The sequence below is a fragment of the Alphaproteobacteria bacterium genome (assembly GCA_023898725.1).
Lineage (GTDB): Bacteria > Pseudomonadota > Alphaproteobacteria > JAUHZC01 > JAUHZC01.
In genome coordinates this window covers 57,672-115,342 of record CP060236.1, presented here as the reverse complement: position 1 = coordinate 115,342, position 57,671 = coordinate 57,672, and the positions used below count along the sequence as shown (strand labels likewise).

At 46.1% G+C, this 57,671-nt stretch carries 54 protein-coding genes, 3 tRNA genes, 1 other RNA gene and 3 pseudogenes (2 of these 61 cut by a window edge); 32 read left to right on the top strand and 29 right to left on the bottom strand.

All coding sequences use genetic code 11. The features are described from left to right. The 10 genes from H6849_00555 to H6849_00510 all read left to right on the top strand — a co-directional run. On the top strand, nucleotides 1–545 hold the 3' portion of the coding sequence (locus H6849_00555; protein ID USO01534.1) for a class I fructose-bisphosphate aldolase. 367 nt of this gene lie to the left of the window's left edge; 545 of the gene's 912 nt are visible here — the last part of the coding sequence; the start codon falls outside the window, past its left edge; it ends in the stop codon at nucleotides 543–545. Between the two features lie 4 nt (nucleotides 546–549). Then, nucleotides 550–2,490, top strand: coding sequence for a threonine--tRNA ligase (gene thrS, locus H6849_00550; protein USO01533.1), 1,941 nt, complete (start codon nucleotides 550–552; stop codon nucleotides 2,488–2,490). A 13-nt stretch (nucleotides 2,491–2,503) separates the two neighbouring features. Then, on the top strand, nucleotides 2,504–3,049 hold the full coding sequence (gene infC, locus H6849_00545) for a translation initiation factor IF-3 (GenBank protein USO01887.1): 546 nt from the start codon (nucleotides 2,504–2,506) through the stop codon (nucleotides 3,047–3,049). Nucleotides 3,050–3,259: 210 nt separating this feature from the next. Further along, nucleotides 3,260–4,603, top strand: coding sequence for a signal recognition particle protein (gene ffh / locus H6849_00540; GenBank protein ID USO01886.1), 1,344 nt, complete (start codon nucleotides 3,260–3,262; stop codon nucleotides 4,601–4,603). A 24-nt stretch (nucleotides 4,604–4,627) separates the two neighbouring features. Further along, nucleotides 4,628–5,104, top strand: coding sequence for a 30S ribosomal protein S16 (rpsP, locus tag H6849_00535; GenBank protein USO01532.1), 477 nt, complete (start codon nucleotides 4,628–4,630; stop codon nucleotides 5,102–5,104). A 9-nt stretch (nucleotides 5,105–5,113) separates the two neighbouring features. Then, a complete protein-coding gene (rimM, locus tag H6849_00530; GenBank protein ID USO01531.1) occupies nucleotides 5,114–5,662 on the top strand; it encodes a 16S rRNA processing protein RimM in 549 nt (182 codons plus the stop codon). 1 nt (nucleotide 5,663) lies between these two features. Beyond that, nucleotides 5,664–6,377, top strand: coding sequence for a tRNA (guanosine(37)-N1)-methyltransferase TrmD (trmD, locus tag H6849_00525; GenBank protein USO01530.1), 714 nt, complete (start codon nucleotides 5,664–5,666; stop codon nucleotides 6,375–6,377). Next, entirely contained in the window at nucleotides 6,374–6,754 is a 381-nt protein-coding gene (gene rplS / locus H6849_00520) for a 50S ribosomal protein L19 (GenBank protein ID USO01529.1), read from the top strand. The genes trmD and rplS overlap by 4 nt, the downstream gene beginning before the upstream one ends. An 83-nt stretch (nucleotides 6,755–6,837) precedes the next feature. Beyond that, entirely contained in the window at nucleotides 6,838–7,818 is a 981-nt protein-coding gene (gene pdhA / locus H6849_00515; protein USO01528.1) for a pyruvate dehydrogenase (acetyl-transferring) E1 component subunit alpha, read from the top strand. Beyond that, complete coding sequence (locus H6849_00510) at nucleotides 7,818–8,807, top strand: pyruvate dehydrogenase complex E1 component subunit beta (protein ID USO01527.1); 990 nt, start codon at nucleotides 7,818–7,820, stop codon at nucleotides 8,805–8,807. The genes pdhA and H6849_00510 overlap by 1 nt, the downstream gene beginning before the upstream one ends. A 144-nt stretch (nucleotides 8,808–8,951) precedes the next feature. Here H6849_00510 and grxD read toward each other — a convergent pair whose 3' ends face one another. The 3 genes from grxD to rpmE are packed head-to-tail and all read right to left on the bottom strand — an operon-like array spanning nucleotide 8,952 to nucleotide 9,801. Continuing rightward, complete coding sequence (grxD, locus tag H6849_00505; GenBank protein USO01526.1) at nucleotides 8,952–9,290, bottom strand: Grx4 family monothiol glutaredoxin; 339 nt, start codon at nucleotides 9,288–9,290, stop codon at nucleotides 8,952–8,954. After that, nucleotides 9,283–9,528 (bottom strand): BolA/IbaG family iron-sulfur metabolism protein, encoded by a 246-nt coding sequence (locus H6849_00500; protein USO01885.1) that lies wholly within the window; start codon nucleotides 9,526–9,528, stop codon nucleotides 9,283–9,285. The genes grxD and H6849_00500 overlap by 8 nt, the downstream gene beginning before the upstream one ends. Nucleotides 9,529–9,576: 48 nt before the next feature. After that, nucleotides 9,577–9,801, bottom strand: a complete 225-nt coding sequence (rpmE, locus tag H6849_00495; GenBank protein ID USO01884.1) for a 50S ribosomal protein L31 — start codon at nucleotides 9,799–9,801, stop codon at nucleotides 9,577–9,579. Between the two features lie 127 nt (nucleotides 9,802–9,928). Between rpmE and H6849_00490 the strand changes: the two genes are divergently transcribed. Continuing rightward, nucleotides 9,929–10,004 (top strand) — tRNA-Lys (locus H6849_00490). Between the two features lie 121 nt (nucleotides 10,005–10,125). After that, a complete protein-coding gene (locus H6849_00485) occupies nucleotides 10,126–11,736 on the top strand; it encodes an ABC transporter ATP-binding protein (GenBank protein USO01525.1) in 1,611 nt (536 codons plus the stop codon). A 177-nt stretch (nucleotides 11,737–11,913) separates the two neighbouring features. On the opposite strand, the gene H6849_00480 is transcribed toward H6849_00485, so the two are convergent. The 3 genes from H6849_00480 to nth form a co-directional block, all read right to left on the bottom strand. Then, the gene (locus H6849_00480; protein ID USO01524.1) at nucleotides 11,914–12,471 is read right to left on the bottom strand and encodes a hypothetical protein; all 558 of its coding nucleotides are present in this window, start codon (nucleotides 12,469–12,471) and stop codon (nucleotides 11,914–11,916) included. Between the two features lie 281 nt (nucleotides 12,472–12,752). After that, nucleotides 12,753–13,095: a transfer-messenger RNA gene (ssrA, locus tag H6849_00475) on the bottom strand. A gap of 109 nt (nucleotides 13,096–13,204) precedes the next feature. After that, entirely contained in the window at nucleotides 13,205–13,837 is a 633-nt protein-coding gene (gene nth / locus H6849_00470; GenBank protein ID USO01523.1) for an endonuclease III, read from the bottom strand. Nucleotides 13,838–14,055: 218 nt separating this feature from the next. On the opposite strand from nth, the gene H6849_00465 reads away from it, so the two are divergent. The 3 genes from H6849_00465 to H6849_00455 all read left to right on the top strand — a co-directional run bounded on the left by H6849_00465 (nucleotide 14,056) and on the right by H6849_00455 (nucleotide 16,671). Next, entirely contained in the window at nucleotides 14,056–15,213 is a 1,158-nt protein-coding gene (locus H6849_00465) for an MFS transporter (GenBank protein ID USO01522.1), read from the top strand. Between the two features lie 42 nt (nucleotides 15,214–15,255). Further along, a tRNA-Leu gene (locus H6849_00460) sits at nucleotides 15,256–15,340 on the top strand. Nucleotides 15,341–15,375: 35 nt separating this feature from the next. Continuing rightward, nucleotides 15,376–16,671, top strand: coding sequence for a trigger factor (locus H6849_00455; protein ID USO01521.1), 1,296 nt, complete (start codon nucleotides 15,376–15,378; stop codon nucleotides 16,669–16,671). A 778-nt stretch (nucleotides 16,672–17,449) separates the two neighbouring features. Here H6849_00455 and H6849_00450 read toward each other — a convergent pair. Next, nucleotides 17,450–18,166 carry a Bax inhibitor-1/YccA family protein gene (locus H6849_00450; protein USO01520.1) on the bottom strand — a complete coding sequence of 239 codons (717 nt, stop codon included), beginning with the start codon at nucleotides 18,164–18,166 and terminating at the stop codon, nucleotides 17,450–17,452. A gap of 157 nt (nucleotides 18,167–18,323) precedes the next feature. Here H6849_00450 and H6849_00445 point away from each other — a divergent pair, with 157 nt between their 5' ends. Next, nucleotides 18,324–19,217, top strand: coding sequence for a LysR family transcriptional regulator (locus H6849_00445; GenBank protein ID USO01519.1), 894 nt, complete (start codon nucleotides 18,324–18,326; stop codon nucleotides 19,215–19,217). A 90-nt stretch (nucleotides 19,218–19,307) separates the two neighbouring features. On the opposite strand, the gene H6849_00440 is transcribed toward H6849_00445, so the two are convergent. Further along, complete coding sequence (locus H6849_00440; GenBank protein USO01518.1) at nucleotides 19,308–20,660, bottom strand: MFS transporter; 1,353 nt, start codon at nucleotides 20,658–20,660, stop codon at nucleotides 19,308–19,310. Nucleotides 20,661–20,849: 189 nt separating this feature from the next. Between H6849_00440 and H6849_00435 the strand changes: the two are divergent. Next, a pseudogene (locus H6849_00435) lies at nucleotides 20,850–21,478 on the top strand (IS1595 family transposase). A gap of 392 nt (nucleotides 21,479–21,870) precedes the next feature. On the opposite strand, the gene lon reads toward H6849_00435, so the two are convergent. The 6 genes from lon to H6849_00405 all read right to left on the bottom strand — a co-directional run bounded on the left by lon (nucleotide 21,871) and on the right by H6849_00405 (nucleotide 27,714). Beyond that, nucleotides 21,871–24,285, bottom strand: a complete 2,415-nt coding sequence (lon, locus tag H6849_00430) for an endopeptidase La (GenBank protein USO01517.1) — start codon at nucleotides 24,283–24,285, stop codon at nucleotides 21,871–21,873. 77 nt (nucleotides 24,286–24,362) lie between these two features. Next, complete coding sequence (gene clpX, locus H6849_00425; GenBank protein USO01516.1) at nucleotides 24,363–25,667, bottom strand: ATP-dependent Clp protease ATP-binding subunit ClpX; 1,305 nt, start codon at nucleotides 25,665–25,667, stop codon at nucleotides 24,363–24,365. A gap of 95 nt (nucleotides 25,668–25,762) precedes the next feature. Then, complete coding sequence (locus tag H6849_00420) at nucleotides 25,763–26,347, bottom strand: ATP-dependent Clp protease proteolytic subunit (GenBank protein USO01883.1); 585 nt, start codon at nucleotides 26,345–26,347, stop codon at nucleotides 25,763–25,765. Nucleotides 26,348–26,530: 183 nt separating this feature from the next. Beyond that, on the bottom strand, nucleotides 26,531–27,151 hold the full coding sequence (locus H6849_00415; GenBank protein ID USO01515.1) for a hypothetical protein: 621 nt from the start codon (nucleotides 27,149–27,151) through the stop codon (nucleotides 26,531–26,533). A gap of 162 nt (nucleotides 27,152–27,313) precedes the next feature. Further along, nucleotides 27,314–27,526 carry a hypothetical protein gene (locus tag H6849_00410; protein USO01514.1) on the bottom strand — a complete coding sequence of 71 codons (213 nt, stop codon included), beginning with the start codon at nucleotides 27,524–27,526 and terminating at the stop codon, nucleotides 27,314–27,316. 113 nt (nucleotides 27,527–27,639) lie between these two features. Continuing rightward, nucleotides 27,640–27,714 (bottom strand) — tRNA-Val (locus H6849_00405). A gap of 188 nt (nucleotides 27,715–27,902) precedes the next feature. Here H6849_00405 and H6849_00400 point away from each other — a divergent pair. The 7 genes from H6849_00400 to H6849_00370 all read left to right on the top strand — a co-directional run bounded on the left by H6849_00400 (nucleotide 27,903) and on the right by H6849_00370 (nucleotide 35,490). Beyond that, nucleotides 27,903–28,430, top strand: a complete 528-nt coding sequence (locus tag H6849_00400) for a hypothetical protein (GenBank protein USO01513.1) — start codon at nucleotides 27,903–27,905, stop codon at nucleotides 28,428–28,430. A gap of 374 nt (nucleotides 28,431–28,804) precedes the next feature. Next, a complete protein-coding gene (lgt, locus tag H6849_00395) occupies nucleotides 28,805–29,587 on the top strand; it encodes a prolipoprotein diacylglyceryl transferase (GenBank protein ID USO01512.1) in 783 nt (260 codons plus the stop codon). 19 nt (nucleotides 29,588–29,606) lie between these two features. Next, a complete protein-coding gene (locus tag H6849_00390) occupies nucleotides 29,607–30,686 on the top strand; it encodes an SAM-dependent methyltransferase (GenBank protein USO01511.1) in 1,080 nt (359 codons plus the stop codon). A 69-nt stretch (nucleotides 30,687–30,755) separates the two neighbouring features. Beyond that, nucleotides 30,756–31,547, top strand: a complete 792-nt coding sequence (locus tag H6849_00385; GenBank protein ID USO01510.1) for a polyphenol oxidase family protein — start codon at nucleotides 30,756–30,758, stop codon at nucleotides 31,545–31,547. Between the two features lie 55 nt (nucleotides 31,548–31,602). Continuing rightward, nucleotides 31,603–33,363: a SurA N-terminal domain-containing protein gene (locus H6849_00380; GenBank protein ID USO01509.1), complete on the top strand. Its 1,761-nt coding sequence runs from the start codon at nucleotides 31,603–31,605 to the stop codon at nucleotides 33,361–33,363. Between the two features lie 160 nt (nucleotides 33,364–33,523). Further along, nucleotides 33,524–33,793: an exodeoxyribonuclease VII small subunit gene (gene xseB / locus H6849_00375; protein USO01508.1), complete on the top strand. Its 270-nt coding sequence runs from the start codon at nucleotides 33,524–33,526 to the stop codon at nucleotides 33,791–33,793. Between the two features lie 146 nt (nucleotides 33,794–33,939). Then, nucleotides 33,940–35,490, top strand: coding sequence for an ABC-F family ATP-binding cassette domain-containing protein (locus H6849_00370; protein ID USO01507.1), 1,551 nt, complete (start codon nucleotides 33,940–33,942; stop codon nucleotides 35,488–35,490). A gap of 295 nt (nucleotides 35,491–35,785) precedes the next feature. On the opposite strand, the gene H6849_00365 is transcribed toward H6849_00370, so the two are convergent. From H6849_00365 to H6849_00305, 13 genes are all read right to left on the bottom strand, one after another. Then, nucleotides 35,786–37,888 carry an ATP-dependent DNA helicase RecG gene (locus H6849_00365; protein USO01506.1) on the bottom strand — a complete coding sequence of 701 codons (2,103 nt, stop codon included), beginning with the start codon at nucleotides 37,886–37,888 and terminating at the stop codon, nucleotides 35,786–35,788. After that, nucleotides 37,855–39,978 (bottom strand): NAD-dependent DNA ligase LigA, encoded by a 2,124-nt coding sequence (gene ligA / locus H6849_00360; protein ID USO01505.1) that lies wholly within the window; start codon nucleotides 39,976–39,978, stop codon nucleotides 37,855–37,857. The genes H6849_00365 and ligA overlap by 34 nt, the downstream gene beginning before the upstream one ends. Continuing rightward, nucleotides 39,975–41,660 carry a DNA repair protein RecN gene (recN, locus tag H6849_00355; protein ID USO01504.1) on the bottom strand — a complete coding sequence of 562 codons (1,686 nt, stop codon included), beginning with the start codon at nucleotides 41,658–41,660 and terminating at the stop codon, nucleotides 39,975–39,977. The genes ligA and recN overlap by 4 nt, the downstream gene beginning before the upstream one ends. Further along, a complete protein-coding gene (locus tag H6849_00350) occupies nucleotides 41,653–41,808 on the bottom strand; it encodes a hypothetical protein (protein ID USO01503.1) in 156 nt (51 codons plus the stop codon). The genes recN and H6849_00350 overlap by 8 nt, the downstream gene beginning before the upstream one ends. 10 nt (nucleotides 41,809–41,818) lie before the next feature. Further along, nucleotides 41,819–42,661 (bottom strand): outer membrane protein assembly factor BamD, encoded by an 843-nt coding sequence (locus tag H6849_00345; protein ID USO01502.1) that lies wholly within the window; start codon nucleotides 42,659–42,661, stop codon nucleotides 41,819–41,821. Between the two features lie 114 nt (nucleotides 42,662–42,775). After that, nucleotides 42,776–43,318, bottom strand: a complete 543-nt coding sequence (locus H6849_00340) for a hypothetical protein (protein USO01501.1) — start codon at nucleotides 43,316–43,318, stop codon at nucleotides 42,776–42,778. Nucleotides 43,319–43,778: 460 nt separating this feature from the next. Next, on the bottom strand, nucleotides 43,779–44,342 hold the full coding sequence (gene raiA, locus H6849_00335) for a ribosome-associated translation inhibitor RaiA (protein ID USO01500.1): 564 nt from the start codon (nucleotides 44,340–44,342) through the stop codon (nucleotides 43,779–43,781). Nucleotides 44,343–44,478: 136 nt separating this feature from the next. After that, nucleotides 44,479–45,231, bottom strand: a complete 753-nt coding sequence (gene lptB, locus H6849_00330) for an LPS export ABC transporter ATP-binding protein (GenBank protein ID USO01499.1) — start codon at nucleotides 45,229–45,231, stop codon at nucleotides 44,479–44,481. Continuing rightward, entirely contained in the window at nucleotides 45,228–46,004 is a 777-nt protein-coding gene (locus tag H6849_00325; protein ID USO01498.1) for a hypothetical protein, read from the bottom strand. Before H6849_00325 ends, lptB begins: the two co-directional genes overlap by 4 nt. Beyond that, entirely contained in the window at nucleotides 46,001–46,318 is a 318-nt protein-coding gene (locus H6849_00320) for a hypothetical protein (GenBank protein ID USO01497.1), read from the bottom strand. Before H6849_00320 ends, H6849_00325 begins: the two co-directional genes overlap by 4 nt. A 3-nt stretch (nucleotides 46,319–46,321) precedes the next feature. Continuing rightward, complete coding sequence (locus tag H6849_00315) at nucleotides 46,322–47,353, bottom strand: KpsF/GutQ family sugar-phosphate isomerase (protein USO01496.1); 1,032 nt, start codon at nucleotides 47,351–47,353, stop codon at nucleotides 46,322–46,324. Nucleotides 47,354–47,363: 10 nt separating this feature from the next. Next, nucleotides 47,364–47,981 (bottom strand): ribonuclease D, encoded by a 618-nt coding sequence (locus H6849_00310; protein USO01882.1) that lies wholly within the window; start codon nucleotides 47,979–47,981, stop codon nucleotides 47,364–47,366. A gap of 168 nt (nucleotides 47,982–48,149) precedes the next feature. After that, complete coding sequence (locus tag H6849_00305; GenBank protein USO01495.1) at nucleotides 48,150–48,638, bottom strand: 23S rRNA (pseudouridine(1915)-N(3))-methyltransferase RlmH; 489 nt, start codon at nucleotides 48,636–48,638, stop codon at nucleotides 48,150–48,152. 236 nt (nucleotides 48,639–48,874) lie between these two features. On the opposite strand from H6849_00305, the gene H6849_00300 reads away from it, so the two are divergent. Further along, on the top strand, nucleotides 48,875–50,185 hold the full coding sequence (locus tag H6849_00300) for a DNA-packaging protein (GenBank protein USO01494.1): 1,311 nt from the start codon (nucleotides 48,875–48,877) through the stop codon (nucleotides 50,183–50,185). A gap of 143 nt (nucleotides 50,186–50,328) precedes the next feature. Here the strand turns inward: H6849_00300 and H6849_00295 are convergent, their stop codons facing one another. Then, the gene (locus H6849_00295) at nucleotides 50,329–51,003 is read right to left on the bottom strand and encodes an alpha/beta hydrolase (protein ID USO01493.1); all 675 of its coding nucleotides are present in this window, start codon (nucleotides 51,001–51,003) and stop codon (nucleotides 50,329–50,331) included. Between the two features lie 111 nt (nucleotides 51,004–51,114). Between H6849_00295 and H6849_00290 the strand changes: the two are divergent. The 7 genes and pseudogenes from H6849_00290 (at nucleotide 51,115) to H6849_00260 (ending at nucleotide 57,236) form a co-directional block, all read left to right on the top strand. Next, nucleotides 51,115–51,618 (top strand): annotated as a pseudogene (locus H6849_00290) (Rrf2 family transcriptional regulator). Between the two features lie 86 nt (nucleotides 51,619–51,704). Beyond that, a pseudogene (locus tag H6849_00285) lies at nucleotides 51,705–52,808 on the top strand (cysteine desulfurase). A 29-nt stretch (nucleotides 52,809–52,837) separates the two neighbouring features. Then, nucleotides 52,838–54,094 carry an IscS subfamily cysteine desulfurase gene (locus tag H6849_00280; GenBank protein ID USO01492.1) on the top strand — a complete coding sequence of 419 codons (1,257 nt, stop codon included), beginning with the start codon at nucleotides 52,838–52,840 and terminating at the stop codon, nucleotides 54,092–54,094. A gap of 42 nt (nucleotides 54,095–54,136) precedes the next feature. Beyond that, complete coding sequence (gene iscU, locus H6849_00275) at nucleotides 54,137–54,577, top strand: Fe-S cluster assembly scaffold IscU (protein ID USO01491.1); 441 nt, start codon at nucleotides 54,137–54,139, stop codon at nucleotides 54,575–54,577. Between the two features lie 58 nt (nucleotides 54,578–54,635). Next, nucleotides 54,636–54,917, top strand: coding sequence for an iron-sulfur cluster assembly accessory protein (locus H6849_00270; protein ID USO01881.1), 282 nt, complete (start codon nucleotides 54,636–54,638; stop codon nucleotides 54,915–54,917). After that, nucleotides 54,910–55,440, top strand: a complete 531-nt coding sequence (locus H6849_00265; GenBank protein USO01490.1) for a hypothetical protein — start codon at nucleotides 54,910–54,912, stop codon at nucleotides 55,438–55,440. The genes H6849_00270 and H6849_00265 overlap by 8 nt, the downstream gene beginning before the upstream one ends. Then, entirely contained in the window at nucleotides 55,437–57,236 is a 1,800-nt protein-coding gene (locus tag H6849_00260; protein USO01489.1) for an Hsp70 family protein, read from the top strand. The genes H6849_00265 and H6849_00260 overlap by 4 nt, the downstream gene beginning before the upstream one ends. Before the next feature lie 111 nt (nucleotides 57,237–57,347). Here the strand turns inward: H6849_00260 and H6849_00255 are convergent, their stop codons facing one another. Continuing rightward, nucleotides 57,348–57,671: the final stretch of a LysR family transcriptional regulator gene (locus H6849_00255; GenBank protein USO01488.1), read on the bottom strand. The gene runs 603 nt beyond the window's last position; only the last 324 of its 927 coding nucleotides appear in the window; its start codon lies off the right edge, out of view; its stop codon occupies nucleotides 57,348–57,350.

The window sequence follows — 57,671 nt, the reverse complement described above, 5'->3', positions numbered from 1 at the left end:
CCGTAGCAGATGCCTTGCGCCTGGGGTGTGTTGGGGTGGGTTTCACGATTTACCCTGGTTCTGATGTGACCTATGATATGTTTGAGGAAGTAAGGGACATTATTGCTGATGCAAAAGCAGCAGGTCTTGCCGTGATTGTTTGGTCATATACCCGAGGAAACATGTCTAAAGAGGGTGAAACAGCCATTGATGTAGTTTCTTATGGTGCGCATATGGCTTGTTTGTTGGGTGCGCACGTTGTAAAGGTAAAGCTTCCTACGGCACATCTTGAAAAAACGGAAGCCAAGTACGTATACCAGGATCAAAAAATTGCCATTGATACGCTGGCTGATCGGGTGGGCCATGTGGTGGACTCCTGTTTTGCAGGACGGCGCATGGTAATTTTCTCAGGGGGTGCAAAAGCTGATGACGCTGCTGTTCTAGCCGATGCACGAGCGATTCGCCAAGGTGGGGGGAATGGATCCATTATTGGCCGCAACTGTTTCCAGAGGCCTTACAAGGAAGCGATGACCCTTTTGGATCAAATAATCCAGGTTTATACATAAGATAATGTCCTCACAGGTTCATATTACCCTTCCTGACAGCACGGTTCGTTCCTTTCCACGAGCGGTAACGGGGCATGATATCGCTGCATCCATCAGTGCTGGTCTTGGGAAAAAAGCCGTTCTTATGGAAGTTGACGGGGTCTTGTGTGATCTGACTCGTCCACTCCTACAGAATGCACGGGTGCGTATTGTGACTCGCACGGATCCTGAGGCCCTTGAGGTTATTCGGCATGATGCGGCGCATATGTTGGCACAGGCAGTCAAAGAGCTGTATCCAGAAACGCAAATCACTATTGGTCCTGCCATCGCGGAGGGATTTTATTACGATATTTACCGCAAGGAACCGCTCTCATCGGATGACCTTCTGGCAATTGAGGCTCGCATGCATGAATTGGTGCAAGCGGATATACCAATTGTTCGTGAAGCGTGGAGTCGGGATGATGCGGTGGTTTTTTTCAAGAGTATCGGGGAAAAATTTAAAGCTGAGATTATTGAGGATATCCCTGCGGATCAGGTTATTACTCTGTACCGACAGGGCAGTTTTATTGACCTGTGTCGCGGGCCACACCTTCCGTCAACGCGCCACGTGGGTCGTGCCTTTAAGTTGATGAAAATTGCCGGCGCATACTGGCGGGGCGACGCAAAAAACACCATGCTGCAACGGATTTATGGCACAGCATGGGCGGAGGAGGCGCATCTTAAAGCGTATCTCCATCGCTTAGAGGAGGCTGAAAAGCGAGATCACCGCAAGCTTGCCAAGGATCTTGATCTTTTCCACCTTCAGGAGGAAGCCGCTGGGAGTGTGTTCTGGCACCCAAAGGGTTGGACAATTTACCGATTGCTAGAAACGTTCATGCGTACGCGCCTTGAGGAACAAGGCTATGTTGAGGTGAAAACACCGCAACTTGTGGATCGTTCTTTGTGGGAGGCGTCTGGCCACTGGGAAAAGTTTGGTGAAAACATGTTTGTGGTGGAGGCTGCTGACAACCGAACGCTTGCCATTAAGCCCATGAACTGTCCTTGTCATGTGCAGATTTTTCGCCAGGGTATCAAAAGTTATCGTGACCTTCCCATTCGCATGGCGGAGTTTGGGTCTTGTCATCGGTATGAGCCATCAGGGGCTCTCCAGGGGATTATGCGCGTTCGAGCGTTCACGCAAGATGATGCCCATATTTTTTGTACGCCAGAGCAAATTACAGCAGAAACAAAAAGCTTTTGTCACCTCCTTCTGGGGATCTACAGAGACTTTGGCTTTGACGAGGTAATGGTGAAGTTTTCCGATCGCCCTGAAAAGCGAGCGGGATCAGATGCTGTGTGGGATCAAGCGGAAAATGCCTTGAAAACAGCGTCCACAGAAGCTGGCCTTACCTACGTTCTTAACCCTGGCGAGGGGGCCTTTTACGGACCCAAGCTTGAGTTTGTTCTCAAGGATGCAATTGGACGCGAGTGGCAGTGTGGCACTCTGCAGGTTGACTTTGTCCTGCCGGAGCGTCTGCAGGCATCGTATATTGATGAAGAAGGCAACAAACAGCGCCCTGTTATGTTGCACCGTGCAATTTTTGGTTCATTTGAGCGATTTATTGGCATTTTGATTGAGCACTATGCAGGAAAGTTTCCTTTGTGGTTGTCGCCGACTCAGGTTGTGGTTGCTCCTATTACCGACGCCTTTAATCAATACGCGAGCGAACTTATCGCAGACTTGCGTGCCAAAGGGTTTCGCGCATCCGCGGACTTGCGGAATGAGAAGATAAGTTATAAGATCCGCGAGTTGAGCAATCAGAAGATCCCGTTGATTCTTGTTGTTGGGAAGCGTGAGTACGATGATCGTAGTGTCGCTGTGCGAACGCTAGGATCTCAAAATCAGCAGGTCATGACGGTTGTTGATTTTGTAGCAACCTATAAACCACAGATTACCATGCCGGAATCTGAGAATATAAAAAAATGAAGGAGAATTGATCATACGACGCCCAGACGCAAATCCTCGCCGGGATAATACAAATGAGCACAAGATTAATCATGAAATTCAGCATCTTCAAGTCCGCTTGATTGACCAAGAGGGAGAAATGCTTGGGATTGTGAGTGCCAAGCAGGCTATGGAAAAGGCCATCCAGGCGGGTCTTGATCTTGTTGAGATTTCTCCAAATGCGGATCCCCCTGTGTGTAAAGTGCTGGACTATGGTAAATTTAAATACCACGAACAAAAGAAAAAAGCTGAAGCCAAAAAGAATCAAAAAATTGTTCACGTGAAAGAAGTAAAAGTTCGCCCTTATATCGAGGACAATGACTATCAGGTGAAAAAGCGCAATATTGAGCGATTTCTGGCAGATGGCGATAAAGTCAAGATTTCCATGCGTTTCCGGGGGCGTGAAATGTCACGGAAGGAAGTTGGTCAGCGAATTTTTGATCGCATTCGTTCTGAACTGGGTGAAGAGGTCAAAATCGAACGTGAGCCCAAAATGGAGGGGATGCAGATGATTATGATTATTTCCCCCAAGGGTGTATGATTCTTCTTAGAAGAACTAAAGGACTTTCAAGAGGTGACGTGGTGTTCGCCGGCTTTTCGTCCAAAACAGTCGGGTCTCACCCTTAACTAAAGTACATTGGCGTTGACTTCTGGGAGATGATCAGCTATATGTATACCAACTTACAAGAACCGCGAGTCGACGAGTTTCGTCCACTGGCGCTTTTTGTTGTGGATTTGTGGAGAATGCATTCTGTTTGAGAGTTTAACAAAGCGCCTGTCTGGTATATTCGCAGGAATTCGTGACAAGGGCATGTTGCGTGAGGATGACGTACGTGTTGTATTGCGGGAAATTCGCGTGGCACTCCTAGAGGCGGACGTTGCGTTGAGTGTTGCCAAGGACATTGTTGGGCGAGTCCAGAACAAAGCAATAGGCACTGCGCTTATTGACAGTGTTAGTCCTGGCCAGCAGGTGATTAAGATTGTTCATGACACATTGCTGGAAATTTTGGGGGAGGCAGAGTCTCTCTACACCAAGGGATCGCCGCCCCTGGTATACTTGATTGCGGGACTTCAAGGATCTGGAAAAACAACGTTTACGGCAAAGCTTGGGGTGTGGCTTCATGAAAAACACACCAAAAAAGTTATGGTTGCGTCATTGGATGTGTATCGCCCGGCTGCCCAGGAACAGCTGACCATTCTTGCAACGCAAAATAACCTGTCTGTTTTGTCTGTTGTGGTGGGTGAAAAGCCTGAGGCTATCGCTGCTCGTGCTATTGACGAAGCCACACGTCAAGGTATGGATATGGTGATTTTGGATACAGCGGGACGTCTGCAAGTGGACGAAGCTATGATGTCTGAGCTTGCACTGATAAAAAAAACAACACAGCCCCAAGAGACACTTCTTGTGGTTGATGCGATGTCCGGTCAAGATGCTGTAAATGTGGGTGATGTGTTCCACAAGAAAGTTGGCGTTAGTGGCATTGTGCTGAGTCGTATCGATGGTGATGCGCGCGGGGGTGCTGCTTTATCGATGCGCCAGGTTACGGGCCAGCCTATTAAATTTCTCAGTCGTGGTGAGCGCATTCATGAGCTTGAGTTATATGACCCAAAGCGTTTGGCTGATCGTATTCTTGATAAAGGAGATGTTGTTTCTCTGGTCGAGCGAGCGATTGAGAGTGTTGATGCTGAAGCCCGACAACGCATGGAAGCCAATATCCGCAAGGGTCGCTTTGATATGAATATGTTTGCGGATCAATTGCAACAAATTGGTAAAATGGGGGGATTGCAGTCAATTATGGCTCTGCTTCCGGGGATGAATGGATTAAAAGAAAAGATGACTCATGTACAGCTTGATGATCGGGATGTGCGTCAGCAACTTGCCATTATCCGGGCGATGACACCTGCTGAGCGGACTCAGCCAGATCTTCTCAATGCTTCGCGCAAACGCCGCATTGCCCGCGGTTCGGGCGTTGATGTGGCGATGATTAATCGTCTTGTGAAACAATTTCGCCACATGAGTGACCTCACCAAGAAAATGGGTCAACAGGGTGGAAAAGGAATGCTACGCAATATGCGTGGTTTATTTGGTAAATAATGAATAAAATGAAAGGAAATAATTATGGCACTACGGTTACGATTGGCTCGTCGCGGGTCAAAGAAGCGCCCTTTTTACCACATTGTCGTTGCGGAAAACACCGCTCCACGTGATGGGTGCTTTCTTGAGAAGTTAGGATACTATAATCCCATGGTTCCTAAGGATCATGCGGATCGTCTTTCTTTGAACCAAGAGCGCATTAAGCATTGGTTGGGAACCGGTGCTCTTCCTACGGATCGTGTGGCACGTTTCTTGGGGGATGCGGGTATTACGGATAAATTCACATACGCAGAAACCCCCAAACAGTCTGCGCCAAAGGCTAAAGCACTCGCGCGTGAGAAAGAAAAAACTGATAAAGCACAAGCAGCTAAAGAGGCAGCAGCTGCCAAAATTGCAGCAGAAGAGGCAGCAAAAGCCGCAGCGGAAGCCCCCACGGAAGAAGTATCTGAAGGAGCATCAGCAGTGGAAGCTGCAGATGTTACAGCTGAGGCGGTTGAATAGCGCGTAACGATGGCTGATACGTATGTATGTGTGGGAAAACTCACAAAACCTCACGGTGTCCGGGGTGATATGAATCTTGTAAGTTTTACAGATCCCCCGGAAAACATTTTTACGTATGTTATGCTTTTTCGGGGAACTACTCAAGAATCAGTGTGCCAAGAACCCGTGGGTATTGTTCGCAAATCTCAGGCTAGTGCCTCATCATTTCTTGTTCGTGTGGGAGGGGTGTCTGATCGTAATGCGGCTGAAACAATGCGTAACACATCAATCTGGGTGCGACGTCAAGATATGCCGATTCTGCAAGAGGAAATGTTTTATTATGTTGATTTGATGGGATTACATGCGCACGCGCCAGGGGGAGCCGTGTTGGGCACAGTAATACACGTAGATACGTTTGGTGCCCAAACAAACCTGGAAATATGCGATGCGTCTGGAGTGAAGTACTATCTGCCATTTACGAAGGCGGCGGTTCCGTCTGTTGATAAAGAAAACGGCCTGTTGATAGCGAACCCCGATTTTTTGGTTGCGCAGAAACCATCAACGACGAAAGAGTCTTAGTATGTGGCGCTTGAGCATTGTGACTCTTTATCCGGACCTTTTTCCAGGTACGCTGGGAGCATCAATTATCGGAAAGGGGGCTGAGAAGGGCCTTTGGTCACTTGACGTACACAATATTCGCAGCTACGCAACAGATAAACACCAAACCGTTGATGATAGCCCTTTTGGTGGAGGGGCTGGTATGGTTATGCGTCCTGATGTCTTGGATGCATGCCTGCATGCTGTGGCTGAACGTAACCCGTTTGACCGACTGTTGGTGACGTCTGCGCGCGGGGTTTCTCTGACACAAGAACGAGCAGAAAATCTTGTAAAAGACAAGCATGTTGGTATCATTTGTGGCAGATTTGAAGGCATAGACCAGCGTGTTCTTGATAAATGGAAAGTCACAGAGATAAGTATCGGGGACTATGTCTTAGCTGGTGGTGAAGTGGCAGCGATGGTTATTGCAGAAAGCTGCATTCGCCTCTTGCCAAACGTGATGAATTCAGGTAATTCCTTGATGGAAGAAAGTTTTACGAATGGGCTATTGGAGTATCCTCAGTTTACGCGGCCTCAAGAATGGTCTGGTAGAGGTGTCCCCGATGTTCTCGTGAGTGGCCATCATGAAAATGTACGCAAATGGCGGTGTGCAGAATCAGAGAAAATCACACGTGAACGCCGCCCCGATTTATGGCAAGCATACCTTGCGAAAAAGAAGACAGAGGAAAAACGATGAATACTGTTGAAAAGTACAACCAAGACCAAGTGAATCAGTTAAGTGCGGCTAACCCTATTCCTGAATTTGATCCCGGTGACACTGTACGTGTATGGGTAAAAATCATCGAAGGTGAGCGTGAGCGCCAACAGGCATTTGAAGGCGTGTGTGTCGCGCGCAAAAATGATAGTATCAATTCATCATTCACCGTGCGTAAGATTTCATACGGTGAGGGCGTTGAGCGTGTGTTTCCTTTGTACTCTCCTCGTATTCGCATTGAGACGGTACGTCGTGGTGTCGTGCGTCGGGCAAAACTGTATTATTTGCGTGATCGTTCGGGTAAAAGCGCCCGTATCAAAGAGCGTCCACGCAGTGCCGCGTCATCTTTAACAAAGTAATTGCTATAGCACACACGTGAGAGGTGCCCTTGAAAGGTATGTTCGGGTATGTGTAAGGCAGAGGCCATTCTGCAGGGGGCTCTATGAATATTGATCTTAGCCACGCACGCCAGCTATACAAAGACATGCTTTTGATTCGTCGATTTGAGGAAAAAGCCTCTCAGCTTTATGGTATGGGTCATATTGCCGGTTTTTGCCATTTGTATATTGGTCAAGAGGCAGTCGTTGTTGGTGCTCAAGATGTTATGCAATCGCAAGACACTGTAATCACGGCCTATCGTGATCATGGTCATATGCTAGCATGTGGCATGGACCCTAAAGGTGTCATGGCAGAGCTGACAGGACGCCAAGCGGGATACTCAAAGGGAAAAGGTGGCTCGATGCACATGTTTTCTCGGGAGAAAAACTTTTTTGGGGGGCACGGCATCGTAGGGGCTCAAGTTTCTATTGGCACCGGTATGGCGTTTGCACACAAATATAAACAGGATAATGGTGTTTGTCTGACGTATTTTGGGGATGGTGCAGCAAACCAAGGTCAGGTATATGAATCGTTTAATATGGCTTCTTTGTGGGGTCTTCCGGTTCTTTATATTATTGAAAACAATGGATATGCTATGGGCACATCCACGTTGCGTGGCTGTGCAAATGATGAAAAAATGCACACGCGCGGCGAGCCTTTTGGTATTCAGGGGATCCAAGTGGATGGCATGGATGTTTTGGCTGTTCGAGATGCCGTCAGTAGGGCGCTACACACGGTTCGCACAAATATGTTTCCTATGATTGTTGAGGTTCGTACCTATCGTTACCGTGGGCACTCTATGTCTGACCCGGCCGGTTACCGTTCGAAGGAGGAAGTAACCGAGGTTAAAACAACATCCGATCCTCTTGCAAACTTTAAAGAGCAGATGCGCGTAGCATTTTCCATGAAGACTGATGACCTCAAGGATATTGAGAATGAAGTCCGTGACCACATGAAAGAGGTTGCAGAATTTGCGATCACAGCGCCTGAGCCAGACGCCGGTGAATTGATGACGGATATTTTGATTGAAGAGGAGGCGCGCTGATGGCACTGCATACGATGACCGTGCGTGAGGCTCTGCGTGCAGCGATGGCAGAAGAAATGCTGCGTGATAAGGATGTGTTTATTCTCGGAGAGGAAGTCGCCCAGTACAACGGTGCCTATAAAGTGACGCAGGGGTTGCTCGAACAGTTTGGTGAAACCCGTGTGATTGATACCCCTATAACTGAGCACGGCTTTGCAGGTCTTGGTGTGGGCGCGGCTTTTTTAAAGCTTCGACCTATCGTTGAGTTTATGACATTCAATTTCGCCATGCAAGCAATTGATCAAATTGTTAACTCAGCGGCAAAAACCCTTTATATGTCAGGGGGGCAAATGGGTTGTCCCATCGTATTTCGTGGTCCTAACGGTGCGGCAAGTCGTGTTGGTGCCCAACATTCTCAGTGCTATGCGAGTTGGTATGCACACTGTCCGGGTCTGCGCGTGGTATCTCCCTATTCGGCAGGCCGTGCAAAAGCCCTGTTAAAGTCTGCTATACGTGATCCAAATCCTGTCATTTTTCTTGAAAACGAGCTTATGTATGGTCAATCCTTTGATGACGTTAGTGATGATACGGATGCTTGTGAACCCTTAGGAAAAGCCCGCGTTGTACGCGAGGGCACTGATGTAACGCTTGTTTCATTTTCAATTATGGTGGGCAAGGCTTTAAAAGCGGCAGACATCCTTGCACAAGAGGGTATTTCAGCAGAAGTCATTGACCTCCAATCTATTCGTCCTCTGGATGTGGAAACGATTATCCGATCTGTCCAAAAAACGAATCGTCTTGTATCGTGTGAGGAGGGTTTCCCCTTTGCTGGTGTGGGGGCGGAGATTGCAGCGCAAATCATGCAGGAGGCTTTCGATTTTCTTGATGCGCCAGTCGTCCGTGTGACAAGTAAGGATGTGCCTCTTCCGTATGCGGCGAATTTAGAGGCGCTGGCCTTGCCTCAAATTAAAGACATAGCCGACGCAAGTAAGCAGGTTTTATACCGCTAGGTGTGCTGGTTAAGGCCCACATTTATGAAAGTGATTCGCTTTTATGTATGTTTTTCAAAAACACATCAAAGGAATTAAACATTCATTTTTTCTTGGATCAAGGGACGAAATATACCAGAGAGGTTCTGCGCAGTGTCAGAAAAATTAAGCCGCTACAGGGGTAATGTTTTTTTCCGCAAAATAATTGCTTAATTCCTCAGATTCAAACATTTCGCGCACAATATCCGCACCCCCAATGAACTCTCCTTTGGCATAGAGTTGTGGAATTGTTGGCCAATCGGAAAAGATCTTGATGCCCTCGCGAATCTCAGAGTTCTGTAACACATCCACAGCATGAAAAGGAATACGAAGGCGGTTTAATGCTTGGACTACGTAACCAGAAAAACCACACATGGGAAACTGTGCTGATCCCTTCATAAAGAGGACAACATCATGGCTGGTAATGATTTCTTGTATAGAGGCTTTCAGTGATTCATCAAGCATGTGAGCTTCCTTCAGTCTGCGTTGTGATCGATAGGGCATGGATGGTAGTTCCCACATGATGTCCCAGGGCTGTATAGACACGTTTATGCTGTGCAGGCCGAGAGAGCCCTGAAAATGAAGGGCTTACAACAGTAATGGCATAGTGATTTTGGTCACCACGCAAATCGGTGATTGTCACCTGGGCATCTGGGATGCCGCGCATTACCATATCAACGATATCATTGGCTGGCATGGGCATGTACGCAGTTCCTTCTACCATGGTTTCCCCAAAAAGACGAGGACTGACTTATGATTTAATCCCAAGGTCTTTAAAGCGATTGCGGAACTTAGCGAGCTGTCCACCGCTGTCAATTAACCGATGGACACCTGTCCATGCTGGGTGAGATGTTGGGTCAATATCCAGACGCATAACATCGCCTTCTTTGCCCCATGTGGATCGTGTTTCAAACTCAGTACCGTCGGTCATCACAACCTTGATGGTGTGGTAATTGGGGTGAATGCCTTTTTTCATACGTAACTCATGATGAATATATTTACGCATGGTATAGCGAATTCCTCAGAAAATTGCAAGGTGTCTCCGCAATTAAAAAAATGGGTCGACAATTCCTTGTTGATTTGGTATTCCCATCTACATTGTGGGGCGATTAGCTCAGTTGGTAGAGCAGCTGACTCTTAATCAGCGGGTCACAGGTTCGAGCCCTGTATCGCCCACCACGTATGTGTTTCTTGGGTCAAGAAACACGGATATGTCACGCATATATTGAGGGTTTATCCATTCACACAGATATTTAAGACGTTACCTACACGACCAATTATTGACCTCTACAGGGGCGTTTTGTCGTCACAAGGGGCGTCCTTTTTCTGGCGATGGCTTCTGTGTGTTTCAATCATTGTTGGTGAAATCGGTGTCGCAACGGCTATACCTTATGCATTCAAATATATTCTGAATCTGTCACCAGAAACGCACGGTGTTCTTGTTCCTTTTTTGCTTGTGGTAAACTATGGCATCCTAAAAGCCATGCGCGATATTTTGAGCAGTGTGAATGACATTGTATTTTTTCCTATCACGAACTATATAATCCGAGCAGTCCGATTGCAGGTGTTGATGCATGTACATCGCCTGAGTCTTGAAAAGCGCCGCGCTCTTGCCCTCTCGGATGTGATTTCCGCGATGCGCCGTGTCAGTCAAAGCACACGAACATTATTGCGGATTGGCGTTTTGCAAATCATCCCTTCCGCAGGAAAATTTGTGGCTGTTTCTGTTTTTTTTGTGACAATGGGGCTTGTTGTCTTTCCCTATCTTATGGGTGTATCCCTTGTGTGTGTGGTGCTTGTGAAAGCCCTTCCTCACTATCGGCGGGTGCGCAAAAAAGCTTGGAATGCTTCGGATACATTTGTACGTGATGCAACGGATAGTCTTTTGCAAAATGAGCATACCCGCACAAATCTTACGTTTGAAATGACACGTTTGGCGAATATGGCGGATAATGAAGCGGCGATATGGCAGGCAACGAATACGTCCAGTAATTTGCTGCAAATAGCTCTGCATGTGGCAAAAGCGATATGGTTTACAAGCGTTCTGGGCACAGGGATGTATCTTGTTCTGTGCGGGGAAATCTCTCAGGGTACTTTTATCCTTATTCACGGACAGCTTCTGGTTGTGTTGATGCCCTTGAGTAACCTGATGCGTGATGGACGCCAAGTGACAGAAAGTATGACTGACCTTGAGCAAGTTGTGCGCATTCTTTCCATTACGAGCGATGGCGGTTCTGCCATCTCTCGGATTTCTCAGGATGCATTGGTGGCGGTGGAAGGAATATCTTTTGCCTATGGCAAAACGCAGGTCTTAAGAGGCTGTCGGTTGCGGATAGCTGAGGGAGAGACATACCTCATCAAGGGAACAAATGGATCAGGTAAATCAACGCTTGTAAATATTATAGCTGGTGTTCTATCGCCGACACAAGGCACTGTAACTTATCGTTCGGATACCCGGTTGATGTATATCCCTCAGGATGTCAGTTTGTACCATGGGTCACTTCTTTTTAATGTAACGCTGGGGGATCCACAGATTTCCTTGGATACTGTGCATAATGCGTTGCGTGATGTAGGGCTTGAGGAATTTATCGGGCCTCAAGAGCGTTTGCATGCCCTTGTGGGAGACTTGGGTATGGTGCTTTCGGGAGGTCAGCGTGCACGTCTTTGGTTGGCGAGAGCGTTGGTTTATAAACCGAATGTCCTGGTTCTTGATGAAACGCTTGATAGTATTGACCAGCAGGCACGCTTAGCTTTACTGGGTCTGTTGCACAGATGCGTAGGAACGTTGGTGATGACATCCCACCATCCAGACGTAGAGGCCTATACCAGTAATACCATGGATCTTGACAAAGCGCACACGGAGCATCTAAGTCAAACACCCCATCCCAGCAGAGAAAAAGCAATTATTTGATCATATGCGCCTCAAGCGAGAAGGACATGCAAAGATAATGCCTTAATCACCAGAATGTTCCTGTATCGTCACTATAAGCAGTACGTCAGTCTAAGCAACGTTTTGGGGGGCAGGTGATGTCTGCGAACAGTTGGTTGTGAATCATTGCTGTGCAGAGGGGTGTCTTTGTGGATTTTCTTAGACTTCAGAAGGAAAATCAATAACAGCGTGTTGCGTATCCCAAAGGCTGTGCTCGAGGCACTCTTCCGCATAGGCATCATCGCTATCCATAAGAGGGTAGACAAAGCCTGTGGGGTGATTGTGAGGGCTAAGGTGCCCTAGAAGACTGGATACAGGATCGTCATCTCTGCGAAAGTACGGGGCGTAGTATGCACCTGTTTCGAGTGTGTATCCTTCGCATGACTCAAATCTGGCACGGATGTCAGCAGTGGTTTGCTCGCAGTATAGGTCATGTACAGTCTGTCCCGTGCGTGTGAAGGGATCTTTTGGGAAAGCTTTGTGATAACGTAGGGTGTGATAAGGGGGTTGGGGGAGAGATGTCTGAACCGAGAAAAATCCTTCTTGCGCGGCTTTGATAATCAAGGTTTTGAGGGTTTTGGCACCCTTGTTGCCATTTCCCCGTGTGTGCAGAGAAAAAACATTCGAAATAATAGTCGCCATTCGCTCCCTTGCAACAATTGTCTCTGGATCAGTATACGCATGAATACAATTAATGAAAAGAGGGCGTTTTCTCATGATCACAAATGAAAGAATGCTGGGACCACTGCTTTTGTGTAGAGGGCTTAGGAGGAGGGCAGCAGCACCTATTTCTAGCAGTGTGCGTGCATCTTGTTGGAGGTATTTTCTGAAGATATGAAAGTATCTGAGCCTCTGTCAGTCACTGTGAATCCTAAGGGAGTGCTACTGATGTTTGGGAAAAATTGGTAAAGAATATTTTTCAAAAGGTGTTTTTAAAAGGCTCTCTCAGCAAAGGTATCTGGTCTATGTTTCAGCAGACAATCGGCAGACAATAGGAGTGTGGGGCTTTCTGTTGCCCGGTGCCCCACAAACCGCACAAATGACACACTTTAGGCGGCTACTAGAGCTTCCATGGAGTAATTGTCATTCATAGCAATACGATTTTCGTTTGCAATTATATATTTTAGTCCGGTAACAGCGGAACAACACCGGGTAAAAAACCTATCTTTACTACGCACGTCGATCCTGTTTCATCCCCACCAAGTAAACGCAAGCGCTTAATTGGTGGAGATGCCGGGTACCGCCCCCGGGTCCGTAACGCTTATTCCATAAGCCGTTTATTACCATAGTCAGCAGGCTGACTTCCTATATATATGGGCAAATAGTTAAAATTTCAATGACTGATTACACGTTTTTAGACTCTTTGGTGGATAAGAGCGATGGGCCTCTTGGATAATATGCGTACTCATGTGGTTCTCACAGAAAATCACAAGGGTGGTCGGCGCTTGCATCAAAGCGTTTTAAAGTAAGTGCAATGGTGTGCGATTGGACAAGCGGAACAGTTGGGCGTGCGGGCTTTGCAGATATAGCGCCCGTGCAGAATTAACCAGTGATGCGCGTGTTGAAGGTACTGCGGCGGAATACACCCGAGTAATTGATCCTCGGACTCCCGGGGGGTCTTCGCATGGGTGAGGCCAATACGATTGGATACCCGGAAAATATGGGTATCCACGGCCATTGTTGGTTGATTAAAAGCGACATTAAGAACAACATTAGCCGTTTTACGCCCCACACCAGGAAGTTTTTCAAGGTCTTCACGGTGTGCTGGCACACATCCCTCGTAGTTTTCGCAGAGAATTTTGCTTAATTCATAAACATTTTTTGCTTTTGTATTTGTAAGACCAATGGTACGTATATAGTTCCTGATTTTATCCGGCCCCAGACGAACCATTTTCTGTGGAGTGTCAGCAACAAAGAACAGTTCCCGTGTTGCCTTGTTAACGCCTGTGTCGGTACTCTGGGCGGAAAGAACAACCGCAACAAGAAGTGTGAAGTTGTTTGTGTAGACAAGCTCTGTTTCTGGTTCTGGATTTCTTGCTGCGAATGTTTGGAAAATGGCAGCAACCGTAGCGTGTGAAATCATAGCATTGTTGGTGTTTCTAGGTATTAACACTAGCGGGTTTTGCTCTTTGCATCAAGGTATGTGGCCATTGAGCATATTATAATAAGGGGTAAAACCAAAAGAAAGATTAGTAAAGTTTTAATTAAATGGGCAAATACTGTAAGGACGTAATTTTTTTCAAATCAATGACTACCAAGCTCTACAATGCACTTCTGTGTATCATAATGATTACCTCGGGAATGTTACTGCCCACCATTTACTCTACCCAAATTATCACGATTTCAAAAGAATTTGGGGTGTCTCAGAATACAATCCAGTACGGCATTGCCATTTGTCTCCTGGGAAATGCTATTACAGCCCCTATCTATGGTGCTCTGTCGGACAACTATGGACGCAAATATATTTTATGTGTGGGTGGCGTCATATGCTTTGTTGGCTGCATCGTGAGTGCCCTTGCTTTTGAAGTATACTCCTTTCAGGTGGGTCGCCTCCTACAAGGATTAGGGGCTGGGTCCTTTAGCGTGGTAGCTGTTGCGTCTGTTCAGGATATTCGCACACCCGGCCAGGCTGCCAAAGTCATGGGGTGGACCTCTGTGTTTGCAGCACCTGGTCCCATAATTGCTCCGTTTATCGGTGCAAAAATTAGTATGCTCATGGGGTGGCGCTTTATTTTTGTGGGTGCAGCTATTTGGATGCTTGTTCTCATAGGGGCATTACGCTACATGATCGAAACTGTACCACAGCGTACGCGGGCCTCAGCGCTGCGATCTCCTTGGAGTCAGGCTACTCAGCGCCTTAAACTCTCCATTCGTAGCTACCGAAAGATTTTAGGGAGCCCTAAGTTTATGATGTTTGCCCTTCAAAGCCCTCTGCTGGTTTTGGGATTTTGGTGTGCGATAACTGTTTATCCCGTCTATTTCCCCCTTGTGTTCAATGTATCCGAGAAAGATTATTCTACAAATAGTCTCTATTTGACGGGCTTTTATCTAATTGGCCAGTTTTTTTTAAGTCGCTCTATTAACAGCATTGGGTTAGAGCGCACGCTGGCTTTGGGACTGAAGGTTACGGTAGCGGCTGGTGTCATACATTTTATTATAGCCGGTGTTTTCTTGAGTGAAATGGCGTGGACATTTATGGTACTGGGTACCTACATGATTGGTATGTCCTTAACTTTTAGTCCATCAGTTTCGAAATCAATTTCATTTTTTGAGGATGATAAGGGGTGTGCAGCAGCAGTGAGTAATAGCCTGCGAAAAATAACAAGTGCGTTTGGGGCATACTTAGCAGGCGTATTTGATGATACAACACTTATTCCGACGTCTATAATTATGATAGCATCCTCAGTTGTGGCATTTCTCCTTTTTCAGCTGAGAAAAACAAAATTTCTCCTCTCTTAGGATTGATTTTTTCTTGAGAAACAGATAAGAATACATGCATATGCGGGTGTGGCGAAATTGGCAGACGCACCAGATTTAGGTTCTGGCGCCGAGAGGCGTGGGGGTTCAAGTCCCTCCACCCGCACCACACGTTCACAAAAATTCCCTTGAGAGACCCATGTTATGCAACTGCAAGAAGTAAAATCCGAAGGTTTAATCCGCCACTTCAGAGGTGTTATTCCTGTTGATGTTCTTACCAAAGCAAAAAATGGGCGCCTTGCTGAAATCAGCAAAAACCGAAAGATTCCAGGGTTTCGTCCTGGTAAAATCCCTGCAGCGGTTTTGGAAAAAAAATATGGCCAGGAGGCTTATGATTATGTCATTAGCCAAGAAGTAGAAAAAAAAGCACAGGCTGCCCTTGCTGAAACACGCATTCGCCCCGCTGTTCGGCCCAAGCTTGAGATTATCTCCGAAGATGATAAAACCGGAATTGTATTTGAATTACATGTTGAGGTCTATCCTGAAATAACGCCTCCTGATTTTTCTGCCATTACATTCTCCCGATACATAGCAGAGGTATCGGCACAATCGATTGATGACTCATTAATGCGCATAGCTAATCAACAAGCAACGTTTGAGGAGGATACATCAGCCGACATCGTTTCAGAGGATCATGTTGTTATTGCTGATCTTGCTTTTGATATTCCCGGTGTCAAAGATGGCCACAGCACACAACCTGATGTAACGCTTGAACTTGGGCAACGAAAGGTTCTGCCTGCTATTGAAGAAAAGGTTGTTGGATCTAAAGTGGGTGATGTTGTGTCCATACCAACAGTGTTTCCCAGCCACGCGGATGCTAAGATTGCCAATAAACACGTTGTTTATCAGGTAACCATTAAAAAATTAAAAAAGCGCATTCCTCATGTACAGAATGATGAGCTTGCGCAAAAAGTGGGTCTCAAATCTTTGGCAGAGCTAAAGAAAGAAGTGGAAACGCGCCTTCAAGAAGAGTTGGATTCTCGGGCGTTAAGCCTGACCAAACGAGAGCTCTTTGATGCTCTTGATGTGTCAGTGACCTTTGATTTACCACCGACACTGGTTGCACATGAGGCACAAGTCGTGCGTCAGAACGTGAAGACTGATACCCCCGAAGGTACACTTACCAACGATCAAGAAAAAGAGATCAGCGAAGTAGCAGGTCGCCGGATAAAGCTTGGTCTTCTTTTCAATCATATTTCAGATGAACGTGGGCTTGATATTCCTATGGAAAAAGTACAAGAAGCTCTCATGCAAAAGGTCAATCAAAACCCTGCACATGCCAAGCAAATTCTTGATTACTATAAAAATACGCCGGGTGCCATTGATGAAATACGAGGACCGTTGCTTGAGAATGCTGTTGTTGAACATATCATCAGCCTAGCAAAGCCAGAAGAAAAGAAAATCACAGAAAAAGATCTTTTTGCGAAACTTGAAAATTAAGCATTCCTAACCGCTAAGGGCCCGTAACCTCTATACACGAGAACCTTATCCCTTTTATTTATGTGGGCTTCTGTGAGACATGACTCACACGAAAGAGGCGTGTTGCTTTTGTCCGAAATTTCCCTGCGACGGCGATGGCCACACCTCTGGCTTATACATACTCATATGGCTACACACACAAAGACTGCTAATGCATAGTGGTTTGCTATGCCAACAATCAGGAACTAACCACTATGTTTTTTGCCAAAAAAATGATGCGGCAGATATTCGTGCGCTCATCTTGTCAAAAAAACACGCGCAGAAACGGCAGGGTATACCTAGGTGTATACTAAAGAGTTATCCCGATCACTAAAAGCAGGAATGGCCGTATGGTAGTAGGAAACAGAGTGTCGGATATTCTCTCTGCTTTGTGCTGCGAATTCTCAATTTTTTCCCTGATCTCCAGTTTCAAAGAACAAAAGCATAGAGATGGCTTGACAGCTGCTTCTGTTAAGGCGGACGCACCTCTGTACGCGAGTGGAAAAAATAACCAATAGCCTCTAACTCGGTGGGGATTTTTTTAAAGCTATAAACCTCTTCCCCAATGATGGTATTTTATCTGCTTCTGTGGGGCGGTATTGATAAAAAGAAATGGGAAAATGAAGAGAAATCTGTGGTACTCCTTCCTAAACTCTCGCCTAAATTCCCGATAGGTAGAAAAGCCCCTGCGGGGGCTTTTCTACCTATCGGGTTGCGTAAAAAAGAGGGGGTCTTCGTATTCCCCGTTAGTTGTCTTGCGTCAGCGACGATCACCAAATAAACGTATCATGGCAACAAACATATTAATGAAATCCATGAATAACCGCAGTGCACCAATAATAGATGCCTTTTCAACGGTCTCACGCGATTGTCCATGCATATGATAGAAAAGATCCTTCAGGTTTTGTGTGTCATAAGCAACAAGACCACTGAAAACAAGGACGGTTACAGCAGAAATGAGCATCTGAAATCCACCACTTTGGACAAACATGTTTGTGATAGAGGCAATAATGATACCGACAACAGCGAGCGTTAAAGCCCCACCAAATCCTGAGATATCACGTTTTGTTGTATAGCCGTAAATACTGGTGGTTGCGAACATCCCTGCTGTAATGAAAAACACGCGAGCTACGCTTGTGGCTGTGTACAGCAACAAAATAGACGATAGAGATGCTCCCACCGCAGCAGCATAAAGCCAAAACATGACTTGCGCGCTGGCGGCAGACATTTTGTGAATGCGCGCCGAAAGGGTAATCACCATGACGAGAGGCAAAAACATGACCACATAGACAAGTGGTGTACCGAAAATCACTTGAATGGCAGCGGGCGATGTGGCAATGGCGTACGCAACAAAACCTGAAATCGCTAATCCAGATGCCATGTAATTGTAAATACGCTGCATGTAAGAGCGCAAAGCAAGATTCAGACTGCCATAAGAAGTCTTTTGGATTGTATCATTTCTGTTTGTGGTGTTCATGGTTAACCTCATAATTGACGTATGCAAAGTTTACACGAGTTTCCTCTGAGAGTGAATAGTAAAAATCATTTATGACTATTTGTAATTTTATTTTTCTTGATTTTCATGCCAATAGCTGACAATATGTCATTCTATTACCTGTTATTGAGGAAAAGCCATGACACGTCATTCGATTGATTGGGATAAGCTAAAGTCACTTTACTATGTTGTGAAGTGCGGTAGTTTTACGAAAGCAGCTGAAAAGCTTGGTGTTTGTCAGTCTGCTGTTAGTCGTCAAATTCATAGCTTAGAGTCACGCCTGAAACACAAAGTTTTCAAGCGTGATGGTTCGCGTATCCTTATCACAGATGCGGGTGCTCAAATGTTTGATCTTGCAGAGTCAATAATGACAAATGCTAAAGCAGTGATTAATTCGTTGGACGATACGGATGCGCCTACGGGTGAAATCGTTATGGTTTCCAATGCTGCTGTTGTTAGCGCACTTGTTCCGCAGTATATGCTTGAATTGAGCGAGCGTTACCCCGGCCTGCATTTGCACTTGCGTGCATCGTTGAGTGAGATTTTTCTTGAGGAGTGTGACGTTGCTATTTGTGGGTACTTGCCAAACCGTCCTGATTTACAACAAGAACCTTTATTCAAAAGTGCCCAAAAGTTATTTGCCAGTCCTGAGTATATTCAAAAATGTGGAACCCCCAAAAGGGTGAGTGACCTAGAGAACCATCGTTTGCTCAGTTACAGCCATAGCCCTGATCCTCACAATTGTGAAGATAGTTGGTTGCTGACAGTTGGTCTTGATGCGCGAAACGCGCGCAAGCCCTTTGCCACTTTTAATAGCAGCTTCGCGTTGTTGAATGCGGCGAGTAACGGTCTTGGAATTGTGGAGCTAGAGGGTAACTTTCCTGGTCTAATGGGTGCAAATCTCGTTGAGGTTTTACCTGAGTTGCGAGGGCCTGAAACAGAAATGTTTGTGATTTCCCATAAAAAAGCGATTATTCAACGCAAAGTAAGCGTTTGTGTTGCCTTTCTAAAAGAAAAACTCTCACAATATTAAGAATTAAACAAAGAGTTCACTCTGGCACAGAGAATTGGGATTGCTGCACGTGTGGCTATACGTGACCCAGGCACGGCCAAACAAGGGGTTTCACTTTGTCCTGCGGGTAAGTGTAAGGCCGAAGCATACAGCACCGCACACAGCAGTAACAGCAAAAACGGCCAATCCAGATTCCCATCCATAATACTTTGTTATGTAGCCGATGCCAACTCCGCTGATTGTTCCACCGATATTTCCAAATGAGCTAACGACACCTGTTGCAATGCCCACAGCTTTTTTGGAGGCAAAGTCTGCGGCGGCGGCACCCACGAGAACGTTCGGTCCAAAGCTAAAAAACCCAAAAAGAATAAGCATAACACCATCCAGAGATCGCGTATGGTAAGGTGAAAATCCAAAATAGCAGATGATTCCAGCAAGGGCCAACATATACAGAACGCCGACCGGACCACGCTGCCCTTTGAACACATGGTCAGAAACAAAACCGGCGCCTAAGCCACCAATAAGGCAGCCAACTTCATAAATGAGACCCATTTTCCCTATGGACTGAAGGCTTAGGCCACGCACATGGATAAGAATTTCAGGACACCAGTTCAAAAACCCAATACGCACCAAATAGAGACAAAAACTGGCCATACAGATAAACCAGAGGCGTTGATTGGGCAACAGTTGTTTAACCACAATTTGTCGCACCGACAAATGCATAGGCTCATTAATAATTTTTCTGTTGGAGACATGTGAATCCGGGGTCGGCTTATACTGTTCAATGGGCGGAAGTCCAACTTCACCAGGGTTATCACGCAGACGATTTAATAGAAAAGGCACCATCAAAAGTGCAGCAGCAGCAGGTATCAAAAAGGCAGATTGCCATCCCCATAACGGAATCGTATATCCACTGACGAGAAAAATAATTCCTCCGGCGAGTGGCGCATTAGAACTCCAAATAGCCCAGCGCGTACCAATCTCATGAGAGGCGTGCCAATGTGTAAGCATACGAGAGCATGAAGGGGCACCCATGGTTTGAAACCACCCATTCAGGGCCCAAAAAATAGCAAATTGATTAATCGAAGTACTAACGCCAAATAGTAAATTACAAAAAGCAACACCAAGCAAACCAAACACATGAAAATATCGGGCATTTGCCTTATCACTGAAAAGACCATTACACAAACGACCACTCGCGTAGGCGGCAGTGGTTGCTGACATAATCATGCCGATTTGTTGGTCATCAAAACCAAACTCTGCCTTCATTGCGGGCACAGCCATAGCTAAATTGATGCGGCCTAGATTATACAGTCCGTACCCTAAAATAATGGAATACATAATGCGCAAACGCCAGTACGCATAGCGAGATTTGGTAAAAATCCCCTGTGAGTAGCTAATATCTGGGTGTGGAGCAGATTCTTTGTTGTTCTTAGCAGTCAAGATACGAGATGTGTTATTCACGAAAAATAACGAATTAATTGAGATTTAAACCTAGCACAGAACCTTCTGCCTGAAAATAGGATAAAAGTTACAAAAAATTTCACATTATATGGGCATCATGCACTAATATTTTTCAGGTATGTTAAGATGAAAAAAGTAAAAAAGAAGGTTCTGTCGCAGATAACGTAGAAATATGTTCTAAAGGAAAGCATGAGAAAGAGTCGATGTGGCTGGTACACGCAAAACAAACTGATAAAGCATTTCGTATCTGGCACAACAGCACGATGCGCGGCTGAACTGGTTGGTGTTAATAGAAGAAGTGCCGCATATTATTCTATATGGTTGAGAAAGATTATCACCCACCATCAGGAGAGAGAATCTCTCTGAGTCTTCGAAGGTGAGATTGACGGTGACGAGAGTGACTTTGGTGTCACACAAAAAGGACAAGGTGGCCCCAGCGCATCAGGAGCGGCGCTTCAGGAAAAGGACCAGTTTTGGGATTGTTAAAAGGGGGTGGTAAGATTTATACCCCAATTATTCCAGGTGCGAAAAGAGATACCTTGATGCCAATAATCCAGGATAAAATCACGTTGGATAGTGTTGTGTCTCGTGACTCATGGCCAGCGTACAATGTTTTGGATACGACTGGTTTGAGACATTTTAGAATTAATCACAGTAAAATTTTTGCGGATAAGAAGAATCACATCAAGGGCATCGAAAATTTTTAGAATCAGGCAACGCGTCATCTGCGTAAATTTATCGGTATCCCCAAAGAGAGTTTTGATCTCTTTTTAAAAGAGTGTGAACGGCGTTTTAACAACAGCACCCCTAAAAATTAGTTAACGCAATTAAGACAACGGGTTAAGAGGGTCTTAAAATAGTTATCTGGGAAAGCCCCTAAAGTTATTGCCATCAGGAAGTAGTTTCCCAGCAGAAAAAATGCATTTCTTCCCGTTCCATAGGATGCACATCGAACAAAGCAAGAAGTGTAGCTATAGACAAAGTGATTTTCGTTTTCCCTCCGAAAGCTCGTAACACGCAAGGCAGTAGGGGGACAATGACCAAAAAATCCTTTTTGACGTTTATAAGCTCAAAAGAAATTTTGTGCTTATAAACGTCCTTCACATGAACGCTTGTACACAAAACAATAAAGCTTTTTGACCACCTCGTAGGGGGCTATCCTCAAAAAGATCATTGCGATAGAGAAATCCCTGCGGGTGATTGGCCTTGCTTATGTTCGTTTACGCGTGGGCTTTTCAGGAAAAGCAAGAGCAATGGCCAAAACTTCACTTGCGTCACTAACGGGGATGATCGTGATATCCTGTTTTACGTTTAGTGGAATCTCCTCGAGATCTTTCTCGTTATCTTTTGGGATAATGACTATGGTAATCCCCCCGCGGTGGGCAGCCAATAATTTTTCCTTGAGACCACCAATGGGCAAAACACGCCCGCGCAGGGTAATCTCACCAGTCATTGCGACATCGCTACGAACAGGAGTTTCAGTGAGAACAGAAACAATAGACGTAAACATCCCAATCCCTGCAGAAGGACCATCTTTGGGAGTTGCCCCCTCAGGTACGTGAATATGGATGTCATATTTATTGAACATGGTTTCAGGAATAGCGAACTCCTTTGCGTGAGCCCGTACATAACTAGCTGCCGCCTGGATCGACTCTTGCATAACTTCACCCAACTTACCGGTGATTTTCATCTTTCCCTTACCGGGCAGTCTTACAGCCTCAAGGGTCAAAAGTTCTCCACCAACTTCTGTCCAGGCGAGTCCTGTTGTAACACCAACAAAATTCTCTGCTTCTTTTTCCCCAAAGCTGAAACGCTTTATTCCGGCAAAATCCCCCAGGTTTTCTGGTGTGATCGCGATTTGCTTGAGCACCTTGGCAGGAACGTCCTTCTTTTTCTTATCACTATGGATAAGAATTTTTTTCAAACTTTTGCGCATAATGTTTGCCAGTTCGCGTTCAAGGTTACGAACCCCTGCTTCGCGCGTATAACACCGAATAATAGCCAAAATGGCATCATCAGATATCGCAATCTCTTTATCACTCAGTCCATTATCTTTAATTTGTTTAGGGATAAGATGGCGCTTAGCAATCTCAAGCTTCTCTTGTTCGGTGTATCCGGAAAGACGAATGATCTCCATGCGGTCCATTAAAGGGGCTGGGATTTGACTAAGATAATTGGCTGTCGTTACAAACATAACGTCCGATAGATCATAGTCAACTTCTAAGTAGTGATCGTTAAAAGAGCTATTTTGAGAAGGATCAAGAACCTCAAGGAGTGCAGAAGACGGGTCTCCGCGCCAATCAGATCCTAGTTTATCAATTTCATCCAGCAGAAAAAGAGGGTTTTGACTCTTTGCTTTGCGCATACTTTGGATAATTTTTCCTGGCATTGCACCAATATACGTGCGTCGATGACCACGAACTTCTGATTCATCACGCACCCCGCCCAAGGACATGCGCACAAAGTTACGTCCCGTTGCACGGGCGATGGATGTTCCCAAAGAAGTTTTCCCCACACCTGGTGGCCCAACAAGGCACATAATAGGTCCTTTGACTTTTCCCACACGTGACTGAACTGCAAGATACTCAAGGATCCGCTCTTTAACTTTCTCAAGGCCATAGTGATCCTCGTTAAGGATTTTTTCCGCGGCCAAAAGATCTTTTTTCGTGGGGGTGCGCTTATTCCAGGGTATGCTTAAAAGCCACTCCAAGTAATTACGAATAACAGTGGCTTCTGATGACATAGGGCTCATCAAGCGTAATTTTTTGAGCTCTGCCTCCGCTTTTTCTTTGGAATCTTTCGGAAGCTTTGTGGCAGTTATCTTGTTTTGAATCTCATCGAGTTCATTGGTACCATCTTCGCTGTCACCCAATTCTTTTTGGATGGCCTTCATCTGTTCTGTAAGATAGTATTCTCGCTGGGTTTTTTCCATCTGTCGTTTGACGCGGGAGCGAATCCGTCGTTCTGTTTGAAGAACGCTGATTTCTGCCTCCATCAGATTGATGATTGCTTCAATGCGCTCGGAGACGGTGGTTGTCTCTAAAAGATTTTGTTTGTCAGAAAGCTTCAACGATAGATGTGATGCAATAGTATCCGCAAGGCGGGTGGGCTCATCAATTTTACTTAAGGAGAGAAGAGCATCGGGCGAAACCTTAGGGTTGAGTTTCACATAGCTTTCAAACTGGGATATGGCTGTACGGCTGAGGGGCTCAAGAACGCTATCAATCTCTGGGTCTGTAGCAATAGCTGTAGCCTTGCAGACGAGGTAAGTGCTGTTGGTAACAAACTCTTGGACGGCCATTCGCTCCCGGCCCTCGACAAGGACTTTTACTGTTCCGTCAGGTAGTTTCAGAAGCTGAAGGATCTTTCCAACTGTTCCCACACGGTAAAGATCTTTTTCCTCAGGATTGTCATGTGAAGAGTTTTTTTGCGTAAGCATCAAAATTTCTTCGGTATTCTTCATGGCAAATTCAAGAGCATCAACAGACTTTGGTCGTCCCACAAAAAGCGGAACGATCATTGCGGGAAAGACCACAATGTCACGTAAAGGAAGAACGGGAAGAAGGAGCGGTGTCTTTTTTGTGACGGCCTTCGTTTTTTTTGTAACAGCTTTTTTTTCAGACATATAACGTAGTAAAATCCGGAGTTAGTGAGTGAATCGTTGTATAACTTCACCACCTTACAGCGAAAGCAGACCAAAACTCAAGCAAGATTCTCAAGTTCTGAATCTTTTGTCATGTGCGTGTTACTGCTTGGTGCAGCAAGAGATTTTGGTTCTCCTGCTCGCATGGTAATGAGGGGCTCTGTTTTGCCATCAACAACACTGCTATTAATAATAACTTCTTCCACATCAGATTTTCCGGGCAGATCATACATCAAATTGAGAAGAATTCCCTCCAGTATCGAACGCAGTCCTCGGGCACCTGTCCCACGAGAAACGGCTTGACCAGCAATGCTACGCAAGGCACTTTTACTAAAGGTCAATTTGACATTTTCGGTCGCAAAAATGGCTTGGTACTGTTTAATGAGGGCGTTTTTCGGTTCCTCCAAAATACGCACAAGTGCATCCACGTCAAGATCATTGAGTGTCGCAATAACAGGTAAACGGCCCACAAATTCAGGGATCAATCCAAACTTCAACAGATCTTCAGGCTCAAGTTCCGTAAAAAGCTCCCCTGGTTTTCGGTTTTCCACCGACTGCACCTCCGCACCAAATCCAATAGAGGATTTTTTGCCACGTTTGCTGATGACTTTGTCAAGCCCTGCGAATGCACCCCCACAAATAAAGAGAATGTTGGTGGTATCGATTTGTAAAAATTCCTGTTGAGGGTGCTTGCGTCCCCCTTGAGGAGGAACAGAAGCAACAGTTCCCTCCATAATTTTGAGGAGAGCCTGCTGTACGCCTTCGCCGGAAACATCTCGCGTAATGGAAGGGTTATCTGATTTGCGGGATATTTTATCAATTTCGTCAATATAAACAATGCCCCGTTGTGCTTTTTCAACATCGTAATCAGAGGCTTGTAAAAGCTTTAAGATAATATTTTCAACATCTTCACCAACATAACCTGCTTCCGTCAACGATGTGGCATCAGCCATCGTAAAGGGAACATCAAGAATGCGTGCTAGGGTTTGTGCAAGCAATGTTTTGCCGCACCCGGTAGGCCCGACGAGGAGAATATTGGATTTTGCAAGTTCAACCTCGCCCTTATTCGTGTTGGCATCTAAACGTTTGTAGTGGTTGTGAACAGCAACTGCAAGAACCCGTTTCGCGTGTTCCTGCCCAATTACGTAGGAACTAAGTATCCCATCAATTTCCCGTGGTGTTGGAATCTTTCCAAGACCAGGGATGGGTCCTTTGATGTCTTCACCGTCAATAATTTCGTGACACAGCTCAATACATTCATCGCAAATAAACACAGTAGGGCCCGCAATAAGCTTGCGCACCTCATGTTGGCTTTTTCCGCAAAAAGAACAGTAGAGGGTTTCTTGAGAGGGTTTATTCGCCATAAAAATACCTGTTAGATGTCTTTGTTAAAACCAGAATGCCCCACAGTGCATAATAATCCGTTAACCCAAAAAACTTTTCGTCTGGGGTTTGTGTTTTATTTATTATCTCTTTGTTCAATAATATGATCAATAAGTCCGAAGCTTTTTGCTTCAGTAGGTGACATAAAATTGTCACGCTCCATTGCTTTGTTGACAGTATCAATATTCTTGCCAGTTGTGCGTGCGTAAATTTCATTGAGACTTTTGCGTGTTTTGATAATTTCCTGCGCATGAATTTCAATGTCTGTTGCTTGGCCGCGAAAGCCTCCGCTTGGTTGGTGAATCATAACCCGTGCATGGGGAAGGCTATAACGTTTTCCCGGCGCGCCACATGTTAGCAATAATGATCCCGCTGAAACAGCCTGGCCGATGCAGATTGTTTTTACATCAGGCTTAATGTAGTTCATTGTATCCATCATAGCCATGGCAGAGGTCACAATGCCGCCTGGGGAATTAATGTAAAGAGACACGTCCTTGTCAGGGTTTTCGGATTCTAAAAATAGCAACTGTGCACATACAAGCGTGGCAATATCGTCATTGATTTCACCGCTTAGAAAAATTATACGCTCCTTGAGGAGCCGGGAATAAATATCAAACGCACGTTCTCCACGTCCCGTTTGCTCAACGACCGTTGGGACCAGGTAACTTTCAACAGTGGACAAAGGGTGTGCGATCATTATGAAAACTCCAGAAAATAACAAAGTTCAGATTATTATTTAGGAAACCTAGCACATAAAAGTTTAAGAGTGAATTAACAGAACGTGCATTTTACAGATTATTTTCTAAAAGCACGCAGGGATGTGCGGCGATGGTGAAAGGGACCTTTAGTGCACTGCGGTGATGTTCATTCTTTCGGCATCGGCATAGCTGAAGAGGGGGCTAACAACCCTGCGTGCATCAGAGGAGGGAAGAACATTGGCAGACAAACTGTCAGGCATTCCCTCAGTGCTTTCATCATCTATGTCTTCTGTTTCAGAATCAGTGCCATTGTCATCAGTGCCATTGTCAAAAGCATTGTTTTCTAAGCCATCATCTGCGGCATTATTTTCTAACAGATCAAACAGATCATCAAAATCTCTTTCTGAGACCCCAACTGGTGGTTCGAGATCCCTAGCATAAGTTTCTGTTTCTTCACGTTTTTTGCTATCATTTCCTAAGGATGTAACCGTAGGTGCAGGGATGAAAGGCGTGGGTTTGTAAGTACTAGTACTGTGTATCGCCAGTTGTTTTTCTTGCGCAGTGATCAGAGCATTTTGTGTGCTATCAATGCTGCGTTCGAGAGAATCTGCTTCGGCTTGTTTTGCAGCAATGTCGCGTCTCAATGCATCAAGCTTTTCCTGACTTTCAGCGAGCAGGGCCCGCACGTGGGGCGTTAAGTGATTAATCCCAGTTTCAGCGGATACAGTCCCTAAAGCCAAAGAAAAGCACAAAAAATATTTGTACATTATAAGAACGACACACGGGTATTTTTTGCAGGATACCTGATAACCATTAATTTTTTGTAAACCCCCTTTTCTCTTTGTCAAAAATGGCCTCTTGGACGACGTTGTGTGTGGATTTTTTTCTTTTGCCCGTTCTTCTGCTTGCACTCTCAGTCGCTTGAGGACTTATCCTATTTTTGGATCACCAGCATTCATTGCTTCGGATACCTCAGCGGCTAAATTCCCGCACCCCGTGTGATCAATGCGTATCAGTGTTGTCTTGACTGGCATATTGAGACAGAAAAATATGTTAGGATAGTGATTATGACAGGCATGGTGAAGACCATCCAGGTGTTTAATTTCTGTGTTTTTGGGAAATTGTTGCCATAAATAATGCATTCGAGGCAATATTAGCGGTGAGGGGGATTAATCTTCTTGGTTTATGAGCGGGTGCTTTATACAAAAAAGCGCGCGATCTACATTTGCTCTGGAGTGGATTTTTAGGAACCAAATGGTGGGCGGTGAGGGATTTGAACCCCCGACCCTCTCGGTGTAAACGAGACGCTCTCCCGCTGAGCTAACCGCCCGATGTGGGTGAACATAATCATCTTTATGCAAAAAATCAAAGGTTTTTTTTGATTATGGAGGTGGCGAGCACACGCATAAAAGGAATACCTGTTTCTTATGAAATATAATCATAATAATATAATCAAAAAAAGATATTGTATTTTATAATAATGGTTCATATCTTTATATCAAAAATTCATTAATAAGAATGATTACAAAAACCAAGATGATAAGTTTACTGGTGCTTATTTTAGTCTCTTCCGTTTTTGCCTCGGAAGACAAGTCCTATGAACCTGCTGCTGTTGCGGTATCCCCTCACCACCTTAATGAGGATCTTTCGCCGAAAAAAGCCTCTGTGGTGCAAGTATTGGCAGATATCAAGGAGAACGCCTTGCAACGGTACTTAGAGTTGCCTCTTGATGATTCCCACCCCTTTCGCAACGAGGTGAACATGGGGCGCTATAGGGAGCGCTTGGAAATCTTAAATCGGTTAATTTCCAATGAGTTTTTTGAGAAATATGTGTTTCCCGATGCAGCGCGTTTGTGGGGGGCGTTGTTCACGATGCTTGGTTGGGATACCCCAGATAATGCTAGGCTTCAGCAATATTATCCACTCTATCAAAAAATGCAACTTGATGCAGAGTTATTGGTGCGCATCCAACAGCAATCCGATCCTCAAGAGGAACGCTCAGAGGATCGGTCCATGGTTGCGGGAGGCGGAGGTGGCTCAGGGTGATACTTTCGCCCACCCCTCGGGTGTGTTCATGATAAACCTTTTGTAGGGATTTTCGAGACCCTAAAAGAGAATTGCTATAGTGAAAATAGGCTTTTTCTACAAATTTTAGATATCATACGTATAGATTTCTTTAACCTACAAATCTATACGATTTTTTAAGCACAGTTTTTTTTAAGCACAACGCTCAGTTTTGAGTGTATCCCCCCCAACGTTCCGTTTGGGAGGTTTCTGTTGATTCAGATGCAAAAAATACACAAAAAAGAAAAAAACGGCATTGACCGAAGGTTCAATCATTGCTAGAAAATAGTATCGCCGTTCTGGTGTCTTTTTATCCACAGCTTTATCCACAGCATACCTAGTGTCGTTTGTATCCGATGACTTACATTCATAACATCTCTCCCATTGCCTTTTCCCTTGGTGCGTTTGATGTTCGTTGGTACGGCATTAGTTATGTGATTGGCTTTGCTTATACGTGGTATGGGGTGCGGGTGAAAATTCTGCAACTTTATAAACATGTAAGCCCGCGTTTTGTTGATGATCTTGTCTCTTCTGTGGGTGTGGGGGTTTTGTTGGGGGGGCGCTTGGGATATGTTCTTTTTTATGACCTCCACATGCTTTGTGAGCCATGGCGTATTTTGCAGATCTGGAACGGTGGGATGTCCTTCCATGGTGCGTTGATAGGGGGGGCTTTGGCGAGCATTTATGGCTGTCGACGTATGCAAATCCCTATACTCCCTTTTTTAGATATGATAGTTTTTCATGCGCCGCTAGGTATTTTTTTGGGGCGGATTGCTAATTTCATTAATAGCGAGCATATTGGGCGTCCCACAGATAAATCCTGGGGTGTTGTCTTTCCCACCGTGGATGGGGTCTTGCGCCATCCGAGCCAGCTTTATGAGGCCTTTCTTGAGGGAGCATGTCTTTTTCTTATTGTGCGGATGGTTGATGCCTATTCCTCAGCTTGTGTACGTGGGCGGATATTGGGATACTTTTTGATATTCTATGGAGTTTTTCGCTGCATTAGTGAGGTTTTTCGTACCCCTGATGGGTATTTCTTAGGGATAACGCTTGGGCAACTTCTGTCGCTTCCCCTTTTGGTGATCGGCTTGTTTTTGGTGTTTACGCGTTCTTCCTACTCTCATAACCTGACGGCGTGATGTGGTAACGCAGATGCGCATGGCTGATGCTCATCAAACACCCTTGGCGGCATATCTGCACGCCTATATAGGCCGTGACCAAACCATTTCTTTTCAGGAATATATGCAGATATGCCTCACGCATGAAAAGCATGGCTATTACAAAACGGCGATCGCGGTAGGGGATGACTTTATAACCGCACCGGAAATATCTCCTCTGTTTGGTCAAGTAATGGGGTTTTGGGTGTTGCAGCAGTGGTTGGCACTGAAAAGCCCCCCTCAATGGACTCTCATCGAGCTGGGCGGTGGTCGCGGAACATTGATGCGCGATGTTTTGCATGTTCTATCGCTTGTGCCTGCGTGCATCGCTGGGGTTATGATCCAGATGGTGGAGTGTAACCCTCATGCTATTGCTCAGCAGCGTTCAGCCGTAACGGACGTTCCCGCGCAAAAAAAAAATTTCTTCCCCACGTGGGTGCCTTCTTCTGAGGACCTACAACTCAAGGCTCCCTATATTTTAATTGCCAATGAATTCCTTGATGCGTTGCCTGTGCAACCCTATTACATGTGTAGGGGGCAGTTGTGGGAGGAGCGCGTTATGAGTGACGGGCATTCCTTTAGATGTGTGCGCGCACCACAACCCATCCAGGAACCGTTGCCTTGGTATGTTTTGGGGGATGGTGCATCGCTTTGCGAGGGTGATTGTATTGAAGTGTGTGCGTATTATGACTCTTTCCTTCGTTCCCTTAGTGCCTGTTGCGTGGAGGGCGCTGCTGCTTTTATTGATTACGGATATACGGGAATACAGCGCACAGGAACAGTACAAGGAGTTCGTCAACACGCTTACACGGATGTAATGACAGATCCGGGTTTCGTTGACATTACAAGCCATGTCAATTTTACCGCGTTCACATCCCTTGCTGAAGCGCAGGGTTTTTCCACGCACGTAACCCACCAGCGCCACTTTCTCAAAGATAATGGCATTGACCTTCGGCTAGCAAAGATTTTGCAGCAAAATCCAAAACAATCTTCTGAAATTATGGCGGGTTATGATCGTCTCATTACAGATTTAGGCATTCTATTTAAGGTGGCGGTTTTGAAAAAAAATAGGGTTGTATGACGCAAAAGAAATCTCTTGTAACTGCGCAAAGAATCTTTTGAATTTCAATCATTCGTACTATAGTGAGAAATGTTGCCTTTTTTACACACACAAAGTCTTGATGCGATCCCCTCTATTGTTCATGGGTTTTTTACGCGAGAAGGGGGTGTGAGTGCGGGTGATTTAGCCACAGCAAATTTTGCACGCCGCGCCCAAGAATCTGATAAAAATCTTAGCGAAAACTATAGGCGGTTGCTCATCTCCTTAGGAGCGAACGTTGATCGGCTTTGTATGGTCCGCCAAGACCACACGGCAGATGTTGTGTGTGTGCGTGAATTCCCCCAGGAGCGTGGCGATCATCCTCTTATATTAGGGAAGGCAGATGCCCTTATTACAACAGTTCCTGGTGTTGCTGTGGGAATTTTGACAGCAGATTGTTTGCCAATCCTGATTAGTGATACGCATGGAACAGTTGTGGCGGCGATTCACGCAGGGTGGCGTGGCGCGTTAAGGGGAATCATTGCTCAAACGATTGCTCAGCTGCGACAAATATCGCCCGGGAGCACTTTTGTTGCTGCCTTAGGGCCCTGCCTCCAGCAACAAAACTTTGCGTTTGGCGAGGATTGTATGAAGGAATTGACAGACCGTTATACCATTGCGTGCGGTTATTTTTTGCGTTTCAAAGAAAAGTATTATTTCAACCTTGAGGGCTTTGCGCGATGGTTGTTGGTGGACGCGGGTGTGCATGATATTTCGGCTCATAGTCTTGATACATACAGTAATGCACGTCGATTTTTCAGCTATCGGCGTTGCAGGCACAATGGGGATGAAACCTATGGCTGTCAGATCTCAGCTATTGGGATAAAAAGACCAAGTAAGTGATTGCTTTATGGCGGGGATTTGCTATCTTTGCAGGAAATCATAATAAATTTACGTAATGCTTCAAATCTTTCATCGCATAGCCCAAACGCTTGCTTTCAAAATTTTTATCGGGGTTCTTGTAGCCTCTTTCATATTTTTGTGGGGTGTTGGCGATTTGTGGCAACAGTTTATGAGTCCTGCTCACGCAACGCTTGTTTCTGTGGGGGGGCGTACGATTAAGATGGATGCATTTTCGCGTAAGCTCCAGCATCAGATGGAAATGGCCCAACGAATGGCGGGCAATCGTCGCTTGCAACCAGAGGATTACCGTCGCTTGCAGTTGGAGGTGGCAACACTACAAGAAATGGTTGTTGGTGAATTGGTAGACCAAGAATGTGATCGTTTGGGGATCCATATCCCTGTGGAAGTTGTTGTGCCCTTGGTTCATCGCGATCCTTTATTTCATGGAAAAAACGGTACCTTTGACCGCGCCCGATTTAATCAGGTTCTGCAGGTTTTGCGTATGAACGAAGATGAGTACATTGAAACGTTGCGTGGCGATTTGCGTCGACGCCAGCTATTGAGTGTAGTGACCCGTGGTATTCAGGCTCCCCAGGTTTTGGGAGAAACATTTATTAAGCGGTTTCACCAGAAGTTGCGGATGCGTATACTCGATGTGCCTTTGCTTCCTGTTGCAAAAGTTCCTGGTCAGAAAAACGCCGTGCCTGCACCCACGGAAGATACGATTGCCCAGTTTTATACAACGAACAAAGATTACTATGCGATTCCTGAACGACGCTCTTTTAAAATCCTGCATTTACGGTACGCAGATTTGCCCCACAAAGTCACAGATGATCAGGTAAAAAATGCCTTTGAGTCTCGTGTAGGTAAAAAGGAAAAAGTGAAATTTGAGGATGTGAAAGAAGAGCTCCGTCGCCAGCTTCTCAGGGAAGCAAACGCTGATGCGATGGAAACACTCAAATCTTTTATCGATGATAAAGTTGCCGGTGGAGTATCCTTGGATGATGTATCAACTCTTGTGCGTACCCAAGGAGCGGGCAAAGCAGGCATGACTACTGTTACGCTCACGGCCCTCAAAACGCATGCGTTTCATGAGGTGACGCAAGGCGGACAAATGGGCCCTAAGGGTGAAAAATCAGTTGTGGAAGCCTTACAATCCCAAGCACACGTTGCGCGTGGTGATATTCAAAACCTGATTGGGCTTGTGTTTGCCACACAGAAAGGTTCAGATAGCGAAACACACCAATTGCCCAGTGGTGACTATGTGATTGTCCATGTGGATGAAGTTGAGCCGCGCCGTATTCCGGAGTATGAGGAGGTGAAGGCCGATGTTACTGATGTTGTTATACGTGAAGCCCAATTCAAGGCAACCTATGACATGGTCACAGCATATGCAGAAACCCTAAAACCAGATACTCAGAAGGCAGATAAGCATAAAAAAGTTCCGCCTTTAGAAGCCAAGTTTGGTGGTAGTCTTCGTGATGTTTTTGGCCTACGCTATGAGCTTGCCTCACAAGCGCAAAAATTCGATCTTGTCGGGTTTGAGAATCGTGCTGATGATGTTAATAAGGATGACATAGTAATTTTGCCTAATGTGAAGAATAAAAGTATTCAAATCATTCAAGTTTCCTCTGTTGAAGACACTGATTTTAAATCAATCAAGCCGGAGATCATCAAGCAGTTAACAGCAAACCTTACTCGTGAAATGCAAAATGATGTGCAAAATCTGTACCTTGCCTACCTGCAGAAGCGCTACAAAGTTGATTATAATAAGGACGTTCTCAAAACCCTTGGCCTTAAAGAGAACGCTGGTTAGTGTCAAAACAAGATGTTGTGATGCAAGGAACAGTAACCCACACCTGTAGGGGTGGGTTACTGTGTAGGATGTTTTTTTTGCAAAATATCCTGACCATTGCTTTTTTGCGGCAAAAAATAGTGTTATGCTTCGTTCTTTCCAAATAGGAGAGTGACTCAAAATGCCTCGCGATACCGCTCAACAAAAAACAGCGTTACCCTCAGACCTTACATTTGAAGAAGCTTTTAAAGAACTTGAAAGTATCATTCAAAAACTTGAGGCAGCTGATACAGTATCGCTTAATGATTCTATTACGCTTTATGAGCGTGGGGTTTTCTTACGCACATACTGTGAAAAGATTTTAGCGAATGCTAAATTGCGGATAGATAAGGTTACGAACGGCTCACCTGAAGGCATCGAAATAGAATCGTTTGACCCACGCAGCGTGTGAAAAAAGTTTCACGCTTCTGTTAGCTATCGGTAGTATGCACAAGAGTACAGCCAAGGTGCCCAAATTGTCTCACCTGTGTCATATAGAAACTGGCATTAAGCGCAGGTTATTGTTTCGGGATATTTTTAACACGTGAAAGGTTACTCATGATTACTGCACAAAATATTGACTACTATATCGCTGGTCGTAAAATTATTGACTCGGTAAGTTTCCGTTTGGCTGAGAAGCAGAAAATTGGCCTTGTTGGGCGTAATGGTTCTGGTAAATCAACACTCTTTCGCTTGCTTTTAAGTGAACTTGAGCGTGACAGCGGTGACCTTACCATTCCCCAAGATATTAAAATTGGCTGGGTACAGCAGCATATTCCAGATACAGATATGCCTGTTTTGGACTATGTGATTGCGTCCGATGCAGAGCGCACGCAACTGATGCAAAAGCTTGAAACGACCGAAGATCCAAATCTTTTGGGTGATATTTATGAACGTTTAATTCATATTGATGCGTATACAGCTGAGGCACGTGCGGGTGAAATTCTCAAAGGGCTTGGTTTTGATAAAGACATGCAGGCACGGCCTTTGAAGCATTACTCGGGAGGCTGGCGCATGCGGGTAGCACTTGCTGCCGCGTTGTTTCAATCTCCGGATTTATTGTTGCTTGACGAACCAACTAACCACTTGGATTTTGAGACATCCACATGGCTGGAGGGATTCTTAAAAACATATCCACGGGCAATTTTATTAATTAGCCACGAACGCGATTTTGTGAATGGAATAGTTGATGGCATCTTTCATCTTAAAAAAGGTCAGCTAAAATATTATAAGGGAAATTACGATACGTTTGAAACCAACTATAAGGCCCAGCTTGCGGCTGATGCATCGTATAATCGCCGCATTGAATCCCAGCGTCAGCATTTGCAATCATTTGTGGATCGCTTTCGTGCGAAAGCATCAAAGGCCGCACAAGCACAATCACGTATTAAAATGATGGAGAAACTGAATCCCATTCAAATGACACCAGAAGATCCTACAGTAAAGTTTGCGTTTTCGACGGCAGATGTGCTTGCCCCGCCGATGGTTCGTTTTGAAGGACTTACTTTAGGATACGGTGAGCATGAAGTGCTTAAAAATCTAAAAGGAGGTCTTAATCCAGAAGAGCGTATCGCTCTGTTAGGCGCTAACGGAAATGGGAAATCGACATTTGTGAAGTTTTTGGCAGGAAAACTTCAGCCTCTGAAGGGGAACGTATATATTTCCGATAAAATTCGCGTAGGGTATTTCGATCAACATCAATATGAAACCTTAGATCAAACGGCTACACCCTATCAAATTATTCATCGCTTAAACCCTGACATAGGAGATACCAAAATTCGTGCTCATTTGGGGCGCTTTGGCTTCAACACAGACATGGTGTCGCGTCAACTATCTTCGCTTTCAGGAGGAGAAAAGGTGCGCCTGGTATTTTGTGGTTTGTGTATTGATAGTCCCAATTTACTTATTTTGGATGAGCCTACAAACCATCTTGATATCGAAATGCGTGACTCACTGGCGCTAGCGTTGAACGAATTTTCAGGTGCCGTGGTGCTTGTCTCTCACGATGCACACCTGATTAATGCGGTTGCTGATGAGTTGTGGGTTGTTTCCAACCAAAAAGTCACGCAATTTAGGGGAAACTTGTCAGAATATCGCGCAAGTATTTAATATAAAATCGTTTTTCTTTCAGGAAAATTTCGCAAATTTATAGGCAAATATCGAATTATGTCATACGCGTAACACGATAAATAGATATTTAATATTGACATATTTCCAATGCCGTGATGATATAAAGGCGGATGGTATGGAGGTATGGAAATGTTTAATCATGCATTTGTGCAGCTCTTTGTAGGTGCAAGCTTGGTGATCATGTCACTTTTTATTCAATAAAAAAGGAAAGGTAGATGCGTGTGGAATGGGAATTTTCTTAGGTTCGGTTGTGCCTTTTTGGGTCGTTGATCTCTTAAACCCCTGGTATTCCTTGATTATCTCTGTGTGGTTTTTGCCAAAGGTCCCTTTGGTTTTGTGGAGGGGTTTCATTGGCCAGCAACGCTCGTGCCTCTATCATTAAGGCGAGGTGTTCTTCGGGGTTGAGTATTCGAAAACGAATGCTTCCACTTTGTTGTGTGCCGATAACATCTCCGCCTTGCCTCAGCTTTAAATCTTCTTCTGCAAGTGCAAATCCATCAAAACATGTTCGTAGCAATGTGAGCCTTCTCATGCTCGTTGCGGACACGGTTTCTCCGTAGAGTAAAATGCACACAGCTTGGGCATTTCCCCGTCCTACGCGCCCGCGCAGTTGATGTAATTGGGCAAGTCCATAGCGCTCAGCATTTTCGATGATAAGCACATTGGCATCTGGTACATCGACACCGACTTCGATTACAGATGTAGCCACAAGTATTTTACTCTCCCCCCGAGAAAATCTTAGAAAGATGCTGTCTTTATCCTCCGGTTTCATACGACCATGCAGGAGACTAACAGCTTCTTCACCAAAATGGGTGGCAAGAATAGCGTAGCGGGTGTGCACGTCAATAACGGCCATATGCTCACTTTCTTCTACGAGCGGACAGACCCAAAAAATTTTTTCTCCATAACGAAGAAGCGCCCCAAGTTTTTCAATAATTGTATGAATGCGGTCACAAGACATGACGCGCGTTTCCACATCCTTGCGTCCTTGTGGTTTTGTTTTAAGAGCGGACGTTTTAAGATCACCGTACACTGTTAACAACATCGTACGCGGTATAGGTGTTGCGGACATCATCAAGACATCCGGTGAGGGAGTTTGTGCTAACAACTGCATGCGTTGTCGTACACCAAACCGATGCTGTTCATCAATCACGACCACCCCCATGGAGGCTCGCCACGCATCATCATGCAACAGGGCATGGGTACCAATCACAATGTGTGATCCAGGAGAGTCCACTAACGTTGCAAGAATACGAGAACGATCCACGTGTGATGTTTTTCCCGTGACACCGTGAACACGAATCCCCAAAGGAAAAAACCAGTTTTGAAAGGTACGGATATGTTGTTTGGTAAGAATTTCTGTGGGGGAAAGAAGGCACGCATTTTTTCCATGGCTCAGTGCTTGCATGATCGTTGCAGCAGCTACAGCCGTTTTGCCACTTCCTACGTCTCCGTGCAGTAACCGTCGCATGGGATAGGGTTTTGCCATGTCATTGTGAATTTCGGTTATCGCCGTTTCTTGACACGATGTAAGGGCAAAGGGCATTGCTTCGAGTAAGCGGATATGGTTCTGGCGATGTGTCACAAAGGCATAACCAGAGTGTGTTTTTCCTGTGGCGCGGATATTTTGCAGGTAATACTGATACATGAGGGCTTCGTCAAAGGCTAATCGTTTCCGTGCAGGAGATGAGGAGGAACAATCCTCAAGGGTGACGGGATGGTGCGCGCTCCACAGCGCTTCTCCAAAAAGTGGCCAGTTGTGTTTGGCGCACATATCAGGATTAAGCCATTCACTATCTCTGACATTGTCCCACGGAAAGAATCCTAATACATGCTGAATAAGATTACGCAAAACTGTGGCGCGTAACCCTTGTGTCAGAGGGTAGATGGCCTCTATCAGGTTTTTTTTCTGAAGATATTGTGATGGCATAACAGTTGGGTGAGTAATTTGCCACACCTCACGCACCCGTTCCGGAGTGCCCGCAATTACTACTGTTTGGTGAAGCGGAAACTGACTTTTGATGTAGGAAGGAAATCCTTGAAAAAAAACGAGTTGTAGAAGGCCTAAAGGGCTTTCGACTAAGACTTTGGCAGGAATACGCCGTGATAGCCTGGAAAAGCCCGTCGGGTGTTTGATAACTGTACAGGGAAGAATAATGGATTCCCCAGGACTAACAAACGTAGGCGTCGTAATCACACGATGGATCTGGACACCTGTTGGCAGGTGAAACAGCAAATCACGTGGAGTAAAAATATCCAACCTATGGAGAGTTTCAGCTGTTTTTATCCCTACTTTGGGAAGCGTTTGCAGAGGAGCAAACAAGCGATGCAGAACTTCGTCAGTTACGAATCGTGCGTGCGGATGAGTGCCAACCATGCGTCCTCACTAATAGTGATCCCTAATTCATGGGCTTTTTTTGCTTTTGAGCCAGGTGCTTCACCCACGACCACAAAATGCGTTTGCGTTGATACCGAACTTCCGACCGTTAGTCCCATACGTTCGGCAATGGTCTTGGCTTCGGCCCGCGTGTGGTGCTTCAGTGTCCCGGTGAAGACAATAGTTTTTCCTGCAAGTTCGGTTGTATGGGAAATCTGCGTATGAGGTTTTACCGTAACATGGGTGCATAAGTCCTGGAACAGCTTTTTATTTGAGGGCTCGGCCCAAAATGTACGTACGTCACCGCATACGGCCTCTCCAATTCCATCAATGCTCATAAGGTCTTCTGCTGCGCGGTGGGCAGTTTCTGATGTGATCAGCTGGTCAAAAAGTTCAGCGAGGTATTCTGGAGTTTCATAGCGTTGTGCCAATAGTTTCGCGGTTCGTTCTCCGACACTAGGAATTCCAAGGGCATAAATGAAGCGATTAAAAGGCACATGACGTGCATCGTCAATGGCCGCGAAAAGATTCTGAGCAGATGTTACACCCCATCCCGGTAGATGCGCAAGGGGTGTGAGTGTTGCGGTTTGTTGGCTGCGTAGGGTAAAAATGTCCGCGGGTGTTGCGATGAGAGACCGATCAATAAAGTCTTTCACGTGACGTTCCCCAAAGCCATCAATATTAAAACCACCTTTGGAGATAAAATGAATAAATCGCCCCAACCGCTGGGCACCGCACCGCAATCCCCCTGTGCAACGGTATGCAACCTTTTGGGGGTCTTTGTGGATGGGGCTTTGACATACGGGGCACTCATGGGGCATCTGGAAGACAGGGGAATCTGGGTGTTTATGTGTATCAGAACTTTGGCTTAATCCAACAACTTGGGGGATGACATCTCCTGCGCGCTGTACGATAACGCGTGCTCCTACAAAAAGATTTTTTCGGGCAATCTCATCGGCGTTATGAAGGCTTGCCCGTTGTACCACCACACCGCCAATCCCAATTGGTTCAAGCGTGGCAACAGGGGTCAAAACTCCTGTGCGCCCCACCTGAATCGTAATAGCAGTAATCCGTGTAATACCTTGTTCCGCGGGAAATTTGATCGCAATTGCCCAGCGGGGACTGCGCCCAACACTGCCCAGACGGCGCTGGATGTCGAGGTTGTTGATCTTAACAACCAGGCCATCAATTTCAAAAGGAAGATCTGCGCGTTTTTCCCCCATTTCTGCGTACCTACGCATGATTGCCTCTTTCGTGTGGCAGACCCGCGTCAGGGGGCATATAGGAAACCCCCATGTCTGTAGTTGATCGAGCAAGGCCCGTTGGGTGGAGGTCGTCGTATTTTTTTCAGGCTCTACCCAAGAGTACGCTACAAACGTGAGGGGGCGTGATGCGGTAATGCGTTCGTCTAGTTGGCGTAGGGATCCTGCGGCAGCATTACGAGGGTTGGCAAAAACAGGCTCTGTGGCGGCGGTGCGTCGTGTATTTAACTCTATAAAATCATGGCGATTCATAAAAACTTCCCCGCGTATTTCGATCACTGGTGGGGGTGTCGCTGTTCTTAGCGTGTGTGGTATCGTATTAATGGTACGAACATTAGGTGTAACATTTTCACCAACACGGCCGTCTCCGCGTGTGGTACCACGAACAAGAACCCCTTGTTCATAGCGAAGAGCCACGGAAAGTCCGTCGTACTTGGCCTCAACGACGCAATCATACGAGGTGTCTGTATTCAAAAACCGCTGAATACGTGTGATAAAGGTCTGTAAGTCCTCGGCGCAGAAGGCATTGTCAAGCGAGAGCATGGGTTCCAGGTGCGCCGCTTTTGTAAAAATATCACTGATGGGCGCACCTACCTTAATACTGGGAGAGTCTGCACGCACGCAATCAGGAAAAAGTTTTTCAATAGTAGTGTTGCGGTGCATAAGAGCATCAAAAGCAGCATCCGATATTTCCGGTGCGTCATCACGATGATAGCGTTCATTATGATAGCGAATTTGCTTTTCGAGATAGGCAAGTTCTTGGATTGCTTGATCCCGGGTGAGTTCCTCAGGGGTGTAGGTGCTATAAGGGGAGAGGCCAGATTTCACGGATGGTTGGGTTCCTGTTTTCCAGATTCAGCTTTTGTTAAAAGTTCTGCTGCTGCCTGTTTGGCTGCATCAGTAATATGGTCCCCGGCCAACATTCGGGCAATTTCCATCATACGATCATGGGTGGAGTCCAGATGCACGATGTGCGTTTGCGTGTCTGCGGCTTCGTGGGTTTTGTGCAAGCATAAGTGTGTCTGGGCACAGGCCACAACTTGGGGAGCATGACTGATTGCAAGAACTTGCTGGTCAATACTCAGGCGGTGGAGGCGCTTACCGATTGCGCTTGCTACAGAACCTCCCGTGCCGGCATCAATTTCATCAAAAACGAGCATCTGTGCGCCATTGTTTTGGCGCAACACAACCCTTAGTGCCAACATAAAGCGGCTCAGTTCACCACCGGATGCAATCTCATTAAGCTTACCAAAAGGGAGACCTGGATTTGTGCGCACCATAAAACTGACATGCGTCACACCGGTGCTTGTTGCTTGATTTTCATGTAGTTCCGTGAGGTCAATCCGGAAGTCTACTTTTTCAAGTTTTAGGGGAGGGAGTTCTTTAAGCATTTCTTGACGCAAAGTATAAGAAGCATCTACACGCTTTTTATGAAGAGCCCGCGCAAGTGTCATGTAGTGATGCTTTGCCTTTTCAGTTTGTGCGCGCAAGTCTTTTTCTTCGATCTCTGCGTGTTGGAGTGTGGCTAGATCTCGGGTGAATTTTTCATGCACGGTGTGAAGCTCGTCACCAGACATACGATGTTTGCGTGCAAGATTGCGAATATGACCAAGGCGTTCGTCGAGGTGCTCAATATCATCATCTGTTGGCTCCTTACGGGCATGCTGAACCACCGTTTGTTCAAGGCGTGCAAGATGATCACTGGCTATGTTCATCCCGGCATGATGCTCATTCATTTCAGGAAAACTATCGACCAAGCGATCCACATGACGAATAAGGGCATTGATGCTGTCGTAGATGCCGTTCTCTCCACTGATTAGCTGCTCAATTTTTACGAATGTTTCCCGGAGTCGCCCACGTTGCAAAATTTTTTGTCGTGTGGCAAGTAAATCAGATTCTTCATTGGCTAAGGGCTTTATCGCATCAAGTTCACTCAGCACATGGATAAGATAATCCGCTTGTGCGTGCAAGGCTTGCTGGTCAGCAATACGTTTATCCAGGGCAGACTGCAACGTTATCCATGCAGAAAAAGCCGTGCGTGTGCCTGCTACCTCGTCTTGTAATCCGGCAAATATATCCAGGAAATCCCGTTGAGATCCGGGGTCAAACATTGTGTCAAATTGTCCATGAATATGAAAAAAATGGGGAGCTATGGTTTTTAAAACCTGTTGTGTGACCGGTGTATCATTAAGAAAAACGCGTGATTTTCCTGTAGTATCAAGACTGCGGCGTACGGTTAGTGTGTCCATACAGATAATATCGAGTGCATCAAGGTGTTCCCGTACAGCGTTCGGAATAGTTTGTGTAAATGTGCAGCTTACCTGTGCTTTTGTCGCATAAGGGGCGATAATCTCTCGGGTTATTTTCATTCCGCAGATAAAGTTGATAGCGTGCATAACCATCGACTTTCCTGCCCCAGTTTCACCTGTAATAACAGTGAATCCCGGATAAAAATCTATATCCGCTTCTTTGATGAGTAAAAAATTTGTGATGTGCAGATGGCTAAGCATTCAAAGCCCCCCGGAAACGTAAAGAACATGACCAGACAACCGCGTTGATAACAGAAGCACATATGTCCAGCCGAAAGGCACGGTTAAGCTGATTATTGCTGTGGTTTGCCATCATTGTTCTCACAAAAATCCCTTGCTTTGGCATCATACAGCAGTCTCTAGGATTGATGTCCTTTTGATGATTTGGTGGGGGCGGATGTAAAGACTGATGCAAACCAGGATTTGCCCTCTCCCTTGTGTTCTTTTGTGCGCAAATCAATGCCCTTTAGCAAATAGTAGGAGTCAGCATACCAAGGACTTTTAGGGTAGTTGTGCTGCAGTATGGCAGCCGTGCGCACAGCGTCATTCGTCATTCCCAGCGCAACATAGCACTCGACCAGGCGATGCAAGGCTTCTTCGGCGTGACGGGTTTTGCTATGATTGCGGATAACCCTTTGCAAGCCACGGATAGAGGCGATATAGGCAGATTTATTCAAATAAAAGCGGGCAACATCTAGTTCGGCAGCAGCCAAGTGGTCGCGCAATAATTCAAGCTTGAAGGTAGCATCCCGGGCATACATCGTGTCAGCATGCTGTGTGATGAGACCTTGAAAGCTTGTGAGGGCCTTACGTGTTAGATCCTGATCGCGGGGGACAATAGGCACTTGCTCATAGTAGGCCATTCCTAATAAGTAGTGCATGTAGGGGGCATCCTCATGCCCAGGATACAACTGTAAAAAACTTTGGATACTTTCCACGGCACTGGCATAGTTTTGATTCTCATAGTACGCATACGCCATTAGTACCTGGCCACGTGCGGCCCATAACGAATAGGGGTGCTGGCGTTCGAGTTCTGTAAATTGCTTAGCGGCTTCGGCGTAGTCCCTTGATCGCAAAAATTCCAGTCCCTGATTATAAAAATGATTCACCGATTTTTCTTCATAGGGCTGGACCTTCGTAGCGCATCCAGAGAGCCCCACAAAAACGAGCACCGAAAATATGTTAAGCAGGCGATATACCATCTTTTTCGTAAACCTGAACTGTCATAATACCTGTGGCTACACTAAATTAGTCGTCTGTCATAGTCAAAAGAAAAGACAATCAGCCACGTGTTTTTCCTAAGTCCCAAAAGAGCACTAGTGCCCACTAGTGAGTAAATGCGTCACAAGCCCCGCGATTAAGGGTAATAGCGTATGTTCCCACACGTGTTTGGAACGCAACAACGAAAAATTGGGCTGAGGAATGTGGCACATGATTGTGTGTGCTGCACGTACTAATCCCCCACCCAGAAAACTACCCACGGATAGGGTAAAAAGAACATAGTTAGCCACTGAAGGTGGTACGGTGCTATTAAAAAAAAGCCCAATAAAGTAATTCACCAAAAGCCCTACTCCGATACCAATACTGATATGAAACCCCCATGATTGCTTGGGTTTTGTAAGGCCAAGATAAGCGGCAGTTGCGAACCCAATCAGGGGACATATTCCTAAAAACAACCAGATAAAATCAAATTGTGGAGATGCCTTTGTGACAAAAAATAGAATGCTAACAGCAAAAAACGCCATGCTGACAAGGACAGGTAGCACGTGTGTGTCGTGGGTGCGTGATACCTGTTGGATTCGCAGAAATGCCTCAAGAAAAAACATGTAAAGAAGTGGTTTGATTTGTATAAAAATCAATACTGCCTGCTTCACAAAAGGTCAATTGGGACTTGCCAATTTTTTGTCAAAAAAAATCTTTGTGGCACACGACGCGTAAGAGAAATATTAGGCATTTCCACCACGGCTAAATCGCGCGATATTAGCAAAGCGTTTGCAAGGTAGGCGCAACAGCAAAGAAGATACCCTTTTTATCCAAAGATCCAGAAAAGAGGATACCTGTGATTTCCTGCCTCAGGGGTGTAAAAACAACAAACAAGTCCTATTAAAAGACAGAATATACTCTTTTTTTTAACCTTGGGTACAACAAATTTTCCACGAGCTAAGGTCATCATCTACACCTCATAAACTCTTGTGTGACTTTCATCTCCCCCCCCTCGTGAAAATGCAAAGTCACGTGTAGGGGTACTTTTCGTTAGGCCCACAGGAAATTTTCTTTCGTGCTTTTTTATGCATCTCTGTGGGCGATAAAAAAGAAGCCTTATGCTTGTGAGTCAATCCACCCAATATTACCATCCGCCCGACGGTGTAAAACATTCAGCATGTCATTGCTGCGATTGTAGAACACGAAAAAATCTTCGTGTGCGAGTTCCATCCGCATAACAGCCTCTGCAACACTGAGGTGGGGGATGTGAATATCATTTTCTGCAATGATTGCAGGGTTATCTGTTTCTTCTTCGGCTCCTTCGGTTATCATATCAAAAATGTACTGAGAAGCTTTTTGCTGGCGTACTTCGACGTCGTGTGCATGGTGGTGGGCGCGGATGCGGCCTTTGTGTTTCTTAAAAATTCGCTCAAGTTTGTGGTAACAGCGATCAAAAGCAGCATGCGCATCAGGGGCAGTTTCGTGACAGCGTGCGTGCGCTCCGCGACTCAAATTTGCTTGCACATCGCATCGAACGGTGTGGTCAGGTTTTGAAATCGTTACGGATATATCAACGGGACTAATCCCGAATTTTTCACTCAAATGCATAAAACTTGTTTTCACGTGGGTCGCAAAAGCATCCCCTGTGTCCATGTGTTTTCCGGCAATATGGATATTCATCTGTTCCTCCAAATATAATCACCATATCTACCGTATTCAGATACCAAGTGCAATCACTAACACACATATTTTGCATATAAGCCATGCGCGACACAGAGCCAAAACAAGAAGCACAATTCGTTATCTAAACGTTTTGTCAGGAATGAAAAGTTTGTCCAAGATACACACGACGAACCTCGGGATCGCTTATAATATCATCCGGTTTGCCCTGAGCGAGAATCCGCCCTTCTGCAATGATGTAGGCATAGTCAACGATTGCAAGCGTATCACGTACGTTATGATCCGTAATCAAAATCCCCATATCTTGGGCTTTCAAACAATGGACCAGGTGGCGAATATCATAAACGGCAATGGGGTCTATGCCTGCGAGAGGCTCGTCAAATAAGAGAAACTTTGGTGATGCCGCCAATGCCCGTGCGATCTCTACACGTCTGCGCTCACCTCCTGACAGCGTATTGGCCTTGGAATTACGCAGATGATCAATTGAAAACTCACCAAGTAGCTGCTCAAGCCTATCAAGGCGTCGTTCTGCGTTTGGTTCCACGTACTCCAAAACGCAACTAATGTTATCAGCAACAGACATTGAACGAAATACCGAAGACTCTTGGGGGAGATACCCAATGCCCATCCGTGCCCGTCGATACATGGGAAAATTGGTGATGTCCATGCCATCAAGGTACACCTTCCCCGATGTGGGTGAGGTTAGTCCGGATATAGCAGAAAATGTGGTTGTTTTTCCAGCACCATTTGGCCCGAGAAGGCCAACGATTTGACCCCGTTTCACATGGATGCTGACATCCCGTACCACGGGGCGATTTCCATAAATCTTACGAATATGATAGGCGACAAGATCATGCTTCTTGTCATGATCAATGTGTGGATGGGTCATGAGCGTAACTTTTGTTCGGGGGGTTTGGGTGTGGGAAAAAAGATTCCGTACACGGGTTCTTTCGGGGCTTTTTTTGACGACACGCCCGAAGCTTTAGGTGTGTGAGGAGGCGGTGATCCAGCCGTGTAGGTTTTGTGCGTGAGGTTTCCTGTTGCTGTATGTGCTTGCAGGCATCCGTCCTTGCGTGTGATAACAACGTGTCCCGCAGCTCTGATAGCGCCTGTTTTGGCGCAATAGAAGGCAGTATCTGCGGATACATGGTCAGTCGGCGTGCGAACAGAGACATTTTTGGTGGCAGTGGCTTCACGCAGATCCTTAGGAGTTGGGTGGTTGCCATGGTTCTCATCAAAGGTAATATGGATTTTATCAGCCTCTATAGCGTGATTTTTCTGTAAATCTATCACCTTGCTATGGGCACCAGTGGCTGTAAGTTCATTGGTATCAGCGCTATAATGTGCTGCTTGTGTCTGCGTGTAGAAACGCTCATTTCCAAACGAAACATCACCTTTTGCATCGGCAGAAGACAGGGCCTGTTGATCAGTAAACTGGGCCTTTATTGCCTGGGCTTTAAATTCTTCCGTCCCTTTTTTGAGGCGAACATTTCCCTTTGCTAGGCATGTACGGTTATCTTTCTTGCAGCGTACGCTTTCGTCTGCGTTAATGGTAACTCCATCATCACTTTTGGCGTCTTGTGTTGTTGCGTAAATAGCTCCGCACAGAAAAATGCTAGACAGAACCATTCGCAAAACAGAAGGATAGGCCAGTGTATTCATGAGCGTGGCGCCAGGATGAGTTGGGTTTTTCCCTGAAAAAGCATTTCCCCTTCTTCAAGGTCACTTTCGGGCTCTGTGGATGGGTGTTCGGTATTCGATGATACAGAGGAGGTGGTTGCATTGTCTTCGACGAAGGTCCCAATAACTGTTGCTTGATCGTTTGGATCAAGAGATCCATGAGTAATTTCTGTAACCTCATAGCGTGAGCTGGGGCAAAAGTAAGGCCAAAGAACCATGAAAGCGGCAAGAGCACAGGCTGCACCCAAGAGCAGTATCTTAGTTCCGAAGATGGCGATGGTACGAAAGTCATGCATGTTTTATTTCCTGGACTGCCCTAAAAAGTCGTGGATGTGCAGTACTCCTAAAGGCTTGTAGGTCGTACTGTCAACCACAAATATGTTGGTGATTTTATATTTGTTGAGGGTCAGGAGAACTTCATTGGCTAATTGCTTAGGGTGGGCAACTTTAGGGCTTGGTGTCATGACTTTATGCGCAGGGTGTGTGGGAAGGTCTTTGGACATATGGCGGCGCAAGTCTCCGTCTGTGATGATCCCAATCAAACGTCCCTCATCATCAAGAACGCCCACACACCCCAGCCGTTTGCGTGTCATAGTGATTAATGCCTCACTTAAGGGGGTGTCTTTGTGGCATACAGGAAGTTGCTCGCCCTTGTGCATTAAGGCATCTACACGCACAAGCAGTCGCCCCAAGCTTCCACCGGGGTGAAAAACACCAAAATCATTGACAGAAAATCCCCGCTTCGTCAGCAAAGCAACAGCTAAAGCATCTCCCAGTGCCAATGTTGCTGTTGAGCTTGTCGTGGGGGCAACGCCCAAGCCACAGGCTTCGGGTGTTTGGGGAAGAAGAAGACAGTAATGTGCTGCCTTCGCTAAGGTGCTTTGAGGATTTTGGGTAATGGCAATGAGAAGAATGCCAAAGCGCTTGGCGTAATTAATTACGTGCACGAGCTCAGAGGTTTCGCCTGAATTTGATAGGGCTAAAATGGCATCATTGGGTGTAATCATGCCTAAGTCACCATGGCTTGCATCGCCGGCATGGACAAACAGTGCGGGCATCCCTGTTGATGAAAGCGTGGCAGCAATTTTTGCACCAATCAGCCCTGACTTTCCAACGCCTGTGACAATAATACGGCCCGTGATGGTGCTTACGGCTTCAACGGCTTCGCCAAATGAGACGTCAAGTGTGTGACTTAGTTCTGTGAGTGCTTTTGCCTCAAGGGAGATGACGCGCCTTCCTTCGGCAATGTGCGCGTGAATGGTGGGTAACCCTTGGGGCTCTCGTGTAGGCAGAAGATTGTTTTCTAATAGGTTTCCTGCGGCAGATGTCATGAGTACTATCTCAGCTATGATTAAAAATTTCAGTATCTTCAAACCCACTAAGATCAAGAGATACGCGTGTTGGAAGGAAATGAAAACAAGCCTTCGCTAACTCCATGCGTTTTTCCCGCAGGAGTATGACATCCAAGGACTCTTTCAGTTTATGAAGATAGATAACATCCTGGGCGGCGTAGGTAACCTGTGTGTCCGTAAGATTCTCACGTCCCCAATCAGAAGATTGCTCTGCTTTGTTGAGATCAATGGCCAACATTTCACGACAAAGGTCTCGCAACCCGTGGCGATTCGTGTATGTGCGTGCCAGTCGAGAGGCAATTTTTGTGCAGTACACATTTTCAACGCGAACCCCAAGATTTGTTGCCAGTATTGCAAGATCAAACCGCCCATAGTGGAAAATCTTTTGAGTGGCCGCATTTTGCAACAGCGCAATCAAGCGGGAGGGGGTATGATGCGGAAGAATTTGGACAACCTCTGTGTTGCCAGCGCTGTCACATAACTGCACCACACACAAGCGATCCCGGCTGGTGTTCAGGCCCATGGTTTCTGTGTCGATGGCTATGGAATCGTTGGCAATGAAAAATTCAGAAATATCACCACGACACAAACGAATATTCTCAAACATGTCATTAGACATCAGGGGTAATCCTTAGGTAAAAACTGCTTATATAATTGTATATAAAATTACAAAAGCTTCTTTTAATATCAATACCATTTATGTGAAAATTGCAAGCTGTAATAACATGCAATGCACAGTCATGTTTATTGGTATATAAAACTTGTTTCGTAAAAATCAATGGTGATAGGGATGTCGCGCAAGAATTTGGTGCGCTCGATAAATCTGTTCGACCAACATAACCCGCACCAGCATATGCGGCCAGGTGTTTTGTCCAAGGGAAATGCAGTGTTGGGCGCGAGCAAAAATTGTCGTGTCAAGGCCATCTGCGCCGCCAATGACCCATGTACAGGCCCCGTGGCTGGTAGAAAGTTCCTCCAGGGTGGTTGCGAGTTTCGCGCTTGTTGTCTGCTGGCCACTGCTATCCAGAGCAATTACATAATCGCCGGTCTTTATGTGCTTTAATAGGAGATCTGCTTCGTGTTTCTGGCGTATATTAGGCGTTGGAGCTTCTTTTTTGGGAACGACCTCTACCACAGTAAGTGTCCATGAAAGCCTCTTAATATAATGGGCACAAAGACTGCCAATTGCTGTATTTTTGCATTTGCCAATGGCAAGGATGGTAATATTCATCGTAGGGGTGTCTTTATTAGCGAGTATCAGCATTATAGAGCGGCTGATACATTTTTGCAAAAAATCCAGTGGAGGATTAACAAAGGAATGTTGGGTGATACTTCCGCAGATCTGTGAATCACTTATGGTGCCCAAGGCCGGTGACCTAAAAGTTTTGTTTTGTTTGCCATCACAAAGAGGGTTTTCGTACGCCACTGGATGCGAAAAAATTCGGTAGTTTGTTGGAGTTGCGCTAGGGTGCTTCCTATATTTTAGAGAGAATTCACCTCATGATAGCCACAGATGAATCAGCACTATCCCCCCATACATCAGTACCTCAGAATGACCTAGAACTGCAGCGTTATGGGCTGAACCGTACCTGGTGTGATGTTGCACGCCCTGAGCAATTGCCTCCAGAAGGTAAATGGTTTGCCTGGTTAATTCTTGCAGGTCGGGGGTTTGGTAAGACGCGTACAGGATCAGAAACAATCATCGCGTGGGTGAGGACCGGAAAGTCTCGGCGCATTGCTCTTGTGGGGCGTACAGAGCAAGAAATTGAAAATGTGATGATTTATGGAGCAAGTGGAATTATTACGGTGAGCCCTGAGAGTTCCCGACCTGTTTATAAAAAGAAAGCCCGTATGCTCGAATGGCCTTGCGGTGCAACGGCAGAGTTATTTACCGATTATACCTACGAACGTCTCCGTGGCCCTCAGTTTGATTCGGCATGGATTGATGAGTTTGCCAAGTTTCGCAACATCACCCATATTTGGGAACAACTCAGCTTTAGTTTGCGTGTGGGAAATCATCCCCGCATGATTATTACCACAACTCCGCGCCCAAAAGAATTCCTCAAAGACTTGGTCAATGATCCTTCTGTGCATGTTACTCGGGGAAGCACTCTTGATAATCAAAACAATCTCCCGCGCTGTTTTATTGAAGGAATTATGCGAATGTACGGAGATACCGCCCTGGGGCGTCAGGAAATCAACGCGGAATTTGTGGAATCAGATTCATATGTTTGGAATAAAAACTGTATTCGTCATCTTCCCGAAGGTCATGTAGTACCTCCTATGGTACGGCGTATTGTCGCCGTTGATCCCTCGGTAACAGGTGGTGAAAATGCCGATGAAACGGGCATAATAAGCCTTGGTCAAGATTCTGACGGGCGCGTATGGGTGCTTGGCGATCACAGTATGCGTGCACAACCATCCCTATGGGTGCAGCGTGTCATTGATGTTGCGCGGGATATAAAAGCAGACATGATTGTCGCGGAGGTTAATAACGGGGGAGATTTGGTGAAGGATCTTCTTCACAGCATGCAGGTCAATATTCCTGTAAAGTCAGTGCGCGCAACGACGAGCAAATATGTGCGGGCAAGCCCTGTGGCTATGTTGTATATGCAGCAGCGGGTAATTCATGCGTGTGCGTTGCCAACACTTGAAAAGCAAATGCTTGCCTTTCATGGGGATGAGCAAAAGAAATCTCCTGACCGGGTGGACGCGCTCGTGTGGGGGGTACGAAATCTAACGATTGATGCGGATCATACGCCTACTCGTAAAACAGCTCGGGTATGGGTCGCACCGTTTATGCGCCACTAAAATAGTGATCGTGGGCTAAAGACCTGGCTGCTCCCTGCAAACAAGTAGCGATGGGTGTGGTCAACGCTAGCCGAGTATAATCAGAAAATAGGCGCGGTATGGTTGTTGATAGCGCTTGCAGTGCGGTGGGGCGTTTGGTCCACTTAGCTTGCTTTGGCGCGCAGCAACGCTGCTGCTTCTTGGTTGTGCTGGTTCAAGACGTAATCTTTGATGCTATCCATGAGGACTCCCGTGTGTCCATCATAAAAATGATCAGCACCCTCAACGCTTTTGTGGGTTACGGTGATGTTCTTTTGCAAGGCAAGTTTATTCAATAATCCAGCAATACTCGATGCTGGTACGACAGCATCGCGCGTGCCGTGAACAACCATACCAGAAACAGGACATGGGGCTAAGAAGCTGAAATCATAGGTATTAGCAGGGGGGCTTACGGAAACAAACCCGGCAATTTCTGGGCGTCGCATTAAGAGCTGCATCCCGATCCATGATCCAAATGAAAACCCTGCAACCCATGTAGCTGGTGCATCGGGGTTTTTGGCCTGTAGCCAGTCCATCAGTGTTGCCGCATCTGTGAGTTCACCCTCACCACCGTCAAATAGACCCTCGGAACGCCCCACACCCCGAAAGTTAAAGCGCAACACATTAAAGCCAAGCTCAACGAACGATTTGTAAAGGGCAAAAGTAATCTTCGTATTCATGTTGCCCCCATTTTGAGGGTGGGGATGAAGAATAAGAGCAACCGGTGCATTTGGTCTGGGTTGAGGAAAATAACGTGCTTCGATACGACCTTCAGGGCCAGCGATAAACATTTCAGGCATTCGGTATCCTTACAATTCGTTAGCATGCAGGGCGGCATGCGATGGGCAGAAAATCAATCTTGACTATTTCAGTCATGATTGTATAGTACAAAATATCTTATCGATTAAGATATGTTCTTTTTTAACTCTTACAAGACAAGACAGAAAAAAACTACCATAACCATTCGCAAATTGCCATGTGAATTTACGAATACAAGAAATGAGAGTGATCTTATGCGGTTAAGTGCTAAAAGTCGATATGCCGTCACAGCCATGGTAGATCTTGCCGTTTTTGCCGGATCAAGGCCTGTGAGTTTGGCCGACATTGCGGATCGTCATCACATGCCGTTGCCTTATCTTGAGCAACTCTTTGTAAAGCTACGCCGTAAGGGCTTGGTACAAAGCGCAAGAGGATTTCAAGGAGGCTTTACGTTGGGCCGTCCGGGAGGTGATATTTCCCTGCTGGATGTGTTGTATGCTGTTGATGATGCCATCAAAACAACAGGATGCGGTGTAGATTCGGTTCACACGACATGCAATGGTACGTCGGCTAAGTGCATGACCCATAACGTGTGGGAGAAACTCGGGGATCACGTCCGGCATTTTTTCCGGGCTACCTCTTTGCTGGATATTCTTCCGCCACAATCTGTACAGTTTCCTGAAGAACTTACGTCTTCCTTAGGGTGTGAGAATCTTGTGCAGGGCTGCCTGGCAAAAGGGGTTTGTAGCGCATGATTTACTGTGACTATAATGCAACGACCCCGTTGTTTCCGGCAGTAAAAAATGCCATGCGTCATGCCATGGATTCCGTTGGAAATCCCTCATCTGTACATACGTGTGGACGCCAGGCCCGTGCCTATATTGAGGCTGCTCGTCACACCGTTGCCACACACGTGAACTGCCATCCGGCGAGTGTTGTTTTTACATCTTCTGGCACGGAAGCGAATAACCTTGCTTTGCAAAGTTTTGCCCCCCACGAGGTTTTGGTTAGTGCCATTGAGCATGCATCCGTTGCGCGTGTTTTTCCCCAAGCTGAGGCGATTATGGTGACCGCACAGGGTGTGATTGATAGGGATGATCTGGCGACAAAACTGAAGACAGGTCGGTATAAGTTGGTGTCGGTGATGCTTGCGAACAATGAAACTGGTGCTATTCAGCCTGTGCAGGAAGTGGCGATGCTTGCCCATCAATATGGGTGTGCGGTGCATTGCGATGCTGTACAAGCCTTTGGCAAAATTCCTGTAGATATGCGTGTACTAGGTGTGGATTACATGACGATTTCAGCGCACAAAATCGGAGGACCTGCAGGTGTTGGTGCCCTTATTGTGCCTGTAGACGGTCCGCTCTGTGTGATGCATCGTGGGGGCGGACAAGAACGCCGCCGTCGCGGAGGATCAGAAAATTTACTGGGCATTGTTGGGTTTGGTGCAGCAATCACTGAAATCGCAGAGGTTTCTTGGGAGCGGGTTGCGCTTTTGCGTGATCAGCTTGAGCGCGGTGCAGAGGAGTTGGGTGCCCATGTTTTGGCAATTTCTGAGCCACGTCTTCCCAACACGACAGTTTTGGGTTTTCCTGGCATGCGGAGTGAAACATTAGTTATGCAATATGATTTGAACCGCATCAGTGTTAGCGCAGGTTCGGCGTGTTCTTCAGGAAAAGTTGAGACATCACAGGTGTTACAAGCCATGGGTTATACTCGCCAGGATACCGTGCGCGTCAGTTTAGGCTGGAGATCCTCTCTCACCGAGATCAACACATTTTTGGCTGTCACGCAAAAAATTATACAACACGCAGACACAACTGCCTCCTACAGTCAGGTGGCATAATGACTACACAAAACAGGAAAGAGAAACCCATGAAACCCGTACATATTGCTAAACTGTCTGTCCCGAATACTCACATTAATGGTGTGCGTTACTTGGATTATCAGGCGACGACCCCTTGTGATCCCCGGGTGGTTGAAGCAATGATGCCCTATTTCTATGAGGATTTCGGTAATGCTCATTCGCGCAATCATATCTATGGATGGCGTGCCGAGGAAGCTATTGAGCAGGCCCGCAGCCGGGTAGCTGCTTTGATTGGAGCGAACCCACGCGAAGTCGTATTTACATCAGGAGCAACAGAATCAAACAATTTAGCCCTTAAGGGTGTTATGAACTTTGGTAAGGCTGAAAAAAAACATCTTATTACGTGCGTTACGGAACACAAATGTGTTCTCGATTCTTCCCGTCACTTAGAGCAAGAAGGCTTTCGTGTGACCTATTTGCCGGTTCAAACTAATGGCATTATCGCTTTGGATGCCCTGCGCGACGCTATAACGCCAGATACAGCGCTTGTTTCGATCATGGCGGTGAACAATGAAATTGGCGTGATTCAACCCATTGCGGAAATTGGTGCTCTCTGTCGGGAGCGCGGCATTCTTTTTCATACAGATGCGGCTCAAGCTGTTGGAAAAATCCCGTTGGATGTGGAGGCCATGCACATTGATTTACTCAGCTTGTCTGGCCACAAGATCTATGGTCCTAAGGGTATTGGGGCACTATATGTGCGCCGCAAACCCCGTGTGCGCCTCAAAGCACTTATTCATGGGGGAGGTCAGGAAAGGGGTATGCGCTCTGGAACACTCCCCACACCCTTATGTGTAGGACTGGGGGTTGCATGTGACATTGCACAGGCTGAAATGGGCTCAGAAAATGAGCGCTTACGGGGAATGTATCAGTACATGTGGGAGCGCTTGCAGGCATCATTGCCTGAAGTCTATATGAATGGGGACGCTGATAGGCGTATCCCCGGAAACATGAATGTAAGCTTTGCCTATGTTGAGGGAGAGGGGTTAATGATGGGCATTAAAGATCTTGCTGTATCATCGGGTTCTGCCTGTACTTCTGCATCCCTCGAGCCCTCTTATGTGTTGCGTGCGCTTGGTGTTGATGAAGAGTTGGCGCATACATCGTTGCGTATTGGGTTGGGCCGTTTTACAACACGTGATGATGTTGACAGTGCTCTCGATCAGATTGTACGGGTCGTGCAGCATTTACGAAAAATGAGCCCTTTGTGGGAAATGGCACAAGAAGGAATTGACCTCAAATCGATTAATTGGGCTGCTCATTAACAATAGAAATATCGTGTAGACGAAGGATAGAAGGAAAGTACTATGGCGTATAGCAAAAAAGTAATTGACCATTATGAGAACCCCCGTAACGTGGGGTCGATGGATAAGGCAGACAATTCTGTGGGCACTGGTTTGGTGGGAGCTCCCAGCTGCGGTGACGTTATGAAACTGCAAATTCGCGTGCGTGAAGGAAAAATTGCTGAAGCTACATTTAAAACATTTGGGTGTGGGTCAGCGATTGCTTCTAGCTCACTGATTACTGAGTGGGTGCGGGGTAAAACTCTTGATGAGGCCAAGCAAATTAAGAATAAAGAAATCGCGGATCATTTGGAGTTGCCGCCTGTAAAAATCCACTGTTCCATTTTGGCTGAAGATGCAATTCGTGCGGCAATTGCTGATTATGAAAAAAAGCGATCTCAGAGGAATCCCCTAGAAAAAACAACTCCTGATGCGGTGGACGCGGAGGTAAAAATACGTGCGTAAGACGCGTGTCAAAGATTTATTTACTGTTACTGAAGATGCAGCCAGGCGTATTCAAGAGATGATTGCTGGTCGACAAAAACCAACACTTGGTATTCGCGTTGGGGTAAAAACACGCGGGTGTTCAGGGCTGTCTTATACGCTTGAGTTTGCAGATGAGGCGCGCCCTCATGACGATATGGTTGAATCCTCAGGAATAAAAATTTTTATTGATCCTAAGGCTGTCCTTTTTGTGGTGGGAACAACCATGGAGTACAAAGACGAAAAAGTGGCCAAGGGCTTCGTGTTCACAAATCCCAATGAAAAAGGACGGTGTGGCTGTGGAGAGTCTTTCCATGTCTAAGACAACCCCATTTGATGTTGGCGAAGCGTCTGATGGTAGCAGTTGTACGTCTGGTCCTCATGCTTTTGCTGTTCTTGGCTTGCCTGTGCGTGCTGTTCTTGAGCGGGACATCTTAGATGTGGCGTACGCGACCAAGCATAAAGAATGCCTTACCCGGTGTCTGCGCGATCAAACACCTGTGGATATCTGTTATGGATATATTAATAGGGCTTACAAGGTGTTGCATGATCCCATTTCACGCGCAGAACTTGTTGTGCATGTGCGTGGGGGAGAGGGGGATGTAGGGGGGGATCTATCACCCCAAGACTTGATGCATTATTTTAGCCTTCAAGAAGAAGTTGAAGCATGTGAGGGTGAAGGGTTACAAACCATGTGTGCGACACTGGCGAAAAGTCTTACAGATGCCTTGGAAGGCATTGACCGGGCTTCTGACACTTCGGCTATGACAGAGGCCCTGACAAAAGCCCGATATGTCAGTCGCTTGATAACCACACTGAAGCGTAAATTGGATGAAATATTATGACACATTTGTTGCAACTAATTGAACCTGAACACACAAATTTGGTAGATGCCCGCGAAGATATGAATCGTTGGGTTGGTATTGATTTTGGAACAACTCATTCATTGATCGGCCATTACTGTGAAGTAAAAAACCCTGAACAATCTGTGCGTCAGATGATTTTTTTTAAAGACCAGCATGGCAGGCATATTCTGCCATCTGTGGTGAACTATACGCACCGGGGAGAAATGGTTTCAATTGGCCAGTGGGATGAGGGGGAAGCCTCTGTACGTATTGCTTCGATTAAACGGTTTTTGAGTCGCGGTAAGCGAATTGTTCGGGGAGCGGGTAATGATATTACAGAAGCAACGCTCTCTCCTATTTCTGTGGGAGAAGCACAGATATCACCTATTCATATTGCAGCTGAAATTATCAATGCGCTGAAACTAATGGCAGAGGACCAAACGGGTGAGGAGATAACGAATGCTGTTATTACTGTTCCGGCTTATTACGATGAAATCGCCCGTGCAGCAACACGCTTGGCCGCGCAGCATGCTGGATTTGTGAATATTTCTTTGTTGAGTGAGCCCACGGCTGCGGCTCTTGCTTTTGGCCTTAGTACCACAGAAGAAGGTCTTTATGGGGTGTACGATCTTGGTGGGGGCACATTTGACTTTTCTCTTTTGCGGTGTGAACAGGGTTTTTTCCGTGTTTTAGCAACAGTTGGTGATACGCAGCTGGGGGGGGATGATTGTGATGAGGCACTTGCGACCCTGTTAATTGAGAAGGGGGCCTTGTATGCTGATCGCTCGGAGGCGATCCGGGATGCACGCCGTGTCAAGCATATCCTGAGTCAGGACACACAGGCCCGTATTGATGTTGCTGGAACCGTTCTGACGGTTACACGTGTCGCGTGTGAAAATTTGATGCATCCTTTAATTGCGCGTACGGTGACGTTGTGTGCTCATGCGTTGAATGATGCGGATGTGACCTGGGGTGATCTTTCTGGGATTTTGTTGGTAGGGGGAAGCACCAGGATTCCACTGGTGCGTCGTATGCTCGAAGAACAGCCAATAACTTGCCTTGTGCGTGATGACCTTCATCCGGATGAATCAGTGGCCCAAGGGGCAGCGATTCGCGCGCACCAAATCATGCATGGAAGTGCGCACACCCTTGCGGATGTAACGCCATTGTCCCTGGGTGTGGAAACCATGGGAGGAGTCGTAGAGCGCATCATTACCCGCAATTCGCCGATTCCCGTGGCGCAATCCCATGAATTCACAACTTTTCAAGACGAACAACAGGGAATTTCCTTGCATATCGTTCAAGGTGAGCGAGAAATGGCCAAAGATTGCCGATCTTTGGGGCGATTTTCATTGACGGGTATTCCTCCCATGCCTGCGGGGCGGGCGCGCATCCAGGTAACATTTACACTGGATGCGGATGGGCTTCTTAGTGTAGATGCCTATGAAAAATCCACAGGTATCCGGCAAGGGGTTCAGCTCAATCCAATTTTTGGGTTGTGTGAGCCTGACATTGCAGACATGGTAATAGAGTCTCTTGATCAGGCATCCACTGATATGGATGCGCGCCTGTTGATTGGTGCTCGTCAAAAGGCCGAACGCTTATTAAGGCAGGTTACATCCTTTCTGGATGTATGCGGGGCTGATGCTCATGCTGATTTGCGCGCACACGTTGCCAATCTTCGTCTTATCATAACGTCCTCTGATCGTAACGCCATTCATGAGGCTATAGCCGCTGTGGAGGTATCATTGAAAAGCGTTGCTGAAGCTCATATATCGTCGTGGCTTTCTGCGTAAGGACACCCCCCCGGCAGTGGCGTGTGTTGTGTCAAAAACCCTGCATTGTGAAGGGGATTGTCAGGCCCTACAGGCTAAGAGGAGGGTGAGCTTGGGATATTTTCCTTGCTGTTAAAATGCATTTTGGTAAATATCAGGATGATCTGTAATGTGTTTCCTGAGAAAGTCTAAGAGGATCCTGTGGTTTGTAAGTTCCTTTTGATGAGAGTTGTAAAAAAAATACACACTTTTTGGATCTGAGCGTATATCAGGAAGTATGCGCACAACGCCTTTTGGTTTGCACATGCGAATGTGTTGTATCGCAATTGGTGCAATTCCATGATGGTTTAACATAGCCTGATAACGACCATCATTGGAGTCGAGTTCTAAAGATGCTTGGCGCATTTTTCTGCCATCTGAAATACCCACGGTTAATAGCCAGTTGGCAGTGATATG

What these genes read in the sequence shown, in the direction of transcription:
- lon (USO01517.1), bottom strand. Translation starts at nt 24,285, where the DNA reads ATGTCTGAAAAAAAAGCTGTTACAAAAAAAACGAAGGCCGTCACAAAA.
- H6849_00300 (USO01494.1), top strand. Translation starts at nt 48,875, where the DNA reads ATGATAGCCACAGATGAATCAGCACTATCCCCCCATACATCAGTACCT.
- H6849_00325 (USO01498.1), bottom strand. Translation starts at nt 46,004, where the DNA reads ATGAATACACTGGCCTATCCTTCTGTTTTGCGAATGGTTCTGTCTAGC.
- H6849_00500 (USO01885.1), bottom strand. Translation starts at nt 9,528, where the DNA reads ATGCCCATGCCAGCCAATGATATCGTTGATATGGTAATGCGCGGCATC.
- H6849_00280 (USO01492.1), top strand. Translation starts at nt 52,838, where the DNA reads ATGAAACCCGTACATATTGCTAAACTGTCTGTCCCGAATACTCACATT.
- recN (USO01504.1), bottom strand. Translation starts at nt 41,660, where the DNA reads ATGCTTAGCCATCTGCACATCACAAATTTTTTACTCATCAAAGAAGCG.
- H6849_00480 (USO01524.1), bottom strand. Translation starts at nt 12,471, where the DNA reads ATGAGAAAACGCCCTCTTTTCATTAATTGTATTCATGCGTATACTGAT.
- pdhA (USO01528.1), top strand. Translation starts at nt 6,838, where the DNA reads ATGAATATTGATCTTAGCCACGCACGCCAGCTATACAAAGACATGCTT.
- H6849_00510 (USO01527.1), top strand. Translation starts at nt 7,818, where the DNA reads ATGGCACTGCATACGATGACCGTGCGTGAGGCTCTGCGTGCAGCGATG.
- H6849_00270 (USO01881.1), top strand. Translation starts at nt 54,636, where the DNA reads ATGATTGCTGGTCGACAAAAACCAACACTTGGTATTCGCGTTGGGGTA.
- H6849_00265 (USO01490.1), top strand. Translation starts at nt 54,910, where the DNA reads ATGTCTAAGACAACCCCATTTGATGTTGGCGAAGCGTCTGATGGTAGC.
- rpsP (USO01532.1), top strand. Translation starts at nt 4,628, where the DNA reads ATGGCACTACGGTTACGATTGGCTCGTCGCGGGTCAAAGAAGCGCCCT.
- H6849_00445 (USO01519.1), top strand. Translation starts at nt 18,324, where the DNA reads ATGACACGTCATTCGATTGATTGGGATAAGCTAAAGTCACTTTACTAT.
- H6849_00350 (USO01503.1), bottom strand. Translation starts at nt 41,808, where the DNA reads ATGATGCCAAAGCAAGGGATTTTTGTGAGAACAATGATGGCAAACCAC.
- H6849_00385 (USO01510.1), top strand. Translation starts at nt 30,756, where the DNA reads ATGTTGCCTTTTTTACACACACAAAGTCTTGATGCGATCCCCTCTATT.
- thrS (USO01533.1), top strand. Translation starts at nt 550, where the DNA reads ATGTCCTCACAGGTTCATATTACCCTTCCTGACAGCACGGTTCGTTCC.
- H6849_00365 (USO01506.1), bottom strand. Translation starts at nt 37,888, where the DNA reads ATGGTTGGCACTCATCCGCACGCACGATTCGTAACTGACGAAGTTCTG.
- H6849_00310 (USO01882.1), bottom strand. Translation starts at nt 47,981, where the DNA reads ATGTTTGAGAATATTCGTTTGTGTCGTGGTGATATTTCTGAATTTTTC.
- rimM (USO01531.1), top strand. Translation starts at nt 5,114, where the DNA reads ATGGCTGATACGTATGTATGTGTGGGAAAACTCACAAAACCTCACGGT.
- grxD (USO01526.1), bottom strand. Translation starts at nt 9,290, where the DNA reads ATGCTTGATGAATCACTGAAAGCCTCTATACAAGAAATCATTACCAGC.
- H6849_00400 (USO01513.1), top strand. Translation starts at nt 27,903, where the DNA reads ATGATTACAAAAACCAAGATGATAAGTTTACTGGTGCTTATTTTAGTC.
- xseB (USO01508.1), top strand. Translation starts at nt 33,524, where the DNA reads ATGCCTCGCGATACCGCTCAACAAAAAACAGCGTTACCCTCAGACCTT.
- H6849_00415 (USO01515.1), bottom strand. Translation starts at nt 27,151, where the DNA reads ATGTACAAATATTTTTTGTGCTTTTCTTTGGCTTTAGGGACTGTATCC.
- rpmE (USO01884.1), bottom strand. Translation starts at nt 9,801, where the DNA reads ATGAAAAAAGGCATTCACCCCAATTACCACACCATCAAGGTTGTGATG.
- H6849_00390 (USO01511.1), top strand. Translation starts at nt 29,607, where the DNA reads ATGGCTGATGCTCATCAAACACCCTTGGCGGCATATCTGCACGCCTAT.
- H6849_00455 (USO01521.1), top strand. Translation starts at nt 15,376, where the DNA reads ATGCAACTGCAAGAAGTAAAATCCGAAGGTTTAATCCGCCACTTCAGA.
- trmD (USO01530.1), top strand. Translation starts at nt 5,664, where the DNA reads ATGTGGCGCTTGAGCATTGTGACTCTTTATCCGGACCTTTTTCCAGGT.
- lptB (USO01499.1), bottom strand. Translation starts at nt 45,231, where the DNA reads ATGACCCATCCACACATTGATCATGACAAGAAGCATGATCTTGTCGCC.
- H6849_00295 (USO01493.1), bottom strand. Translation starts at nt 51,003, where the DNA reads ATGCCTGAAATGTTTATCGCTGGCCCTGAAGGTCGTATCGAAGCACGT.
- raiA (USO01500.1), bottom strand. Translation starts at nt 44,342, where the DNA reads ATGAATATCCATATTGCCGGAAAACACATGGACACAGGGGATGCTTTT.
- lgt (USO01512.1), top strand. Translation starts at nt 28,805, where the DNA reads ATGACTTACATTCATAACATCTCTCCCATTGCCTTTTCCCTTGGTGCG.
- H6849_00315 (USO01496.1), bottom strand. Translation starts at nt 47,353, where the DNA reads ATGACATCTGCCGCAGGAAACCTATTAGAAAACAATCTTCTGCCTACA.
- H6849_00320 (USO01497.1), bottom strand. Translation starts at nt 46,318, where the DNA reads ATGCATGACTTTCGTACCATCGCCATCTTCGGAACTAAGATACTGCTC.
- H6849_00305 (USO01495.1), bottom strand. Translation starts at nt 48,638, where the DNA reads ATGCTGATACTCGCTAATAAAGACACCCCTACGATGAATATTACCATC.
- H6849_00465 (USO01522.1), top strand. Translation starts at nt 14,056, where the DNA reads ATGTTACTGCCCACCATTTACTCTACCCAAATTATCACGATTTCAAAA.
- rplS (USO01529.1), top strand. Translation starts at nt 6,374, where the DNA reads ATGAATACTGTTGAAAAGTACAACCAAGACCAAGTGAATCAGTTAAGT.
- nth (USO01523.1), bottom strand. Translation starts at nt 13,837, where the DNA reads ATGATTTCACACGCTACGGTTGCTGCCATTTTCCAAACATTCGCAGCA.
- H6849_00450 (USO01520.1), bottom strand. Translation starts at nt 18,166, where the DNA reads ATGAACACCACAAACAGAAATGATACAATCCAAAAGACTTCTTATGGC.
- H6849_00380 (USO01509.1), top strand. Translation starts at nt 31,603, where the DNA reads ATGCTTCAAATCTTTCATCGCATAGCCCAAACGCTTGCTTTCAAAATT.
- H6849_00260 (USO01489.1), top strand. Translation starts at nt 55,437, where the DNA reads ATGACACATTTGTTGCAACTAATTGAACCTGAACACACAAATTTGGTA.
- iscU (USO01491.1), top strand. Translation starts at nt 54,137, where the DNA reads ATGGCGTATAGCAAAAAAGTAATTGACCATTATGAGAACCCCCGTAAC.
- H6849_00410 (USO01514.1), bottom strand. Translation starts at nt 27,526, where the DNA reads ATGCATTATTTATGGCAACAATTTCCCAAAAACACAGAAATTAAACAC.
- H6849_00345 (USO01502.1), bottom strand. Translation starts at nt 42,661, where the DNA reads ATGGTATATCGCCTGCTTAACATATTTTCGGTGCTCGTTTTTGTGGGG.
- H6849_00370 (USO01507.1), top strand. Translation starts at nt 33,940, where the DNA reads ATGATTACTGCACAAAATATTGACTACTATATCGCTGGTCGTAAAATT.
- clpX (USO01516.1), bottom strand. Translation starts at nt 25,667, where the DNA reads ATGGCGAATAAACCCTCTCAAGAAACCCTCTACTGTTCTTTTTGCGGA.